This is a genomic window from Streptomyces sp. NPDC001401 (assembly GCF_042895385.1).
Classification (GTDB): domain Bacteria; phylum Actinomycetota; class Actinomycetes; order Streptomycetales; family Streptomycetaceae; genus Streptomyces.
The window spans coordinates 256,280-313,315 of record NZ_JBIAWI010000012.1; the positions used below are offsets into that span (position 1 = coordinate 256,280).

At 68.2% G+C, this 57,036-nt stretch carries 49 protein-coding genes and 1 riboswitch (2 of these 50 only partly in view); of the genes, 21 read left to right on the forward strand and 28 right to left on the reverse strand.

Annotated features, from left to right (window positions below):
* From trxB to ACFY10_RS34845, 6 genes are all read right to left on the reverse strand, one after another.
* Positions 1-99, reverse strand: partial view of a thioredoxin-disulfide reductase gene (gene trxB / locus ACFY10_RS34820; RefSeq protein ID WP_390669220.1) — the beginning only. Its footprint begins 870 nt before the window's first position; 99 of the gene's 969 nt are visible here — the first part of the coding sequence; the start codon lies at positions 97-99; its stop codon lies beyond the left edge, outside the window.
* A 168-nt stretch (positions 100-267) separates the two neighbouring features.
* A complete protein-coding gene (locus tag ACFY10_RS34825; protein ID WP_390669221.1) occupies positions 268-1,176 on the reverse strand; it encodes an anti-sigma factor family protein in 909 nt (302 codons plus the stop codon).
* Positions 1,173-1,910, reverse strand: coding sequence for an RNA polymerase sigma factor SigM (sigM, locus tag ACFY10_RS34830; RefSeq protein ID WP_390669222.1), 738 nt, complete (start codon positions 1,908-1,910; stop codon positions 1,173-1,175). Before sigM ends, ACFY10_RS34825 begins: the two co-directional genes overlap by 4 nt.
* Positions 1,911-1,941: 31 nt before the next feature.
* Complete coding sequence (locus tag ACFY10_RS34835; protein ID WP_390669223.1) at positions 1,942-3,663, reverse strand: serine/threonine protein kinase; 1,722 nt, start codon at positions 3,661-3,663, stop codon at positions 1,942-1,944.
* A 138-nt stretch (positions 3,664-3,801) separates the two neighbouring features.
* Positions 3,802-6,087, reverse strand: a complete 2,286-nt coding sequence (murJ, locus tag ACFY10_RS34840; protein ID WP_390669224.1) for a murein biosynthesis integral membrane protein MurJ — start codon at positions 6,085-6,087, stop codon at positions 3,802-3,804.
* Positions 6,088-6,131: 44 nt separating this feature from the next.
* Positions 6,132-8,519 (reverse strand): DUF6049 family protein, encoded by a 2,388-nt coding sequence (locus ACFY10_RS34845; RefSeq protein ID WP_390669225.1) that lies wholly within the window; start codon positions 8,517-8,519, stop codon positions 6,132-6,134.
* A 258-nt stretch (positions 8,520-8,777) separates the two neighbouring features.
* On the opposite strand from ACFY10_RS34845, the gene ACFY10_RS34850 reads away from it, so the two are divergent.
* The gene (locus ACFY10_RS34850; RefSeq protein ID WP_390669226.1) at positions 8,778-10,220 is read left to right on the forward strand and encodes a CCA tRNA nucleotidyltransferase; all 1,443 of its coding nucleotides are present in this window, start codon (positions 8,778-8,780) and stop codon (positions 10,218-10,220) included.
* A gap of 101 nt (positions 10,221-10,321) precedes the next feature.
* Here ACFY10_RS34850 and ACFY10_RS34855 read toward each other — a convergent pair whose 3' ends face one another.
* From ACFY10_RS34855 to ACFY10_RS34870, 4 genes are all read right to left on the reverse strand, one after another.
* Entirely contained in the window at positions 10,322-10,810 is a 489-nt protein-coding gene (locus tag ACFY10_RS34855) for a hypothetical protein (protein WP_390669227.1), read from the reverse strand.
* A gap of 128 nt (positions 10,811-10,938) precedes the next feature.
* Entirely contained in the window at positions 10,939-12,201 is a 1,263-nt protein-coding gene (locus tag ACFY10_RS34860; RefSeq protein WP_390669228.1) for an MFS transporter, read from the reverse strand.
* An 88-nt stretch (positions 12,202-12,289) separates the two neighbouring features.
* Positions 12,290-13,372 (reverse strand): inositol-3-phosphate synthase, encoded by a 1,083-nt coding sequence (locus tag ACFY10_RS34865; protein WP_390669229.1) that lies wholly within the window; start codon positions 13,370-13,372, stop codon positions 12,290-12,292.
* A gap of 44 nt (positions 13,373-13,416) precedes the next feature.
* Complete coding sequence (locus tag ACFY10_RS34870) at positions 13,417-14,100, reverse strand: PadR family transcriptional regulator (RefSeq protein WP_390669230.1); 684 nt, start codon at positions 14,098-14,100, stop codon at positions 13,417-13,419.
* 352 nt (positions 14,101-14,452) lie between these two features.
* Between ACFY10_RS34870 and ACFY10_RS34875 the strand changes: the two genes are divergently transcribed.
* Together ACFY10_RS34875 and ACFY10_RS34880 are read left to right on the forward strand one after the other, a co-directional pair.
* A complete protein-coding gene (locus ACFY10_RS34875; protein ID WP_390669231.1) occupies positions 14,453-17,125 on the forward strand; it encodes a transglycosylase domain-containing protein in 2,673 nt (890 codons plus the stop codon).
* 131 nt (positions 17,126-17,256) lie between these two features.
* Positions 17,257-18,765: a glycosyltransferase family 87 protein gene (locus ACFY10_RS34880; protein ID WP_390669232.1), complete on the forward strand. Its 1,509-nt coding sequence runs from the start codon at positions 17,257-17,259 to the stop codon at positions 18,763-18,765.
* A gap of 114 nt (positions 18,766-18,879) precedes the next feature.
* Here the strand turns inward: ACFY10_RS34880 and ACFY10_RS34885 are convergent, their stop codons facing one another.
* From ACFY10_RS34885 to ACFY10_RS34895, 3 genes are all read right to left on the reverse strand, one after another.
* Positions 18,880-19,911 (reverse strand): alanine racemase, encoded by a 1,032-nt coding sequence (locus ACFY10_RS34885; protein ID WP_390669233.1) that lies wholly within the window; start codon positions 19,909-19,911, stop codon positions 18,880-18,882.
* Between the two features lie 101 nt (positions 19,912-20,012).
* Positions 20,013-21,134, reverse strand: coding sequence for a peptidoglycan bridge formation glycyltransferase FemX (femX, locus tag ACFY10_RS34890; protein WP_099930055.1), 1,122 nt, complete (start codon positions 21,132-21,134; stop codon positions 20,013-20,015).
* A 179-nt stretch (positions 21,135-21,313) separates the two neighbouring features.
* Positions 21,314-21,628: a hypothetical protein gene (locus ACFY10_RS34895; RefSeq protein WP_390669234.1), complete on the reverse strand. Its 315-nt coding sequence runs from the start codon at positions 21,626-21,628 to the stop codon at positions 21,314-21,316.
* A gap of 286 nt (positions 21,629-21,914) precedes the next feature.
* Here ACFY10_RS34895 and rpsF point away from each other — a divergent pair, with 286 nt between their 5' ends.
* From rpsF to rplI, 4 genes are all read left to right on the forward strand, one after another.
* Complete coding sequence (gene rpsF / locus ACFY10_RS34900) at positions 21,915-22,205, forward strand: 30S ribosomal protein S6 (protein WP_005482942.1); 291 nt, start codon at positions 21,915-21,917, stop codon at positions 22,203-22,205.
* 77 nt (positions 22,206-22,282) lie between these two features.
* Entirely contained in the window at positions 22,283-22,879 is a 597-nt protein-coding gene (locus tag ACFY10_RS34905) for a single-stranded DNA-binding protein (RefSeq protein ID WP_390669235.1), read from the forward strand.
* A 57-nt stretch (positions 22,880-22,936) separates the two neighbouring features.
* Positions 22,937-23,173 carry a 30S ribosomal protein S18 gene (gene rpsR, locus ACFY10_RS34910; RefSeq protein ID WP_003949403.1) on the forward strand — a complete coding sequence of 79 codons (237 nt, stop codon included), beginning with the start codon at positions 22,937-22,939 and terminating at the stop codon, positions 23,171-23,173.
* 18 nt (positions 23,174-23,191) lie between these two features.
* A complete protein-coding gene (gene rplI, locus ACFY10_RS34915; RefSeq protein ID WP_275779042.1) occupies positions 23,192-23,638 on the forward strand; it encodes a 50S ribosomal protein L9 in 447 nt (148 codons plus the stop codon).
* Between the two features lie 129 nt (positions 23,639-23,767).
* Here rplI and ACFY10_RS34920 read toward each other — a convergent pair whose 3' ends face one another.
* Positions 23,768-25,105, reverse strand: a complete 1,338-nt coding sequence (locus tag ACFY10_RS34920; protein WP_390669236.1) for an MATE family efflux transporter — start codon at positions 25,103-25,105, stop codon at positions 23,768-23,770.
* Between the two features lie 462 nt (positions 25,106-25,567).
* Here ACFY10_RS34920 and dnaB point away from each other — a divergent pair, with 462 nt between their 5' ends.
* On the forward strand, positions 25,568-27,046 hold the full coding sequence (gene dnaB / locus ACFY10_RS34925; RefSeq protein ID WP_390669237.1) for a replicative DNA helicase: 1,479 nt from the start codon (positions 25,568-25,570) through the stop codon (positions 27,044-27,046).
* Between the two features lie 115 nt (positions 27,047-27,161).
* On the opposite strand, the gene ACFY10_RS34930 is transcribed toward dnaB, so the two are convergent.
* Entirely contained in the window at positions 27,162-27,725 is a 564-nt protein-coding gene (locus tag ACFY10_RS34930; protein WP_390669238.1) for a dihydrofolate reductase family protein, read from the reverse strand.
* 227 nt (positions 27,726-27,952) lie between these two features.
* On the opposite strand from ACFY10_RS34930, the gene ACFY10_RS34935 reads away from it, so the two are divergent.
* Positions 27,953-29,338 carry a serine hydrolase domain-containing protein gene (locus ACFY10_RS34935; protein WP_390669239.1) on the forward strand — a complete coding sequence of 462 codons (1,386 nt, stop codon included), beginning with the start codon at positions 27,953-27,955 and terminating at the stop codon, positions 29,336-29,338.
* Between the two features lie 59 nt (positions 29,339-29,397).
* Here ACFY10_RS34935 and ACFY10_RS34940 read toward each other — a convergent pair whose 3' ends face one another.
* Together ACFY10_RS34940 and ACFY10_RS34945 are read right to left on the reverse strand one after the other, a co-directional pair.
* Entirely contained in the window at positions 29,398-29,850 is a 453-nt protein-coding gene (locus tag ACFY10_RS34940) for a GNAT family N-acetyltransferase (RefSeq protein ID WP_390669240.1), read from the reverse strand.
* A 40-nt stretch (positions 29,851-29,890) separates the two neighbouring features.
* A complete protein-coding gene (locus ACFY10_RS34945; RefSeq protein WP_390669241.1) occupies positions 29,891-30,757 on the reverse strand; it encodes a GNAT family N-acetyltransferase in 867 nt (288 codons plus the stop codon).
* A 196-nt stretch (positions 30,758-30,953) separates the two neighbouring features.
* Here ACFY10_RS34945 and ACFY10_RS34950 point away from each other — a divergent pair, with 196 nt between their 5' ends.
* Entirely contained in the window at positions 30,954-31,586 is a 633-nt protein-coding gene (locus ACFY10_RS34950; RefSeq protein WP_390669242.1) for an HAD family hydrolase, read from the forward strand.
* Between the two features lie 412 nt (positions 31,587-31,998).
* Positions 31,999-33,501, forward strand: a complete 1,503-nt coding sequence (locus tag ACFY10_RS34955; protein WP_390669243.1) for a globin domain-containing protein — start codon at positions 31,999-32,001, stop codon at positions 33,499-33,501.
* A 14-nt stretch (positions 33,502-33,515) separates the two neighbouring features.
* On the opposite strand, the gene ACFY10_RS34960 is transcribed toward ACFY10_RS34955, so the two are convergent.
* The 5 genes from ACFY10_RS34960 to ACFY10_RS34980 form a co-directional block, all read right to left on the reverse strand.
* Entirely contained in the window at positions 33,516-33,998 is a 483-nt protein-coding gene (locus tag ACFY10_RS34960) for an NUDIX domain-containing protein (protein ID WP_390669244.1), read from the reverse strand.
* Between the two features lie 88 nt (positions 33,999-34,086).
* Positions 34,087-34,992: a LysR family transcriptional regulator gene (locus ACFY10_RS34965; protein WP_390669245.1), complete on the reverse strand. Its 906-nt coding sequence runs from the start codon at positions 34,990-34,992 to the stop codon at positions 34,087-34,089.
* 240 nt (positions 34,993-35,232) lie between these two features.
* Positions 35,233-36,384, reverse strand: a complete 1,152-nt coding sequence (locus ACFY10_RS34970; protein ID WP_390669246.1) for a cystathionine gamma-lyase — start codon at positions 36,382-36,384, stop codon at positions 35,233-35,235.
* The gene (locus ACFY10_RS34975) at positions 36,381-36,872 is read right to left on the reverse strand and encodes a low molecular weight protein-tyrosine-phosphatase (RefSeq protein WP_390669247.1); all 492 of its coding nucleotides are present in this window, start codon (positions 36,870-36,872) and stop codon (positions 36,381-36,383) included. Before ACFY10_RS34975 ends, ACFY10_RS34970 begins: the two co-directional genes overlap by 4 nt.
* 7 nt (positions 36,873-36,879) lie before the next feature.
* Positions 36,880-37,257, reverse strand: a complete 378-nt coding sequence (locus ACFY10_RS34980; protein WP_123966206.1) for a phage holin family protein — start codon at positions 37,255-37,257, stop codon at positions 36,880-36,882.
* A gap of 59 nt (positions 37,258-37,316) precedes the next feature.
* On the opposite strand from ACFY10_RS34980, the gene ACFY10_RS34985 reads away from it, so the two are divergent.
* The 4 genes from ACFY10_RS34985 (at position 37,317) to ACFY10_RS35000 (ending at position 39,666) form a co-directional block, all read left to right on the forward strand.
* Positions 37,317-37,634, forward strand: coding sequence for a cupin domain-containing protein (locus ACFY10_RS34985; protein WP_099930040.1), 318 nt, complete (start codon positions 37,317-37,319; stop codon positions 37,632-37,634).
* Positions 37,635-37,783: 149 nt separating this feature from the next.
* Positions 37,784-37,996, forward strand: coding sequence for a DUF5326 family protein (locus ACFY10_RS34990; RefSeq protein WP_123966204.1), 213 nt, complete (start codon positions 37,784-37,786; stop codon positions 37,994-37,996).
* Positions 37,997-38,362: 366 nt separating this feature from the next.
* A complete protein-coding gene (locus ACFY10_RS34995) occupies positions 38,363-39,130 on the forward strand; it encodes an IclR family transcriptional regulator (RefSeq protein WP_390669279.1) in 768 nt (255 codons plus the stop codon).
* Between the two features lie 98 nt (positions 39,131-39,228).
* Positions 39,229-39,666: an SsgA family sporulation/cell division regulator gene (locus tag ACFY10_RS35000; RefSeq protein ID WP_390669248.1), complete on the forward strand. Its 438-nt coding sequence runs from the start codon at positions 39,229-39,231 to the stop codon at positions 39,664-39,666.
* 139 nt (positions 39,667-39,805) lie between these two features.
* Here the strand turns inward: ACFY10_RS35000 and ACFY10_RS35005 are convergent, their stop codons facing one another.
* Complete coding sequence (locus ACFY10_RS35005) at positions 39,806-41,290, reverse strand: YibE/F family protein (RefSeq protein WP_390669249.1); 1,485 nt, start codon at positions 41,288-41,290, stop codon at positions 39,806-39,808.
* 71 nt (positions 41,291-41,361) lie between these two features.
* Positions 41,362-41,551, forward strand: a riboswitch (TPP riboswitch).
* Between ACFY10_RS35005 and thiC the strand changes: the two genes are divergently transcribed.
* Entirely contained in the window at positions 41,544-43,364 is a 1,821-nt protein-coding gene (thiC, locus tag ACFY10_RS35010) for a phosphomethylpyrimidine synthase ThiC (protein WP_390669250.1), read from the forward strand. It overlaps the preceding riboswitch by 8 nt.
* A gap of 471 nt (positions 43,365-43,835) precedes the next feature.
* Here the strand turns inward: thiC and ACFY10_RS35015 are convergent, their stop codons facing one another.
* From ACFY10_RS35015 to ACFY10_RS35025, 3 genes are all read right to left on the reverse strand, one after another.
* Positions 43,836-44,717: a hypothetical protein gene (locus tag ACFY10_RS35015; protein WP_390669251.1), complete on the reverse strand. Its 882-nt coding sequence runs from the start codon at positions 44,715-44,717 to the stop codon at positions 43,836-43,838.
* 193 nt (positions 44,718-44,910) lie between these two features.
* Positions 44,911-45,993 carry a metallophosphoesterase gene (locus ACFY10_RS35020; protein WP_390669252.1) on the reverse strand — a complete coding sequence of 361 codons (1,083 nt, stop codon included), beginning with the start codon at positions 45,991-45,993 and terminating at the stop codon, positions 44,911-44,913.
* Positions 45,994-46,194: 201 nt separating this feature from the next.
* Positions 46,195-47,307, reverse strand: coding sequence for a LacI family DNA-binding transcriptional regulator (locus ACFY10_RS35025; protein ID WP_030938801.1), 1,113 nt, complete (start codon positions 47,305-47,307; stop codon positions 46,195-46,197).
* A gap of 400 nt (positions 47,308-47,707) precedes the next feature.
* On the opposite strand from ACFY10_RS35025, the gene hisC reads away from it, so the two are divergent.
* Positions 47,708-48,787, forward strand: coding sequence for a histidinol-phosphate transaminase (gene hisC, locus ACFY10_RS35030; RefSeq protein ID WP_390669253.1), 1,080 nt, complete (start codon positions 47,708-47,710; stop codon positions 48,785-48,787).
* Between the two features lie 7 nt (positions 48,788-48,794).
* Here hisC and ACFY10_RS35035 read toward each other — a convergent pair whose 3' ends face one another.
* Complete coding sequence (locus ACFY10_RS35035) at positions 48,795-49,169, reverse strand: cyclophilin-like fold protein (RefSeq protein ID WP_390669254.1); 375 nt, start codon at positions 49,167-49,169, stop codon at positions 48,795-48,797.
* A gap of 232 nt (positions 49,170-49,401) precedes the next feature.
* On the opposite strand from ACFY10_RS35035, the gene ACFY10_RS35040 reads away from it, so the two are divergent.
* From ACFY10_RS35040 to ACFY10_RS35055, 4 genes are all read left to right on the forward strand, one after another.
* Positions 49,402-50,910 (forward strand): cytochrome ubiquinol oxidase subunit I, encoded by a 1,509-nt coding sequence (locus ACFY10_RS35040; RefSeq protein WP_390669255.1) that lies wholly within the window; start codon positions 49,402-49,404, stop codon positions 50,908-50,910.
* 18 nt (positions 50,911-50,928) lie between these two features.
* Complete coding sequence (cydB, locus tag ACFY10_RS35045) at positions 50,929-51,933, forward strand: cytochrome d ubiquinol oxidase subunit II (RefSeq protein WP_390669256.1); 1,005 nt, start codon at positions 50,929-50,931, stop codon at positions 51,931-51,933.
* Between the two features lie 59 nt (positions 51,934-51,992).
* Positions 51,993-55,511, forward strand: a complete 3,519-nt coding sequence (gene cydD, locus ACFY10_RS35050) for a thiol reductant ABC exporter subunit CydD (RefSeq protein ID WP_390669257.1) — start codon at positions 51,993-51,995, stop codon at positions 55,509-55,511.
* 143 nt (positions 55,512-55,654) lie between these two features.
* Positions 55,655-56,719, forward strand: coding sequence for a peptidoglycan DD-metalloendopeptidase family protein (locus ACFY10_RS35055; protein WP_390669258.1), 1,065 nt, complete (start codon positions 55,655-55,657; stop codon positions 56,717-56,719).
* 37 nt (positions 56,720-56,756) lie between these two features.
* Here the strand turns inward: ACFY10_RS35055 and ACFY10_RS35060 are convergent, their stop codons facing one another.
* Positions 56,757-57,036 carry the 3' end of an HAD hydrolase family protein gene (locus ACFY10_RS35060; RefSeq protein ID WP_390669259.1) on the reverse strand. The gene runs 608 nt beyond the window's last position, so the window shows 280 of its 888 coding nt (coding positions 609-888); its start codon lies off the right edge, out of view; it ends in the stop codon at positions 56,757-56,759.

Genomic DNA, 57,036 nt, shown 5'->3' on the forward strand with positions numbered 1-57,036 from the left:
GAACACCAGCGGCTTCAGCGACGCGCGCGCGGTGTAGAGCGCCGCCGTGTAGCCGGCGGGCCCGGAGCCGATGATGATCACGTTTCGGACGTCGCTCACGGCTTGTTTCCTCGTCTCTGGACTGCGTCGTCGGACCGGGGGAGCCCCTCTCAGAACTCTCACCCCACCCAACGGATCCTAAGGGGCGCGCATTCCCACTGTGTCCGGGCACACGGAGACGCGACACGGTACGGGATACCACGCAGGACTGAGACGAAGAATGTGCGTTCAGGGACGTGTGTAGGAGTGCGTCAGGAGAACCTTCGCCTTGGCGGAGGACGCATGACTCACACAGCTCGCATCCACGATGTATGCGGTCACCTTGGTGCTGGCGGAGGCGTCGGACATGACCACGAGCAGGACGTCCGTCCTCTTGTAGGTGCCTTGCTTCGTCGCGAGCGCAGGGTCGGTGCGCCCGATGCCGTTGCGGACACAGTCCGGGACCGTGGGCGCCTTGAAGACCTTGGGCTGGTTGGTGCCGCCCTCCACACCGAGACTGTGCGGAGCATGGGAGCCGCTGCCCGAGCCCTGGCTCTTGAGGAGATCGGTGACCTGTCCCTCCAGCTTGGCCTCCGAGAAAGTGTCCGCGGCGCGGCCCTGGGCCTCGGAAGCGGGCGGTTTCCCGTCGTTCAGGGACGACAGCAGCACGGAACCGAAGCCCAGTGCGGCGACGGTGAAGACGGTACCCAGGATGGCGACCCTGCGGCGGCCACCCCTCTTGCGCTGCTTGCGACCCGGTCCTGTGGTGGAGGCACGGGAATGTCCCGCCGGGCGGTCTGCCGTTGCCGATGTTTCACGTGAAACACGCGCGCTGTTGCCGGTGTCGTCCATGGAACGGGCAACCTCGACGAGCGCCGGGGCGTCCGTGTCGTCGGGTGCCGTCGCGTTCAGCAGTGCCTCGGCCGCGAGGGCGGCATCAATCCGGCCTGCAACATCGGCGGGCATGCGTGTCGGGCCCGGCACCGAACCGAGCAGCCCTCGGATCTCCTCCAGCGATGCGTGCACATCCGCGCAGAGTTCGCACTCGTCCAGGTGCCGTCGTACGTCGGCGGTCCGGGACGGCGGAAGCAGCCCTTCGGTGAGGTCGGAGATTTCGGTGACGTCCGGGTGTCCGGCCATGTCCGTCGTGGATGTCACGCTCGCCCACCTCCGCCCTTCACAGCAGCTGAATCGCTTGGCCCCGTATCCGGCCCTGTACCGCGTGGACCGGCAGTCGGCGGTCCCGCTGCCGGTGGGACGGATGTCCCCTGAGTCCGGTTCCGCCCCTGGCCCTGTTCCTTGTCGCCACCGGCGTTTGCCGGCCGTAGATGGGTGAGGAGCGGCAGGAGTCTGGCTCTGCCGCGGGCGCAGCGGCTCTTCACGGTGCCGGTCGGGACATCGAGCACACGCGCGGCTTCGGCGACGGGGTATCCCTGCATGTCGACGAGGACGAGGGCGGCGCGCTGGTCGGGTGGCAGGGTGCCCAGCGCCTCCAACAGCTGCCGGTGCAGATCGTTGCGCTCCGCGGGAGCGGATGCCTCCTCGTGCGGCTCCAGCAGTTGCTCCAGCCGCTCGGTGTCGTCGACCGGGGACGTCTTGCGCGAGGCAGCCTTGCGGGCGCGGTCGAGGCAGGCGTTCACCGTGATCCGGTGCAGCCACGTCGTGACGGCCGACTGCCCCCGGAAGGTGTGGGCGGCCCGGTAGGCGGACACAAGAGCGTCCTGAACGGCGTCAGCGGCCTCCTCGCGGTCCCCCAGCGTTCGCAGGGCCACCGCCCACAGACGGTCACGATGACGCCGCACAAGCTCGCCGAAGGCGTCCGGGTCGCCTTCTACATGGCGGGCCAGGAGGTCCTGATCGCTTGCGTCGCCGTATGCGGTGTCATTTGCCATCGGACCCCCTCCCCTTGGATGCGGTGTTTTCTCAGCCGGTGAACTTCACTTCGGTGATGGCCTGCTTGTAGCCGGCGCCGGTGTAGGCACTCGGGTCCGAGCCCGAGTACGGCACGGCGGTGAGCCACACGAGGACGTACTGCGTCTTCACCGACTTGGAGATCTTCACCGTCGCGGTGGTTCCATTCGTCGTGATGCTGCCGACCTTCGTCATGTCACTCAGCGACGACGGTGTCAGTGAGTCGGCAGAGTACAGGTCGACGGTGGTGTGATTGCCGGCGTAGCGGAGCCCGATGGTTGCCGCGGTGAGCTTCTGGCTCGAGCCGAGGTCGTAGATGATTCCCACGCCAGGCTTGTACGGCGCGAGAGCCGGGCCCTCTATGAAGGTGTTGGTCTTCCAGTACGTGGACGTTTTGCCGTCGTACGTCTTCTCGACGTCATTGGGGTGCTGGGCATCGCCCTTGGCGACGAACTCCTGAGACCCGTGGATCCCAAGGGCTTTGGACGGCTTGGTGCTGTCGCCGTTCTTGTCGTGTCCGTCGTTCGTCTGTGTGTTGTTGGTGTCGTCGGACTTGCCGCCGCTGTCCATGAGCGCGTCCGCGAGTTGCCAGCTACCGAGGCCCAGGGCGGCGATGAGGAGGGCCGATACGGCCCACTTCAGAGCCTTGCCGGTGCGGCTCTGCAGCGGGGCCGGAGGAGCCGGCACCGGCTGGGTGGCGCCGGGGTGCGGTGCCGGGCGGCCGTATGTGCCCTGCTGATACGTGGTGCGCTGGTACTCCGGTGGTGCGGTGAACGCGGGCTCCGGCGGGCGGATGCGGGGCATCTCGCCGATCGCCTTCACCAGCTCCTCCGGCGTCGTGCACGGGGACTCGTGACGGGAGGCGGTCGCCCCGTCGTTGACGAGCGCCCGCATGGAGAGCTCGGACAGACCGCGGTGGACTCCGGCCCGCACCTGGTCGGGCGCGATCAGACCGACGTCCTTGGGCAGCCCCGACAGACCGTAGGCGTCGCTCTCGTACGGCCAGCGCTGGGTGAGCCCTGCGTACAGGAGCGCGCCGACGGACTCCGTGTCGGTGCGCTGCGGGGTGTCGGAACTGATGCCGCGCAGCGCGGCGTTCACAGCGAGGCCACGGATGCGCCACTGGCCGCTGGAGGTGCGCAGCACGGCGTTGGGGTTGAGCCGCAGATGGGCCAGACCCTCGCGGTGCGCCGCAGCCATCGCGGAGGCGATCTGACTGACCATCTGGTAGGCGTCGTGCGGCTCCAGCGGGCCGGAGGCGAGCAGCGCGGTCAACTCGACGGCGTCGGGCAGCCACTCATGGACGACGTAGACGAGGTCGTTCTCCTCGACGGCGTCCAGCACCTGGACGAAGCGGGGATCACCGAGCAGCGCCGAGGAACGGGCCGCTGCCAGCACCGAACGTGCCCGTGAATGGTCAGCGGGCAGGAGGTGGACGCCGACGGCGCGGCGAAGCTTTTCGTCCACGGCACGCCAACTGCTGAATCCGTCCAGACGGGTGACGCACTCCTCGAGCCGGTACCGTCTGGCGAGTTTGTGGCCGCTGTGCAGCTCCGGTGGTGAGGCCTTCCCGGGACCCTCGGTCCCGCCACTCCCCTGTGCCTCGTCGATCTCCGTGTCCCGCTCCCGGTTCTGGGCCACCCCGTCGGCCGTGGACTGGTCCGCCTCTGCGGTCAGCGGTTCGTCGCCGCTGTTGTCTGCCACGTCGACGGCAGCCGTGCTCCGTTCCGCCACCGTCGTTCCTGCCTCCCCATTCATTGCGCGCCGATCAACATCCGTGCGCGCCGTCCGACGCCGAAACCAATTGTGCCCACAGTCCGCCGCTATGCACGACACACGGTGGCGGACGATGGTTGTGCGCGTACCCCCGCGTCAGCGTCCCAGACGCCCGCGGACCATGCCGACCAGCGAGTTCAGCTCCTCGATACGCATCTTGCGGGCGGCCAAGAAGAAGATCCCGAGCAGGACCACGCCGCCGGCCAGCAGGGCCGCGAGGGATCCGACGACGCCCTGGCCGAGCGTGTGGCCGATCTCGTAGCAGGCAGCGCCGCTGAGGGCCGCCGCGGGCACCGAGGCGATGCAGAGCCTGGCGTACGTCCGCAGGACGCGGGCACCGTCCAGATCGCCGCCCAGCCGCTTGCGCAGCCGGTTCCAGGCGACGCCGACACCGATCGCGTAGGCGAGGCCGTACGAGGCGGCCATGCCGGCCACGGCCCAGCGGGGCGGCAGCACGACGTAACACAGGGCCGAGGCGCCCGCGTTGACCGCGGCCACGATCACCGTGTTGTAGAAGGGCGTGCGGGTGTCCTCGTAGGCGTAGAACGCGCGCAGGACGACGTACTGCACGGAGTACGGGATCAGGCCGAGGGCGAAGGCCATCAGCATGAAGCCCATGTTGGTGGCCTCGCTGATGCCCGAGGAGCCGAAGATCAGCGTGCACATCGGAATGCCCAGGGCGAGGAAACCGAAGGCGATCGGCACGATGGCGACGGCCGTGGTGCGCAGGCCCTGGGAGATGTCGTCACGGACGGCGCCGCCGTCGTCCTCCGCCGCCGAACGTGAGATGCGCGGCAGCAGGGCGGCCATCAAGGAGACGGTGATGATGGCCTGCGGCAGGCCCCAGATCAGCTGGGCGTTGGCGTAGGCGGCGAAGCCGGTGCCGTCGACGGGCGAGGCCTTGCCGGCCGAGGTGGACAGCTGCGAGACGACGATGGCGCCGGCCTGGTTGGCGAGAACGAACAGGACGGTCCACTTGGCGAGCGTCACGGCCTTGCCGAGTCCGTGGCCCCTCCAGTCGAACCGCAGCCGCAGCCGGAACCCGGTTTCGCGCAGGTACGGGATCATCGCCAGCGCCTGGACGACGAGGCCGAGCAGAACACCGATACCGAGGAGCCGCTGGCCCTCCGGCGGGATGTTCGTGACCTTCATGCCGGAGTCGGCCGCGGTGCCGTACACCCACATGAACATGCCGAGCGTCACGATGATGACGATGTTGTTCAGGACCGGGGTCCACATCATGGCGCCGAACTTCCCGCGGGCGTTGAGGATCTGCCCCATCACCACGTGGACGCCCATGAAGAAGATCGAGGGCAGGAAGTAGCGGACGAAGGTGATGCCGACCTCGTTGGCCGCCGGATCGCTGGCCACCGAGTCCGACAGCAGGCGGATCAGGAGCGGCGCGCCGAAGACTGCGAGGACCGTGAGCGCGCCCAGCGCCACCATGACCAGAGTCAGCAGACGGTTGGCGTAAGCCTCGCCACCGTCCTCGTCCTCCTTCATGGCGCGCACGAGCTGCGGCACGAACACCGAGTTGAGTCCGCCCCCGACGGTGAGGATGTAGATCATTGTGGGCAGCTGGTAGGCGACCTGGAAGGTGTCACCGAGCAGGCCGACGCCCAGGGCCGAGACGATCAGTGCGGAGCGGATGAAGCCGGTCAGGCGGGAGACCATCGTGCCCGCCGCCATCACGGCGCTCGACTTGAGCAGGCCCCCGCCGCGCCCGCCCTTCTTCGCCGGGGCCACAGAAGCTGCTGAGGGCGCCGGAGCCGCGGCAGGAGTGGCGCCGAGGTTCATGGTCTGGTCGGTCGCGGGCGTGGAAGCCGCCGCAGCCTGGTACGGCGGTGTCGGCGACGACGCGCCCGGGGCGGCTGCCGGGCCAGGCACCGAAGGGGGATCCGACGGCAGGTATCCGCCGTTCTGCTGCTGGTCCCGGAAGAGATGCGCGAAGGCGTCCGGCTCGTGGCGCTCCTCCCCGGCCCCGGTGACCAGGTCGTCGACGCCCACGTACTGGGTCGTGCGGGGATCGTCGCCGTACGGCAGGTACTGGCTCGGGCCGTCCGGCTCCGGCGCCGGCGTCTGGGCCCACACCTGAGGGTCGGGGGCGTACGGAGACTGAGGCGGCTGGCCGTACAGCGGTTGCTGCGGTGGGTAGGCGCCGGGGGGCGGCGGGGGGTGCGCGGCGCGGTCGTAGAGGGCCTCGGCGACCGGATCCTGTGCGGAGAGGTCCTGAGCCCGGTAGGGGTCCTGGTCGTAGGCGTCCTGGAGGTACATGTCGGCGGGGGGCTGCGGCGGGACCTGGCCGTGCTCGGGCGGCGGGCCCTCGGGGGGGCCCGAGCTGCCCGCGGCCTGGCCGCGGTCACCGTCGTACGGCGCGTTCATGGTTACCCCACCTCATCGTCCCGGGCCCACCGGCCACGACATCCTCAACGGTCCACTCTCTCACCCGTGCCGGACGGGTCGGCGCTTTCCGGTGCGGTGTCCGGTGTCGGGTCACTCGGCTGCTCAGGGTCGTCTGCCCGGGCGTCGGTGCCGGACTCCTCCTTGAGACGGTCTTCGGGGCCTTCGGGGTTCTTCGGCCCGTCGGCGGGCTCGCCCGCCTCGTCGGGACCGTCCTCCTCGGCCTCACGGGCAGCCGCCCGCTTGCGCTGCGTGTACATGCGGAAGCCGGCGAGGACGAGCAGGAGGAAGCCGCCGCCGATGACCAGCATCACGGTGGCCGTGAACTCGGTGACCTTGACGTCGAAGGTGACGGCGTTGCCGTACTCCTGGCCGTCCTCCGTGTACAGCTGGGCGACCACTGTCGCCTGGCCGTTGGCCTTGGCCGACGTGGTGAACTTCACCGTCTGGCTGTGCCCGCCGGAGACCGTGACGGGTTGCTCTTGGTAGGCGTGGCCGCCGATCTGGAGGCGAGTGGGGCTCGTCGAGGTGAGGCGCAGCGTCAGGTGCTGGACGCCCTGCACCAGATTGTTCTGGACGGTCACGGGGATTGTGGCGCTGCGTCCGGAGAGCTTGGTGTCGGACTTGTCGATCAGCTTGACCTGGCTGGTCAGATCGGTGAGGTGGTTGTCCACGTCGCTGCGGAAGTTCGCCGCTTCGGTGGCGCGGCCGCGCCACGACGTGGACATCCCGCGGTTCATGGCCCGCCCGAATGGGGTCACCACGCGGGACTCGTCGCTGAGGATCACCTTGAAGTTGTCGAGCTCGTCCTGTGTGGTCGCGATCTGCTCGAAGGCCGAGCGCGGCAGCTCCTCCTTGCGCAGCGAGGAGGGGTACGCCGATGTCGACGGCACCCTCGTCGTGGCACCCGGGTCCGGCTTGGCCTTGGCGGCCGACGTGAGCTTCTGGGCCTCGGACCAGTTGCCGCCCTGGAGGGCCGCCAGCGCGTCCGCCATGGCCTGGGCCTGGTGCGTCGTCGGCATCCGCTGTGGGGCGACGACGATGCTGCGCTGCTTGTTCGACTGGAGGTTGAGCGCCAGGCTCTGGGCGAGGAACTGCTGCACGGCGAGGATGCCGTCAGACGCCGTCGTGAGGTCGCCCTGGAACGCCTTCGACAGGCGGGCGTCCGCGACCACCGCCGTGGTGCCGCCGCCGATCGGGCGGGCTGCGGACGGGGTGTAGGGCAGGCCGCCGGTCTCCTGGAGGCTGTCGCTGCGTGCGATCACCTGGTCGGCGCCGGCGGAGGTGGCGACCTTCACGATCGACGGGTCGACGGCGCCGTCCACGGGCCAGGCGAAGTCTGTGCTCGGCTTCACGTGGAGGATCGGCTCCACCGTGTTGGCGACGACATCGGTGGCCTCCTTGAGGTGGCTCAGCGACCCGGTCACGCTTGTGCCGTTGTGGGCGAGGGAGGCCAGGTCCGGGTCGGCGAAGGGCAGCGCGACGACCTCCTTGTCGGCCACCGCCTTCTGCAGCTCGGCGAGCCATTGCTTGGCGACCGCCTGGTGGGTGCCCGCCGTGGTGGTGTTGTTGTCGGCCCGGACCCGATAGCTGCGGGTCATCGCGTCGACGGAGGCCAGCAGGTCCGGGTCGATCACCCACGTGACGTCGAGGTTCTCGCCCAGCGACAGCATCTCGTCCAGGCGGCCGCCAGGGGAGATCTCCTTGGCGAGATCGTCATTGAGGAAGACCGGCGTCTGCTGCTCGTTCGATCCCGTCTCCGCCGTCATGTGGACGGTGGAGACGAGCGGCCACAGGAACGTCGTCTTCGTCTTCGTGTCGGCCTCGTCGGGCTGCCACGGCAGGAAGGTCCGCTGGATGCCGAGGACCTGGTTCCACGGCTGCGCGGACGTCTGACCGGACAGCGAGACGGCGAACTGGTAGACCCCGTCGTCGCCGAGGTCCAGCTTGTCGACCGGCACGGAGATGCTGAAGTGCTCGGCGACCCCCGGAGTGAGCTTGGAGAACTTCTCGACGTACTTCCCGCCGACCTCCGAGCCGGTCGCGCCCCGGACGCTGTCACTTTCCCTGGCGATGTCCTCGACGGCCGAGCGAGTGTTCAGCTGCGGGCCTACGTGCAGTCCTACGTGGGCGCCGGTGACAGCCTGCTTGCCGTTGTTGGTCACGGTGCCCGACACGGTCAGTGTGTCCCCGTCCGTGGGGACGCCGGGGCTGAGCGAGTCGAGGGCGACGGCCACGCCCGAGCCAGAAGCGTCTTTCAGCGAGGTCTGACCAGCGGCGTCCGCCAAAGGGGCGGAGGGCAGCTGGAGAAGGCCGGCCAGTAGAGGCGCCCCCGCGAGCAGTGCTCCGGTGCGCCGCAGCCACCGGCGGGCAGGTGAGGGATTCGTCCCCTGGAAGTCTGCCGCCTCGGCCACGCGCTCGCCCGTCCCTCGTCGTCGTCAGTGGTCGTCGGAATGTGCGTCCACGCATGGTAACGATGCGCGCTGAGCGGAAGTGCCGCGGACTGCCGCACAAGATCGGGAGGCAGGACCGACCTGTCCCGTATGTGCACGTATAAAGAGAAGCGCCGCCTGTACGCCTCAGGGCAGCGCTTGTACGCGTATCTACGGAGGTGTCCCTGGATGCTTAATGGAGGCGCTTGCGGTGGCCCGGGCCACGTACCCTCTTCTGTTGTGCCGAACGCCAACGAAGCCAAACTCAGTGCCCTGAGCCAGGAGCCCCACCGCGTGCCGAGTGAACCGCTGCGGGTCGCCCCTGTCGCCGACGACCTCGCCCGCCGTTTTCAGGATGCCGGGTTCTCGCTCGCCCTGGTCGGCGGCTCGGTCCGGGACGCGCTGCTCGGCCGGCTCGGCAACGACCTCGACTTCACGACCGACGCCCGCCCCGAGGATGTCCTCAAGATCATCCGTCCGTGGGCGGATGCCGTGTGGGAGGTCGGCATCGCCTTCGGCACGGTCGGGGCCCAGAAGGACGGCTATCTGATCGAGGTGACGACCTACCGGTCGGAGGCCTACGACCGGACCTCGCGCAAGCCCGAGGTGTCGTACGGCGACTCCATCGAGGAAGACCTCGTCCGGCGTGACTTCACCGTCAACGCGATGGCCGTCGCGCTCCCGGAGAAGAAGTTCATCGACCCGCACGGCGGACGGGACGACCTCGCTGCCCGGGTACTGCGGACCCCGGGCACTCCTGAGGCGTCCTTCTCCGACGATCCGCTGCGGATGATGCGCGCGGCACGGTTTGCTGCGCAGCTCGACTTCGAGGTGGCTCCTGAGGTCGTGACGGCCATGAAGGAGATGGCCAGTCGCATCGAGATCGTCTCGGCCGAGCGGGTACGGGACGAGCTGAACAAGCTGATCCTTTCCGCGAACCCGCGCAAGGGCCTGACGCTGCTGGTCGACACCGGTCTCGCGGACCACGTGCTGCCCGAGCTCCCGGCCCTGCGGCTGGAGCGCGACGAGCACCATCGGCACAAGGACGTCTACGAGCACACGCTGATCGTCCTGGAACAGGCGATCGCGCTGGAGGAGAACGGCCCCGACCTGACTCTCCGCCTGGCCGCGCTGCTGCACGACATCGGCAAGCCGCGCACGCGACGGTTCGAGCAGGACGGTCGGGTCTCGTTCCACCACCACGAGGTGGTCGGCGCGAAGATGACCAAGAAGCGCATGACGGCGCTCAAGTACTCCAACGAGCTGGTGAAGGACGTCTCACGTCTGGTCGAACTCCACCTGCGCTTCCACGGCTACGGCATGGGCGAGTGGACGGACTCGGCGGTCCGCCGCTACGTCCGTGACGCCGGCCCACTCCTCGACCGCCTCCACAAGCTGACCCGCTCGGACTGCACGACGCGGAACAAGCGCAAGGCGGCGGCCTTGTCGCGGGCGTATGACGGTCTTGAGGAGCGCATCGCCCAACTCCAGGAGCAGGAGGAGCTGGACGCGATCCGCCCGGACCTCGACGGCAACCAGATCATGGAGATCCTCGGCATCGGCCCTGGCCCGGCCATCGGTCAGGCGTACAAGTTCTTGCTGGAGCTGCGGCTGGAGAACGGGCCGATGGAGCACGATGCGGCGGTGGCGGCGCTCAAGGAATGGTGGGCTGAGCAGAGCTGAGGCCGTGAAACGGGTCATGTTTCACGTGAAACATGACCCGGGGACGTACTGAGGGGCGGTGTTTCACGTGAAACACCGCCCCTGGCACGTGGGTGAAGCCCCTACTTGGCGGAGTACGGCGACAGGCAGAGGGTCAAGTCACTCCTGCCGGTCTGGGTGTACTCGGCGTATTTGGTGCGGTCGCAGCCGGAGTCGTCGCTCTTCTTCTGGGCGACCTTGTACTTGGCCTTCGAGCTGCTGCAGTCCACGACCTTGAGGCCCGGGTGGGTGCTGCTGTCCGGATTGCTGATGCTCATGCAGTCGCCGACCTTGGCGGTCTCGGGGTCGTGACGGCTCGCGAAATAGCCGACTCCGGCGGCTATGAGGGCGACAATGACGATCCCGATGCGCAGGTACTGCTTGACGCCGCGCTTCGGCCGCTGCGGAGGAACCGCCACGTACGGCGCCGCGCCTTGCGGCGGGAACCCGGGCTGCCCCGGCTGCTGCGGGTACCCACCCTGAGGCGGGTACGGTGCCTGGCCCTGGGGCTGGCCGTAGGGCTGCTGGCCCTGTGCGAACGGGTTCTGGCCGTGGGGCGGCGGAGTAGTCACTTGGGGGTCCCCCTAGAAGCAAGCGTGAGTGTGTGGCGCGTGTAAGGCGCGAGTAAGACGCACGTAAGTTATCGGGGCACACTGACATCTCTGTAGCCCATGGGGGCTCTGTGCCATTGATGTGACACTTACTGGCGCTCAAACCGGGCCATAGCCACTGCAACCACCCCGTAGATAACGGCGACTGTGACCACCAGCGGCACGGAACGGCCATCCGGCGGCAGCATCAACGCGGCCATCGCCGCGGCGCCGACGAAAGCGACGTTGAACAGGACGTCGTAGACGGAGAAGATCCGGCCCCGGAAGCCGTCGTCCACGGAGGACTGCACGACCGTGTCTGTCGCGATTTTCGCGCCCTGGGTGGTCAGGCCGAGGACGAACGTCGCCACCAGCATCGGAGTGGTGGCGAACGGGAGACCGAGGGCGGGTTCCAGGACGGCCGCCGCCGCGGCGCACACGACGATCCAGCGGCCCGGCCCGAGGCGTCCCGCAGCCCAGGGCGTCACCACGGCCGCCGCGAAGAAGCCGGCGGCGGAAGTCCCCAACGCCAGCCCCAGCAGGCGCAGTCCGCCGTCCGTGGTCGATGAGAAGGCGTACCGGCACAGCATCAACAACATGACCAGCAGCGCGCCGTAGCAGAACCGCATGAGGGTCATCGAGACGAGGGCCCAGGCGGCCTCTCGGCGCGGCGGTGCAGCGAGGTGACGGACACCCGCCGTCAGATCGCGGGCCGTGCCCGTGAGTGCCGTGGCCAGCCTCGGCTGTACCAACTCGGCTTCCGGCCCGAGCAGTTCCGGTGCCAGACGCAGCGACGCGAGCGCTGCACACAGGTAGAGGACAGCGCCCAGCAGCACCACAGCGGCGTCGGAGTCCGCCACCACCAGCCGTACGACGAAGGCGAGACCGCCGCCCGCGGTCGCGGCGAGCGTACCGGCCGTCGGGGAAAGGGAGTTGGCCATCACGAGCCGCTCGGCGTCGACGACGCGCGGCAGTGCGGCGGACAGACCCGCGAGGACGAAGCGGTTGACGGCGGTGACGCACAGCGCGGAGACGTAGAAGAGCCAGTCCGGGACGTGACTGAGGATCAGGACGGCCGTGGCCGACGCCATCACGGCGCGCAGCAGGTTGCCGTAGAGGAAAACCTGGCGGCGGCGCCAGCGGTCCAGGAGGACGCCTGCGAAGGGGCCCACCAGGGAGTACGGGAGGAGCAGGACTGCCATCGCGGAGGCGATCGCGGTGGCCGAGGTTTCTTTCTCCGGCGAGAAGACGACGTAGGCAGCGAGTGCGACCTGGTAGACGCCGTCGGCGCCCTGGGAGAGCAGGCGAACAGCGAGCAGGCGCCGGAAGTTTCCGAAGCGCAGGAGGGCGCGCAGGTCACGGACGACGGCCATGGGGCACAGCCTCACATACGGGGAAGGTCCCCAGGTCGTGCGACCCGGGGACCCTCAACGCCCTGGCAGGAGCAGTTTTTGTCGGCGACTAGCGCTCGACTTCACCCTTGATGAACTTCTCGACGTTCTCGCGGGCCTCGTCGTCGAAGTACTGGACCGGCGGGGACTTCATGAAGTAGCTGGAAGCCGACAGGATCGGGCCGCCGATGCCCCGGTCCTTGGCGATCTTCGCGGCGCGCAGGGCGTCGATGATGACACCCGCGGAGTTCGGGGAGTCCCAGACCTCGAGCTTGTACTCCAGATTCAGCGGGACGTCACCGAAGGCGCGGCCCTCGAGGCGGACGTACGCCCACTTGCGGTCGTCCAGCCAGGCGACGTAGTCGGACGGGCCGATGTGGACGTTCTTCTCGCCGAGGTCCCGGTCGGGGATCTGCGAGGTGACGGCCTGCGTCTTGGAGATCTTCTTGGACTCCAGGCGGTCACGCTCGAGCATGTTCTTGAAGTCCATGTTGCCGCCGACGTTCAGCTGCATCGTGCGGTCCAGGATGACGCCCCGGTCCTCGAACAGCTTCGCCATGACGCGGTGCGTGATGGTGGCGCCGACCTGGGACTTGATGTCGTCACCGACGATCGGGACGCCCGCCTCGGTGAACTTGTCCGCCCACTCCTTGGTGCCGGCGATGAAGACCGGGAGGGCGTTGACGAAGGCGACCTTGGCGTCGATGGCGCACTGGGCGTAGAACTTCGCCGCGTCCTCGGAGCCGACGGGCAGGTAGCAGACGAGGACGTCGACCTGCCTGTCCTTGAGGATCTGGACGACGTCGACCGGCTCCTCGGCGGACTCCTCGATGGTAAGGCGGTAGTACTTGCCGAGGCCGTCGAGGGTGTGGCCGCGCTGGACCGTGACGCCGGTGTTCGGCACGTCGGCGATCTTGATGGTGTTGTTCTCGGAGGCGCCGATGGCGTCCGCGAGGTCGAGGCCGACCTTCTTCGCGTCGACGTCGAACGCGGCGACGAACTCGACGTCACGGACGTGGTAGTCGCCGAACTGGACGTGCATCAGGCCGGGGACCTTGGACGCCGGGTCGGCGTCCTTGTAGTACTCGACTCCCTGAACCAGCGACGCGGCGCAGTTGCCCACGCCGACGATGGCTACGCGAACCGAACCCATTCCGGTTGCTCCCTGTGTGTACGAGTGAGGCCCTGACTGGGCTCTCACGTGGCGGTGTCGTCGGGCGTATCCGTCCCGGGGGTGTCCCCGGGACGGGGCAGGCCGCCCGTCGCTCCAGATGTGTTGTTCTGCTGAGCGGACCCCCCGGAGGCGGGACCCTTGAGATCCCGTCCGGCCCGCTCGCTCTCGATGAGCTCGTTCAGCCAGCGCACTTCGCGCTCCACGGACTCCATCCCGTGGCGCTGGAGCTCAAGCGTGTAGTCGTCGAGGCGCTCCCGTGTACGGGCGAAGGAGACGCGCATCTTCTCCAGACGCTCCTCCAGCCGGCTGCGGCGGCCTTCCAGCACGCGCACGCGCACGTCGCGCGATGTCTGCCCGAAGAAGGCGAAGCGGGCGGCGAAGTGCTCGTCCTCATACGCGTCCGGGCCCGTCTGCGAGAGCAGCTCCTCGAAGTGCTCCTTACCTTCCGCCGTCAACCGGTAGACGATCTTGGCGCGACGCCCTGCGAGTGGTGCGGCGAGGGCGTCCTCGGGGGTATGCCCCGGCTCCTCGATCAACCAGCCGTTGGCGACCAGCGTCTTGAGGCAGGGGTAGAGCGTTCCGTAGCTGAACGCACGGAACACACCCAGTGACGTATTGAGCCGTTTGCGCAGCTCATAGCCGTGCATCGGGGACTCGCGGAGCAGGCCGAGTACGGCGAACTCGAGGATCCCGGAACGCCGGCTCATCCGCTCGCCTCCTTGCCTTATCTCGCACCGATGTATCGACTCGATACATCACGACGATAGAACGGCCTTCCGGATGCGACAAGTGGGGAGACGGTGAACGGGATCACATCACTTATTCATCTGCGGCAAGTTGTCTGATTTGGGATGAACCTCGAGCCTCAGTGGGGTTTGACGGTGCGTAGTCTGTGCGCCATGCAAACCAGCGGGAGCCGAGTGACGCGAGGGGGCGTCATGGCTCCCGATGCAGTACGGGTGAATGCGGGATCGACCACATCCGTACTTCGGGGGGACCGGAAACCAGCCGCCGTCTCCAGGCGCGCAAGGGTGCGCCTGCCCGAGGAGTAGTCGTTCGATGAGCGAGCACCGTCGCAAACCGCCGCAGCCGCAGGGAGGCGGACGTGCCGCGGCCCGACGCGGCCAGTCCGGCTCGTCCTCCGGCCGCCGCGCGGCACCGCGGGGCGCCACCGGGTCCCCGGCCGATTACGGACTGGGCCAGGGGTCGACTGACGAGGAGCGGTCGTACGGCGGCCGCGCCGAGGCCCGCCGCGCGGCACAGAGAACTGGAGGCGGCCGCCGCAGAGCGGCCGAGCCCGGCCGCGGAGGTCGACGCGGCGCGCCCGGTGGCCCCGGCGGGCCCGGGCGGGGAAGAGGGCGCACAGCGCCCCCCGCGCGAAAGCGGTTCATCGACTATCCGCGTGCGGGCAAGTACGGCGCTGCGCGCTGGGTACCGTCGTGGAGGCTGGTGACCGGCCTCTTCATCGGGTTCTTCGGCAGCATGGTGGCTGTCGCAGGCATCGCCTACGCCATGGTGGGTGTTCCGGACCTCGCGAGGACCGCGAAGGCACAGAACAACGTCTTCTACTGGTCCGACGGCAGCGAGATGGTCGCCACGGGTGGGGAGACGAACCGCCAGATCGTCAACCTCGCGCAGATCCCCAAGAACATGCAATATGCCGTCATCTCGCAGGAGAACAAGACCTTCGAGACCGACAGCGGCATCGACCCCAAGGGCATCGCCCGCGCCGTCTTCAACATGGCCAGGGGCGGTGAGACACAGGGTGGCTCCACCATCACTCAGCAGTACGTGAAGAACGCCATGCTGAACGACCAGTCACAGACCGTCTCACGGAAGTTCAAGGAGATCTTCGTCTCGATAAAGGTGGGCGCCACCAAGTCGAAGGACGAGATCATGGCCGGTTACCTGAACTCGGCCTACTACGGACGCGGGGCCTACGGCATCCAGGCGGCGGCGCGTGCGTACTTCAACGAGGATGCCGTCGACCTGGACGCGGGGCAGTGTGCGTTCCTGGCGGCGATGCTGAAGGGCGCGACGTATTACGACCCGGCGGGTTCGACGTCCATCGACCAGGCCGCCACTCCTGAGGCCAACAGCCGGCGTGCCCTGGCTCAGATGCAGGACACGCTCAACAAGATGGTCGAGTACCACCACCTGGACGCCGGGACCCGGGCCAAGTACACCAAGCTCCCTGACGTGAAGAACCCGCGGTCGAACACCGCGCTCGGCGGCCAGGTCGGCTACCTCGTCGACCTCGCCAAGGCCTACCTGGTCAACAACACGAACATCTCCGCCACCAAACTGCAGCAGGGTGGCTACTCGATCTACACGACCTTCGACAAGAAGAAGGTCAAGGAGCTCGAGGCCTCGGTCAAGAACGTCCAGAAGAACAACATCAAGCCCAAGGAACGCCCGAAGACGGACACCCACGTCCAGTTCGGCGGCGCTTCCGTGGACCCGACGACCGGCGCCATCAAGGCCATCTACGGCGGCGAGGACGCGACCAAGCACTTCACCAACAACGCCGACCAGACCGGCGCCCAGGTCGGTTCGACCTTCAAACCGTTCGTGCTCGCAGCGGCGATGAAGTGGGGTGTGAGGGACAAGAGTCTCGGCCCGGAGCAGGCGCAGGACGAGCGCACGCAGGTATCCCCGAAGAGCCTGTACAGCGGTAAGAACAAGCTCAAGATCAAGGAATACGACAATACGGTCTGGAAGAACGACAAGGGCGAGGAGTGGCTGCAGACCAACGACGGAAACGAGTCGTACGGCAGTCCGCCCAAGTATCAGATCGACCTGCGTGAGGCGATGCGGGAGTCGGTGAACTCCGCCTACGTGCAGCTCGGCATGGACGTCGGGCTGGACAAGGTCAAGGAGGCGGCCATGGACGCCGGCCTCAAGAAGAACAGCCTGGCCGGCACCAGCTTCCCGTCCTTCTCCATCGGTATCTCCGACCCGAGCGCGATCCGTATGGCGGGTGCGTACGCCACCTTCGCGGCCAGCGGTAAGCGGCACGATCCATTCTCCGTCACAAAGGTGACGAGCGTGGACGGCACGGTCTTCACGCACGAGGACAAGCCCGTTGACGCATTCACCCCCAAGGTCGCCGACAACGTCACCGACGTGCTGAGGACTGTGGTCGAGAAGGGTACGGGTACCGCTGCCCAGCTGACCGGACGGCAGGTGGCCGGCAAGACCGGTACCACCGACGGCAACAAGTCGGCCTGGTTCGTGGGCTACACCCCGCAGCTGTCCACGTCGATCACGATGTTCCGGTACAACGACGACGAGTCGGAGAAGAACCGCACCTTCCTGGAGATGTATGGAACGGGTGGTCAGAAGAAGATCCACGGTGCCTCGTTCCCGGCCGAAATCTGGCACGACTACATGGCGGAAGCGCTGAAGAACGAGCCGCCGAAGAACTTCCCGACGCCGGAGCCCATCGGTGAAATCGTCAACGACGTGCCGAGTCCGACCCTGCCTCCGACGCCCAGCGCGACACTGACCAGCCCGACTCCGAGCCCGACCCCCAGTGAGACGCTCACCAGCCCGTCGCCCTCGGCCAGCGAGTCCTGCAAGTTCAGCTGGCAGTGCAGCACCACCGGCGGCACAGACACCGGTGGCACGGACGGGGGCGTTACCTCATCGCCGACGGCCACGGACACGTCCGGGACCGGCAACAGCAGAGGCAACGGCAACGGAGGCATCTTCGGAGGCCCGACCGGCTAGTCGTCAAAACACCCGGCACGGGTGTTTCACGTGAAACATGTCGACGTTTCACGTGAAACGGGGGCCGCCGCACCTGAGTGGTTGTGGCGGCCCTCGGCGTATTCCTAGACACGTACGGCAGGATGTGCGGCATGCCCAGCGCAGAATCGACGCAAGCGAGCGTGCACGAGCAGGATCCGGTGCGGCCGACCAAGGAGGACGAGGTCGCCGCGTCCGGCAGCGAGCTGATCGGCGGCCCTCTCGGGCGGCGCGCCCTGCTCGGGACGTCCTGGTGGACTCCCGTGCGGGTCGTCGTGCTCGTGGCGATCGGCATGTTCGCCCTCGGACTGATCCAGAAGGCACCCTGCTACAACGGCGCCTGGTTCTTCGGCGCCAGCTCGCAGTACACGAAGGCGTGCTACTCGGACATCCCGCATCTCTACCAGGGACGCGGTTTCGCCGACGGGCTTGTGCCGTACTTCGACAAGCTCTCCGGTGACATGCCGTACCTCGAATACCCGGTGCTGACCGGTGTGTTCATGGAGGTGGCCTCCTGGCTCACGCCGGGTAGCGGCAGCATCCAGGACCAGGAGCAGTGGTACTGGATGGTCAACGCCGGGATGCTGATGGTGTGCGCGGCCGTCATCGCGGTCTGTGTGGCCCGTACGCACGCCCGGCGCCCCTGGGACGGTCTGCTGGTCGCCCTGGCGCCCGCCTTCGCGCTGACCGCCACCATCAACTGGGACCTGCTGGCGGTCGCTCTGACGGCCGCGGCGATGCTGATGTGGTCCCGGGGCCGCTCACTCGCGTTCGGAGTCCTCCTGGGGCTCGCCACGGCCGCCAAGCTCTATCCCGTCTTTCTGCTGGGCCCGCTGCTCCTGCTGTGCTGGCGTGCGGGCAAGTGGCGGGACTTCGGCAAGGCCCTGGCAGGAACAGTCGTCGCCTGGCTCGCCGTGAACCTGCCGGTGATGTTCTTCGCCTGGGACGGCTGGTCGCAGTTCTACAAGTTCAGCCACGACCGGGGTGTGGACTTCGGGTCGTTCTGGCTGATCATGGCTCAGAATTCGACCGACCCGCTCAGCACCGACACCGTCAACAACCTGGCCACGGCGCTGGTGGTGCTGTGCTGTGTGGGTATTGCGGTGCTCACGATGACCGCTCCGCGCCGTCCGCGCTTCGCCCAGCTCGCTTTCCTGATCGTTGCGGCGTTCATCCTCACCAACAAGGTCTACTCCCCGCAGTACGTCCTGTGGCTGGTTCCGCTCGCCGTGCTGGCCCGGCCGAAGTGGCGGGACTTCCTGATCTGGCAGGCGTGCGAGGTCGCGTACTTCCTGGGCATCTGGCTGTATCTCGCGTACACGACCAGCGGGGACGCCCACAAGGGTCTGCCTCAGGACGGCTACCACTGGGCCATCGGCGTGCACCTGCTGGGGACGCTGTACCTGTGCGTCGTCGTCGTGCGCGACATCCTCATGCCGGAGCGGGATCCGGTGCGCCGAGCCGGTGACGATGACCCGTCAGGCGGTGTGCTGGACGGTGCGGAGGACGTCTTCGCCCTCGGCGCTGCGGCTCATCCGCCGCGGCACGCGGCCCACTTCGACGGGCCGCAGGTGGAGTGGGGCGGCCGTGGAACGCCGCCTTCCACGGGCGGTTCGCTCTGAGCGAACACGCCATTGGTGGCGATGGGCGACCCACGTAGCCGGCTCCACACCGACTCGCGCGAAAGGCCGTACACGGATCTCCGTGTACGGCCTTTCGGCTGACTGATGCGACGCTCAGCGGTCGACGATGCGGTCGAACTGCGTGGTGGTGTGCCGCAGATGGGCCACCAGCTCCTCGCCGACCTTCGGCTCGGGTGCGTCCACCGGCACGAACAGGATGGAGACCTGCATGTGCGGCGGCTCCGCGAACCAGCGCTGCTTGCCGCCCCAGACGAAGGGAGAAAGGTTCCGGTTCACCGTGGCGAGGCCGGCCCGGGCGACGCCCTTGGCGCGCGGCATGACGCCGTGCAGCGCCTTCGGGGCCTCCAGACCCACCCCGTGCGACGTGCCGCCCGCCACGACCACCAGGAAGCCGTCGGAGGCCGCCTTCTGCTGGCGGTAGCCGAAGCGGTCCCCCTTGGCGACCCGTGTGACGTCCAGGACCGCGCCACGGTACTCGGTGGCCTCGTGGTCCCCCAGCCAGAGCCTTGTGCCGATGCGGGCGCGGAAGCGCGTCTGCGGGAACTGCTGCTGCAACCGGTGGAGTTCGTCGGCCTTGAGGTGGCTGACAAACATCGTGTGCAGTGGCAGGCGCGCCGCACGCAGGTGGTCCATCCAGCCGATGACCTCCTCGACGGCGTCGGAGCCGTCCGTGCGGTCCAGCGGCAGGTGGATGGCGAAGCCCTCGAGGCGGACGTTCTCAATGGCGGCGTGCAGCTGCGGCAGGTCCTGTGCGCTGATGCCGTGCCGCTTCATCGAGGACATCACCTCGATGACCACGCGGGCGCCCACGAGGCCGTACACGCCGTCCACCGACGACACCGAGCGGATGACCCGGTCGGGCAGCGGTACGGGCTCCTCGCCGCGCCGGTAGGGCGTCAGCACCAGCAGGTCACCGCCGAAGAAGTCCTTGATGCGCGCGGCCTCGTACGTCGTGCCGACGGCGAGGATGTCCGAGCCCAACCGAGTGGCCTCCTCCGCCAGCCGCTCGTGCCCGAAGCCGTAGCCGTTGCCCTTGCAGACCGGGACGAGCCCCGGGAACTGCTCCTGCACGTGCTTGTGGTGCGCCCGCCAGCGCGCGGTGTCGACGTAGAGCGTGAGCGCCATGGCCGGACCTGGAACCTTTCTCGTGGCTGCGGTGTATCAGAGGTATGGAAGCGAACGAAGCTGTCGGGCTTATCGAAGCAAACGACCGGGGCCGGTGGGGCTCAGCGGCGCGACATGTAGATGTCGAGCGCCTTGTGGAGCAGCTTGTTGAGCGGGAAGTCCCACTCACCGAGGTACTCGGCCGCCTGGCCGCCCGTGCCCACCTTGAACTGGATCAGGCCGAAGAGGTGGTCGGTCTCGTCCAGCGAGTCGGAGATGCCGCGCAAGTCGTAGACGGTCGCGCCGAGTGCGTACGCGTCGCGCAGCATCCGCCACTGCATCGCGTTCGAGGGCCGGACCTCACGGCCGATGTTGTCGGAGGCGCCGTAGGAGTACCAGACGTGCCCGCCGACGATCAGCATCGTCGCCGCCGACAGGTTCACGCCGTTGTGCCGGGCGAAGTACAGCCGCATGCGGTTGGGGTCTTCGGTGTTGAGGGCCGTCCACATGCGCTGGAAGTACGACAGCGGACGGGGCCGGAAGTGGTCGCGCACGGCCGTGATCTCGTACAGCCGCTGCCATTCCTCGAGGTCCTGGTAACCGCCCTGGACGACCTCGACGCCGGCCTTCTCGGCCTTCTTGATGTTGCGGCGCCACAGCTGGTTGAAGTTCTTGTGGACCTCTTCCAGGGAGCGGTTGGCCAGCGGCACCTGGAAGACATAGCGGGGCTGTACGTCGCCGAAGCCGGCCCCGCCGTCCTCGCCCTGCTGCCAGCCCATACGACGCAGCTTGTCGGCGACCTCGAAGGCACGCGGCTCGATGAAGTCGGCCTCGATGTCGCGCAGCCGCTTCACGTCCGGGTTCTGGATGCCCTGCTTGATGGAGCCGGCCTCCCAACGCCGGATGATCACCGGCGGGCCCATCTTCACGGAGAAGGCACCCTGCTGCTTGAGATGGGCGAGCATCGGTTCCAGCCACTCGGTCAGATTCGGCGCGAACCAGTTGATGACCGGGCCTTCGGGCAGATAGGCCAAGTAGCGCTTGATCTTGGGCAGTTGGCGGTAGAGGACGAGGCCCGCGCCGACCATCTCGCCGGTGCGCTCGTCGAACCAGCCGAGGCTCTCGGATCGCCACTCCGCCTTGACATCGGCCCAGGCCGGAACCTGCATGTGGCTCGCCGAGGGCAGGCTCTGGATGTACGCCAGATGCTGCTCGCGGCTGATCGTCCTCAGGGTCAGGCTCATTCGGGGCGCTCCTCGGGCTGGTGTGTCCCCATGGGTACAGGGGCTCCGGCTCTCGCGCCGAAGCCTACTGCGCCTTGCGAGCACCCCGACTGGGCGTACGGAACCTGCACCCCGGCTTGTTGGCCGCTGAGGCGTTCAGTGGTGCTTTGTCTGGGGTTCGAGAGCCGGTGTCCCTGGCTTCAGCCGATGACCCCGCCGAAGAGGCCGCCGTGCGCCATGCCGAGGAAGAAGCCGACCGCCGAGGCGCCGAGACCCAGGATGAGTCCGAAGCGCTCGCGGGTCGTCTCCGAGATCCACTGGCCGTACGCGCCGCTGAGAATCCCCACCAGACCGGCCCAGGAGCTGAGCAGGTGCAGGCTGTGGAAGAAGCCCGTCACGAACGCCGTCACTCCGACAACCAGGGTCACTGCGAGCAGCGTGTCCTGGATGGGGTGGGGCTTTCCGTCCGTGGCGAAAAGGCCTCCGACGGTGTTGGGTCGCAATGCCTGTGCCATGGGGCACCTCCTGCGGAAGACGGCGCATCGTAGCGCCATGCACACCCGATGTGTACAGATTGACGGTCCTCACGGCCGGATTTCAACCGGAAGCAGGTGTGCGGGTACTCTGTACCCTCTGCACCGGTGTCTGCCCAGGCAGCGCCAGGGAACCGCCCAGGCCAGACGGGGGATGTCGCTTGCCGACCCCCGATTGTCAGTGGCGGCCGATACCGTTGCGTACGCATCACAACCCTCCTGCCACGGAACGACCGTGGCCGCTGAGTCCAAAGGAGGTGGGTTCCACATGCGTCACTACGAGGTGATGGTCATCCTCGACCCCGATCTGGAGGAGCGCGCTGTCGCCCCCCTGATCGAGAACTTCCTCTCCGTCGTCCGTGAGGGCAACGGCAAGGTCGAGAAGGTCGACACCTGGGGCCGTCGTCGTCTCTCGTACGAGATCAAGAAGAAGCCCGAGGGCATCTACTCGGTCATCGACCTGCAGGCCGAGCCTGCGGTCGTCAAGGAGCTCGACCGCCAGATGAACCTGAACGAGTCGGTCCTCCGGACCAAGGTCCTCCGCCCCGAGACTCACTGAGCTCTTCCGCTCAGCTCATCTCGGGATTCGAGTAGCAGCACAAGCAGCCAGCAGCAAACCCGCCGAGAGGTTCCCCCATGGCAGGCGAGACCGTCATCACGGTCGTCGGCAATCTTGTCGACGACCCCGAGCTGCGCTTCACCCCTTCCGGTGCGGCGGTCGCGAAGTTCCGTGTCGCGTCCACTCCCCGCACCTTCGACCGTCAGACGAACGAGTGGAAGGACGGCGAAAGCCTCTTCCTGACCTGCTCGGTCTGGCGTCAGGCGGCAGAGAACGTCGCCGAGTCGCTCCAGCGAGGCATGCGCGTCATCGTGCAAGGCCGGCTGAAGCAGCGGTCCTACGAGGACCGTGAGGGTGTCAAGCGCACGGTCTACGAACTGGACGTCGAGGAAGTCGGCGCCAGCCTGCGCAACGCCACGGCCAAGGTCACCAAGACCGCCGGCCGCGGAGGGCAGGGTCAGGGCGGTTACGGCGGCGGTGGCGGCCAGGGTGGCGGCGGCTGGGGCGGAAACTCCGGCGGCGGCCAGCAGGGCGGCGGCGGTGCTCCCGCCGACGACCCGTGGGCGACTGGCGCTCCCGCCGGTGGCAACCAGGGCAGCGGCGGTGGCGGCGGCTGGGGTGGAAACTCCGGCGGCGGCGGTGGCGGCGGCTACTCGGACGAGCCCCCCTTCTAGGCCTTTGGCCGGAGGGCGGGTCGTACCCAAACTTCTTGATCACACAGGAGAAACACCATGGCGAAGCCGCCTGTGCGCAAGCCGAAGAAGAAGGTCTGCGCTTTCTGTAAGGACAAGGTCACGTACGTGGACTACAAGGACACGAACATGCTGCGGAAGTTCATTTCCGACCGCGGCAAGATCCGTGCCCGTCGCGTGACCGGCAACTGCACGCAGCACCAGCGTGACGTCGCCACGGCCGTCAAGAACAGCCGTGAGATGGCGCTGCTGCCCTACACCTCCACCGCGCGATAAGGGAAGGGTGACCGAAACATGAAGATCATCCTCACCCACGAGGTCTCCGGCCTCGGTGCCGCGGGCGACGTCGTCGACGTCAAGGACGGTTACGCTCGCAACTACCTGATCCCGCGGAAGTTCGCTATCCGCTGGACCAAGGGTGGCGAGAAGGACGTCGAGCAGATCCGTCGTGCTCGCAAGATCCACGAGATCCAGACCATCGAGCAGGCCAACGCTGTGAAGGCCCAGCTCGAGGGCGTCAAGGTCCGTCTGGCCGTCCGCTCCGGCGACGCCGGTCGTCTTTTCGGTTCCGTCACCCCGGCCGACATCGCCTCGGCGATCAAGGCCTCCGGTGGCCCCGAGGTCGACAAGCGCCGCATCGAGCTGGGCGCGCCGATCAAGACGCTGGGCGCTCACGAGACGTCCGTGCGTCTGCACCCCGAGGTTGCCGCCAAGGTCAACATCGAGGTCGTCGCGGCCTGATTGCCGCGCTCGGCTTGAACAGCTGAGGGAAGGGGCGGCACCCATGTCGGGTGCGGCCCCTTCTTCGTGCTCCGGTCCAGTACCGGACCGCGCATGTTTCACGTGAAACGCCGGTTTCACGTGAAACAGTCAGCGGGTGGCGCCCGTGACGATCCAGCGGCCCGAACGGGTCCGCAGCCAAAGGGTCAGCATGCGCACCGCCATCATCAGCGTCATCGCTGCCCACAGCGCGGTGAGGCCGCCGCCGAGTGCTGGGACCAGCACCGCCAACGGGGCGAAGACAGCAAGGGTGACCACCATGGCCCAGGCCAGATAGGGACCGTCACCGGCTCCCATCAAGACGCCGTCCAGGACAAAGACGACGCCGCAGATCGGCTGGGAGAGAGCCACCACGAGCAGGGCGGGCAGCGCGGCGTGCTTCACCACGGTGTCGCCGGTGAACAGCGGCAGGAACATCGGCCGGGCGACCACTACCAATACACCGAGCACGACACCTACCGCGATTCCCCACTGCACCATGCGGCGGCAGGCGTCGCGGGCGCCCTGGCTGTCCTCGGCGCCGAGATACCGTCCGATGATGGCCTGACCGGCGATGGCGATGGCGTCAAGGGCGAAGGCGAGCAGGCTCCAGAGAGACAGGATGATCTGGTGTGCAGCGATGTCTGCGTCGCCGAGTCGGGCGGCGACGGCTGTGGCGATCAGCAGGATCGCTCGGAGTGAGAGTGTGCGGACCAGGAGGGGAACGCCGGCTTGTGCGGAGGCCCGTATCCCAGCTGTGTCGGGACGCAGCGAGGCGCCATATCTGCTGGCTCCGCGGACGACCACGGTGAGGTAGACCGCTGCCATGCCGCACTGCGCGATGACGGTGCCCCAGGCGGAGCCCGCGATGCCGAGGTCGGCGCCGTAGACGAGGCCGGCGTTGAGGGCGCCGTTGGCGACAAAGCCTGCGATGGCCACACGGAGTGGTGTCTTGGTGTCCTGCAAACCGCGCAGGACGCCGGTCGCGGCGAGTACGACGAGCATGGCCGGGATGCCGAGGGCCGAGATGCGCAGGTAGGTGGTCGCGTAGGGGGCCGCGCTGTCCGAGGCGCCGAAGAGTCCCACAAGGGCCGGCGCCGTGGGCAGCACGGCGGCGATGACGGCGGCGCCGAGCAGGAGCGCCAGCCAGATGCCGTCGACGCCTTGGCGGATGGCGGCCTGGAGGTCGCCGGCTCCGACCCGTCGGGCGACGGCCGCAGTGGTGGCATAGGCGAGGAAGACGAAGATGCTGACTGCTGTCGTGAGGAGGGCCGAGGCGACACCGAGGCCGGCGAGCTGTGCCGTACCGAGATGGCCGACGATCGCGCTGTCGGCCATGACGAAGAGGGGCTCGGCGACGAGTGCACCGAAGGCCGGGACGGCCAGCGCGACGATCTCTCGATCGTGCTGTCGCCGGGTGACCGTGGGGGTCGCGGGAGCCTGTGTCATGAGCACCAACCTAATCGTCCACAGGTAAGAGATGCAAAGCTTTTATGGCCCTTACTTCCCGTCTCGCCGCGTGGTCTTTCGTGCGCCGTTCGAAGCGATCTTGGCCCGACTGGGCAAGTTTTTCTTCTGCACAGCCGGTGGACGGGAAAAGTGCAGGTCAAGGGGGTCGTGGCGGAGGAGGTTGATGCTTGTTCACAGGGCTGTCCACCGTGTCGTGCACAGGTTTTGCGGAGTTCTCCACAGCATCCGGGCCGTCGTCCACATGGCCTGTGGATAACCAGATTGGCTGACGGTGCCCGCAGGCCTACCGTGGTCCGGCGCCCGCTCCGTTTCGTCGGCAGGGAAACCAGCACAAAACCGACGTGCACTAACCGGAGTTGGGCCTCTCATTTGTCAGTGCCGTGCCGTAGAAAAGAGGGCATGGCTAGGTCCGCTCGACGGCGGACGGGAGGAGGTGGCTCGGTGAGTATTTCCGAGCCCTTGGACGATCCGTGGGCCGACAGCGGTCCAAGCGATCGTCTGCCTGCTTCCCGCCGACGCGGCGAGGGGGGCCGGGGCCGCGACGAGCAGCACGACCGTGGCCGGGACAACGGCGAATGGGATGGCGGAGGCACGTCCTTCGAGCGAGTGCCGCCGCAGGACCTCGATGCCGAGCAGTCCGTCCTCGGCGGCATGCTCCTGTCCAAGGACGCCATCGCAGACGTCGTGGAGATCCTCAAGGGCCACGACTTCTACAAGCCCGCGCACGAGACGATCTTCCAGGCCATCCTGGACGTCTACGCCAAGGGAGAGCCGGCCGACCCCATCACGATCGCCGCCGAGCTCACCAAGCGCGGCGAGATCAACAAGGTCGGTGGCGCATCGTATCTGCACACCCTCGTGCAGACCGTGCCGACCGCAGCCAACGCCGAGTACTACGCGGAGATCGTCCACGAGCGGGCGGTCCTGCGCCGCCTGGTCGAGGCAGGCACCCGCATCACCCAGATGGGATATGCGGCCGACGACGACGTCGACGAGATCGTCAACCGCGCCCAGGCCGAGATCTATGCAGTCACCGAGCAGCGCACCAGCGAGGACTATCTGCCGCTCGGCGACATCATGGAGGGCGCACTCGACGAGATCGAGGCGATCGGCTCCCGCAGCGGCGAGATGACCGGTGTGCCCACGGGCTTCACTGATTTCGACTCGCTCACCAATGGCCTGCACCCGGGCCAGATGATCGTTATCGCCGCCCGCCCCGCGATGGGTAAGTCCACGCTCGCGCTGGACTTCGCCAGGGCTGCGTCGATCAAGCACAACCTTCCGAGCGTCATCTTCTCGCTCGAAATGGGGCGCAACGAGATCGCGATGCGTCTGTTGTCCGCCGAGGCCCGTGTCGCCCTGCACCACATGCGCTCCGGCACGATGACCGACGAGGACTGGACGCGGCTGGCCCGCCGGATGCCGGACGTCTCGGCCGCACCGCTGTTCATCGACGACTCTCCGAACCTGTCGATGATGGAGATCCGCGCCAAGTGCCGCCGTCTGAAACAGCGCAACGACATCAGGCTGGTCGTCATCGACTACCTCCAGCTGATGCAGTCCGGCGGCTCCAAGCGCGCCGAGAACCGCCAACAGGAGGTCTCGGACATGTCCCGTAATCTCAAGCTCCTCGCAAAGGAGCTGGAGGTCCCGGTCATCGCGCTGTCCCAGCTGAACCGTGGTCCCGAGCAGCGCACCGACAAGAAGCCGATGGTCTCCGACCTGCGTGAGTCCGGCTCCATCGAGCAGGACGCCGACATGGTCATCCTGCTGCACCGCGAGGACGCGTACGAGAAAGAGTCGCCACGTGCGGGCGAGGCCGACCTGATCGTGGCCAAGCACCGTAACGGCCCGACGGCGACGATCACGGTTGCCTTCCAGGGCCACTACTCGCGGTTCGTGGATATGGCGCAGACCTGATCCGACCGATCTGTAGGGCAAGGGCTTCAGTCGTTTGGGTGGCTCGGGCGGTAGTCCGGGTCACCCAGGGGGTGTCACCCGCGGAGCATATGGCCCGTGACTCCCGGACGGGCGCTCAGCGCCTCGTCTCGTACCTGGTCAGGATCACGCCGCCGGGAAACGTCCGCGTCTCCACCAGGTTCAGGTTCACCCAGTTGTCCAGCGCGGTGAAGAACGGCGTGCCGCCGCCCGCCAGGACCGGCGCGGTGGCCAGCACGTACTCGTCAATCAGCCCGGCCCGCATGGCCGCCCCGGCGAGGGTCGCGCCGCCGATGTCCATCGGGCCGCCGTCCTCGGCCTTGAGCCGGGTGATCTCGGCGACCGCGTCGCCGGTGACCAGGCGGGTGTTCCAGTCGACCTTGTCGATCGTCGAGGAGTACACCACCTTCGACATGTCCCGCCAGCGGCGCGCGAACTCGATCTCCGCCGGGGTGGCGCCCGGCTGCTGGTCGCCGGTCGGCCAGTGGGAGCTCATCGTCTGCCACAGCTTGCGCCCGTACAACGACAGGTCGGTCGCCTGCAACTGGTCGGACCAAAACTGGAACAGCTCGTCGCTCGGCACGCTCCAGCCGATGTCGTCGCCGGGCGCGGCGATATAGCCGTCCAGGGTCAGGTTCATGCCGTAGATCAGTTTCCGCATGGCGCCAGCCTTCCGTGAGTCGGTCTCACGCGTACAGACCGGCGCGGCGCGGGAAAGTCATCGGTGCGCGATCTGAGACTGATCTTGGCTGACATCGCGGTGAGACAACAGAGAACCAGCAGGTCACAGAAGATCGACATGTCATCGGCGGCGAGACCCTACAGGCCGATCCCCGTCCCGGACAAATGAACTCGACGGCCGAGTGTTCCGCGGGATGGACTGAGACCATGACGACACCTCAGGAAGAGCTGCTCCCCGGTACGCGTCGGGCACTGCTGCACCGGATCGCCGTGGCCCAGGCCGAAGGACGTGCGCCGTCGCTGGTCGCGGCGGTCGTGAGGGGCGGGCGGACCGTGTGGCACGGCGCGCGGACCTCGGTGGACGGGCATGGTCCGGACGAGACCGTGCAGTACCGCATCGGTTCGATCACCAAGACCTTCACCGCAGTTCTGGTGCTTCGGTTGCGGGACGAGGGCCTTCTCGACCTCGGTGACCCGCTGGAGAAGCATCTGCCGGGAACGGGTGCGGGGGAGGCCACCATCGTCGACCTGCTCGCGCATACGAGTGGGTTGGCGGCGGAGTCGCCCGCACCGTGGTGGGAACGCACTCCGGGATCCCTGCGCCCGGAACTCTCCGACGTCCTGGGAGAGCAGCCTTTCCTGCATCCGGTGGGACGCCGCTTCCACTACTCCAACCCCGGCTACACCCTGCTGGGGGCGCTGGTCGAGAAGCTGCGTGGGGCACCGTGGGAAGAGGTACTTCGGCGTGAAGTGCTCGAACCCCTGGGCCTCGACCGTACGAGTGGCCACCCGCAGGCGCCTCACGCGGGTGGGTGGGCGGTGCATCCCTGGGCCGATGTCCTGCTGCCCGAACCTGCCGAGGACCTGGGACGGATGGCGCCCGCCGGTCAACTCTGGTCCACCACGGGTGACTTGGCGCGCTTCGCTGTCTTCCTGGCGCGGGGCGACGACCGGGTACTGAGCGCTGAGACCGTGAGAGAGATGCGGACGCCTGCGGCGCCGGCCGAAGCCGCGGATGTCGTGGACGGAGTCACGTACGGGCTGGGGCTGCAGATCCAGCACCGGGACGGCCGACTGCTCGTGGGGCACTCCGGGTCGCTGCCGGGGTTTCTGGCGAACCTCACCATCAGTGTCGAGGACGATGTCGCGGCTGTGGTGCTGGCCAACTGCACGTCCGGACCTCTGCTGTCCACGGTCGGGGTCGATCTTGTGCGGATCCTCGCCGAGGCCGAGCCGCGCATTCCCGACCCGTGGCGGCCGCTGCCCGAAGTCGCCGCGTCCGTACTGGAGTTGGCTGGACCGTGGTACTGGGGAACGTATGCGTTCGCCCTGCGGCTGGCGGCAGACGGAGGTGTCTCGCTGGAGCCACTGTCCGGAAGCGGCCGCCGCTCGCGATTCAGGGCAAACGGCGACGGCACCTGGACCGGACTGGAGGGCTACTACGCCGGAGAGCCTCTGAGGGCCGTACGGCGCTCGGACGGGACCTTGAGTCATCTGGACCTCGGGTCGTTCGTGTTCACGCGTCAGCCGTACGGCGAGGAGGCTTCCGTGCCCGGTGGGGTGGACCCGGACGGGTGGCGGGGGATCGGCTAGACAGAGATGCCCGGCAGAAACCCTGTTTCACGTGAAACATGACCCTTCGCTTCATGGCCTCACAGCTGGAGCTTGAAGCCCAGGTGTGAGGCCGTGAAGCCGAGCCGCTCATAGAAGCGGTGGGCGTCGGTGCGGGTGTTGTCGGAGGTCAGCTGGACCAACTGGCAGCCCTGGCGCCGGGATTCGTCGATCGCCCACCCGATGAGCTGTGTGCCCAGGCCGCTGCCGCGTTCATCGGCATGGATACGGACGCCTTCGATGATCGATCTGACGGCGCCGCGTCGCGACAGACCGGGGATGATCGTGAGTTGAAGCGTCCCGACGACGCGGCCCTCACGGACGGCGACGACCAGGTGCTGGTTCGGGTCGGACGCAAGACGTTCCAACGCGGCCAGGTACGGGGTCAGGTCGTGCGGTGACTCGCGCTGGGCACCCAGAGGGTCGTCGGCGAGCATTGCGACGATCGCGGTCACGTCGTTCGCCGTGGCGGGCCGTATTTCAAGATCTCCCATGCCCCGCACCTTACGCACCGCTGTCCTCTGGGGGCAGAGCTCAGCCGGCAGCCACGGTCAGCGGAGCGAATCGCCTGGTCCAGTCGCCGGGCAGTTCCGGGATCCCGTACGTCATGACCGCGTTGAAAGCGACGGACGCCAGCCCCCGCTCCTTCGCCCACGCCAGCAGTTCTTCGTGTCGTACGTCGATGTCGGTGCGCAGGGGGCGGTCGGTGTGTGCGGCGAGAGAGGTGATGAGCGCCTTTGCCGTCTCCGTGTCCCTGGCAATCAGCGGGCCCACGACATGGGTGTCCATGTTGGGCCAGGCGGCCGCGTACCCGATGAGCCGGCGGTCCTCCTCGGCGACGCGCAGTCGGTCGGCGAAGGCGGGCAGCCGCGTGATGATGGGCGTGCGGTCGGCACCGAACACCTCTTCGTCGAGCCGGAGGATCGCGGGGAGGTCCTCGGCGGTGGCCGCACGTGTGACCACCTCGGGCTCCGGCCCGCCGGGCGTGAAATGCCCGCGCATCATCTCGGCCCGGCCGGTGACCTTGAAGCCGAGTTCCTCGTAGAGCGGGCGACCGTACGGGGTTGCATGGAGCGTCAGCGGGGTGGTGCCCATGGCCGAGACGACGTGCCGCATCAGGCGGCGTCCGATGCCTCGGCGGGCATGCCGTTTGGCGACCAGCACCATGCCGACGGCCCCGAGAGCGGGGTGGTCCTGCGGCCCGTACTCGGTGACGACGCAGGCGCTGACGAGGCCGCCGTCGGGGTCGTCGATGCCGTATCCCTTCCCGGCTGTGAGGAGGAGGCCCCACTTGTGCTCCTCGCGCGGCCACCCCCGGTCTTCGGACAAGTCGGCGCAGGCGGTGAGATCGCGAAGCGTCAGACGGCGGACGGCAAGAGAGGGGAGGGAAGGAGTCGACACGCAGGTCAGGCTGTCCGACGGGTCGCCTCGCCGTCCACCTCTTTCTGGCGAGAAGCAGGAGCTTTTGGCCATGTCATGGGCAAGTGCACAGGGCGCCGGCAGCAGTTGGGTGTTTCACGTGAAACACGGGCGAACGCCGAGCGTCAAGTGGTCTCACTGGAGGAGACGGCAACGGGTCCCGTTAGCCTCGGGGCCCATGGCAAGACTTCATCTCTTCGACCTCGACGGCACGCTGCTGCAGGGCACGTCGGCGCCTGTGGAGATCTCACGGCAGCTGGGGCTGGAAGCCGAGACGGTAGCGCTCGATCAGGCGATCTCGGAGGGGCTGATAGGCCCGCCGGAGTATGCGGCGCAGGTGTACGCGCTCTGGGCGGAGCTGACTGAGACGCATGTGTCGGCCGCCTTCGAAAGTGCCCCGTGGCTGGAACGCATCCGTGAGGTCTGGGAGGAGATCCGGCAGGTGGGCGACTACTGTGCCGTCGTGTCGCTCTCGCCCTCCTTCTTCGTGGAGCGGCTCATCGGGTGGGGCGCGCACGCGGCGTTCGGGTCTCGTTTTCCCGCTGTGCCGTTCACCGAGCCCGTTGATCCGGCCGGAGTTCTCAGTGCCGCGGCCAAGGTCGAGATCGCCGACCGGCTGTGCGGGGAGTTCGGTGTGGCCCGCGCCGACTGCATTGCCTATGGCGACTCGCTGTCGGACAGGGACCTGTTCGCTGCGGTGCCCATCTCGGTAGCGGTCAATGCGGACCGTCATCTGTCCGGTCTTGCGACACACTCGTACATGGGCGGGGATCTGTGGGAAGCCTATGAATTGGTGCGCCACGCCCGGTAATTGAAGGAATTGATGATTCGCCCCCTCTCCCATTCGTGGTGGAGGAAGGGGGGACTTGTGATCGGAGCGTCGGCCGGTATGGTCGACTCCGGTTCGCTGCGGGGCGAGACGTACACATCCTGTGCGGGCCGAGGGCAGGGCGATGCAGCCTAACGGGACGGAGAGATCGAAGACCCGCATTTGCGGTTATGCGGCCGGGGTGTCCATGCGCGATGGGATGCTGCGGTGAGAGCACTGCGGTCAATGTCACACTCTCGCCTTACTTGTCCGTACAGAACGTGAATCCGGGTTGAATGTGGCCGCATTGGCCGCGGCATGAAACGGGGAAAGCAAGCCGTCTGCGGGGGAAAAGGCACCTTCCGACCGAGGAAGTGCGCAGACCGACCGAAAGATGTTCGAGGCGAGGCACACCATGGACGCTCCGACCACCGCGTCGGCCGACAACGGCACTTCCGGCGGCGGGGGCGGCGGCTGGTTCACGCCGCGCAAGCAGCCGGTGACGACTCCGGACAGCGAGCGGGAAGCGGCCGAAGGCAGCCGCCTCGCAGCGATGCGCCCGATGGGCAGGACCACGTCGGACACCGACAAGGACCAGCCGGCGGAGGACGTCCCACAGGCGGCACCACCCGCCGAACCCGCTCGGGCGGCTACCGCCGCACAGCCCTCAGCTGCACAGCCCCCTGCGGCAGAGCCCACTGCCCGCGAGGCGCTCTCCGCCGACCTGCGAGTGCCCGCCCAGCGCTCCACCGCGCCCGCAGCGCAGCCGCAGGAGCCCCTCGTTCAAGTCCGGGCCGAGAGCGCGTCACCGGATGCCCTCCTCATCCGTCGGACCATGGCCGAGGTGGCGCCGATCGCGGACAAGGTCACCTCGTACTTCTACGCGCTGCTCTTCGTCCGACACCCCGATCTGCGGTCGCTCTTCCCGGCCGCGATGGACACCCAGCGGGACCGGCTGCTCAAGGCGCTGCTCACCGCGGCCGAGCACATCGACAACACCGAGGTCCTCGTCGCGTATCTCCAGAACCTCGGCCGTGGTCACCGCAAGTACGGCACCAGGGCCGAGCACTACCCTGCCGTCGGCGAGTGCCTCATCGGCGCGCTGAGCAAGTACGCCTCCGGCATCTGGGACCCGGAGATGGAGGCGGCCTGGGTCCGGGCGTACACGACGATCTCGCAGGTCATGATCGACGCAGCGGCCGCGGACGAACTGCGTGCCCCGGCCTGGTGGTACGCCGAGATCGTCGCGCACGATCTCAGGACCCCGGACGTAGCGGTCGTCACGGTCCGCCCCGACCAGCCCTACCCGTTCCTCGCCGGGCAGTACACGAGCCTGGAGACGCCGTGGTGGCCGCGGATCTGGCGGCACTACTCCTTCGCCTCGGCACCCCGCTCCGACGGTCTGCTGACGTTCCATGTGAAGGCCGTCCCGGCGGGCTGGGTCTCCAACGCCCTCGTGCACCGCGCCCGCCCCGGCGACATCATCCGCCTCGGCCCCCCGGCCGGTTCGATGACCGTCGACCACACCACCGACAGCGGACTGCTGTGCCTGGGCGGCGGCACCGGCATAGCGCCCATAAAGGCGCTGGTCGAGGATGTCGCCGAGCACGGCGAACGGCGGCCGGTCGAGGTGTTCTACGGCGCCCGCACCGACCACGACCTGTACGACATCGACACGATGCTCAGGCTCCAGCAGTCCCACCCCTGGCTCTCGGTCCGTGCGGTCATCGACCAGCAAGCCCATCTCCAGCTCCCGGATGCCATACGCGAGTACGGGCCGTGGAACGAGTTCGACGCCTATCTCTCGGGCCCGCCCGGAATGATCCGCAGCGGTGTGGACGCACTGAGGAACATCGGCATCCCGTCGGAGCGAATACGGCACGACTCGGTGGAGGAGCTCGTCGCCACCGGAGACTGATCCGGCGCCGGGTATCAGCCCAGGTCCGGGGCGTGCATGGCGCGTACGCCCTCGATGTTCCCGTCCAGGTAGTGCCGCAGGGACAGCGGTACGAGATGCACGGAGGCAATCCCGACGCGGGTGAACGGCACCCGCACGATCTCGTACTCGCCGGCGGGCTCGTCCACCTCGGGGCCGTGCCGCAGGGACGTGTCCATGGACTCCAGGCGGCAGACGAAGAAGTGCTGCACCTTCACGCCGGTCGCGCCGCCGTCCTCGCCGATGTGCTCCACGGTGTCCACGAAGCAGGGCACCACGTCGATGATCTTGGCGCCGAGTTCCTCGTACACCTCGCGGTGCAGGGCGTCGACGACGGTCGCATCCCCGGGCTCGACCCCGCCACCGGGAGTGACCCAGTAGGGATCGACACCGGGCTTGGTGCGCTTGATCAGAATCAGGTTGTCGCCGTCCAGCAGAACGGCACGAGCGGTGCGCTTGACCACGGGTCGGACGGTCATGGGAGAAATGTGGCCCGCTTGGTTCCACGTGAAACATCGCGGGATGTCACCGGTCGAGCTCGCCCCGTGACCGCCGGAAAAATGCTGGTCAGCACCAGTCGGCCGCCGCTCGCAGCAGCCATTCGTGAGCCCGCGCGATGTGCGGCATCGCGAGGGTGCCCGTGCGGACCACGAGGAAGTACGTCCGCAACGGAGGCACCGCGGGTTCGTGGAGGGCGACGATCTCGCCGCGCTCCAGGGCGTCGCCGCACAGATAGCGGGGCAGCACCGCGAGCCCCGCGCCCGCGACGGCGCAGGCCAGGACCGCACGCAGATCGGGAACGATGACGGTGCCCGGAGCCGCAGGACGGGAGTCGAAGACGGAGGCCCAGTAGCGGGAGACGAAAGGCAGCGACTCGTGCACCTCGATCACGGGGACGTCCTCCAGCGCGGGCGCTCCCTTGCGACGCGGCTTCCCAGGGCCTATCTCCTCGGCTCGGCCCGGGGTGGAGACCAGGACGTGCTCCTCGTCGCAGAGCGGAGTCGCCGTGAGCAGGGCGCCGCGCGGGCGGGCCGTACTGATGGCCAGATCGTGATGACCGGCGGCGAGTCCCTCCAGGGTTTCCTCGGCGTTCCCGAAGGAAGCGCGCAGCGCGAAGCCCTGGCCGTCCTCGCCGGTCAGCTCGGTGAGGGCGGGCAGCGCCCGTTCCGCCGTGAATTCAGGAGGACCGGCAAGATGCAGGGTCCGTAAGGAGGACTCGTCGTCGAGGCCGGTCTCGGCGATCTCCACCAGGGCGTCGAGATGCGGGGCGGCCTTGTGTGCGAGCTCGTCCCCGATAGTCGTAGGGGTCACTCCGCGGGCCTGCCGCAGGAACAGAGGGCGGCCGAGCTGCCGCTCCAGCGTGCGGATCTGCGAGGTCACGGCTGGCTGCGACAGGCCGAGCAGGGCGGCGGCGCGGGTGAAGGAGCCGGCCCGGTGCACGGTCACGAAAGTGCGCAGCAAGGCCAGATCCATGGTTTGCCCTCCCCAGTTCCCTGCCCTTCTCCCGGCCCCCAGGCAGGGCCCAACTATAAATAAGTCGATAGGTCTCTGTCGCTACTGTGATTGGACACTGACACAGAGTCAACTAGCCTTGTTCGCGCGGTTCTTCGCGCGGAACCGAGGACGGTCCGAGCCACGAGGGGGGAGGCTCGGACCGTCCGTTGTGCGTAGCCGGACATCGACCCAGTGCCCGTAAGTCGGTCGCTGAAGCCTTCATTCCGCCGACGCGTCCAGCGCGCGGAGCACATCCGCCACCAGGTCCTCGGGGTCCTCGGCACCGACCGAGAAGCGAATGAAGCCGTCCGACACGGCATCCCCGCCCCAGCGCCCGCGCCGCTCGGCCGTCGATCGCACGCCGCCGAAGCTCGTCGCGTCGTCCACGAGCCGCAGGGAATCGAGAAAACGGTCGGCACGGGCGCGCGTGGGCAGCGTGAAGGACACCACGCATCCGTAGCGGCGCATCTGCTGCGAGGCGATCTTGTGGGAGGGATCGTCGGGCAGCCCCGGGTAGCGCAGGCCGGTCACCTCGGGCCGCTCCCGAAGCGCCTGGGCGACGGTGAGGGCCGTCGCGCACTGCCGGTCGACGCGCAACTGGAGCGTGGCGATCGAACGGTGAGCGAGCCAGGCCTCCATGGGACCCGGAATCGCGCCGACGATCTTGCGCCAGCGGCGTACGGCGGCCATGGTCTCGGGGTCGCGGCCCACGACGTAGCCGAGCAGGACGTCCCCGTGCCCGGTGAGCTGCTTGGTGCCACTGGCCACGGCGAAGTCCGCGCCGAGCTCCAGTGGACGCTGCCCCAGCGGCGTGGCGAGGGTGTTGTCGACGGCGACGAGGGCTCCACGCGCGTGTGCCGCCTCGACCAGCCGCCGGACGTCGCACACGTCGAGCCCGGGGTTGGAGGGCGACTCGATCCACAGGAGCTTCGCGCCGTCGAGGACGTCGAGTTGGGCGTCGCCACCGGTCGGCGCCGTGCGCACCTCGATGCCGTACGCCTCCAACTGCTCGCGCACCACGGGCAGCACCTGGTAGCCGTCGCTGGGCAGGACGACCGTGTCCCCCGCGCGCAGTTGAGAGAAGATCACAGACGAGATGGCGGCCATCCCGGAGGCGAAGGTGAGCGTCTCGACGCCGTCCTGCCCGGGCGCCTCCAACTCGCCGATGGCCCGCTCCAGCAGGCTCCAGGTCGGGTTCTGGTCGCGGCCGTAGGTGTAGGGGCCGTCGACGTCACCCTGCAGGTGGTAATGAGCGGCGAACACCGGTCCGGGCAGGTGCGGCTGGTTCTTGACCGGCTCGGGCAGCCCGGCCCGCACCGCGCGGGTCCCGTCACCACTGCCCGTCGGCGTGCCCGTACCGGAATCGCTCATACCGCCCCTACCTCCACTTGCTCGCGTACCTCGGCGAGCAGACCCTCGCTCGCCGTCTCCACCATCTCAAGACACTCCTCGAAGCCGTCCCTGCCCCCGTAGTACGGGTCCGGCACGTCGAGGTCGTCGCCTGCCGCGGGGTCGTAGGAGCGAAGCAGCCGCACCTTCGCCGCGTCCTCCTGGGTGGGTGCGAGGCGGCGCAGGGCTTGTAGGTGGCCGGTGTCGAGGGCGATGACGAGGTCGAGGCGCGAGAACCACGACGGCTGGAACTGGCGGGCCGTATGGCCGCCGTCGTAGCCGCTCTCCTCCAGGACGGAGACGGTGCGCGGGTCGGCGGCGTCGCCCTCGTGCCAGCCGCCGGTGCCGGCGCTGTCGACCTCGACCAGGCCGTCGAGTCCGGCCTCCGCTATGCGGGCACGGAAGACGGACTCGGCCATCGGGGAGCGGCAGATGTTGCCGGTGCAGACGAAGCAGACTCGGTAGCTCATCGCGTGCTCAGTCGTTGTCGGGCAGGACGACGTGGAGCGCCCAGGACACGATGGAGATGATCAGGCCGCCCAGGACCGCCGTCCAGAAGCCCTCGACGTGGAAACTCAGGTCGAGCTTGTCGGCCAGCCACGAGGTGAGCAGCAGCATCAGTGCGTTGACCACCAGAGTGATCAGACCCAGCGTCAGGATGAACAGGGGGAAGGTCAGCAGCTTCACGATCGGCTTGACCAGGAAGTTCACCAGGCCGAAGATCAGCGCGACGATGATCAGGGTGCCGGCCTTCTTGCCCGTGCTGTCACCGGTCAGGGTGATCTTGTCGAGCAGCCAGACGGCGACCGCCAGGGCACCCGCGTTGGCGATCGTCTTGACTACGAAATTCTTCATGTGTCTGATCGTGGCAGACGAGATCGGTCACGAGCAGTGGGACGAGGGCGACAAGGGCGATGAAGGCATTCCGGCTGGACGAACTGGAGGCGGAACGTGCCGCCAATGAGGGTGCCTACCTGCAGTTTCTGCGTGAGCGGCACATGTCCGTCGGTCTGTATGCACTCAATGCCGGCGAACATGATCCACAGAAGCCACACAACCAGGACGAGGTCTACTTCGTCGTGAGCGGCCGCGCCTCGATCACCGTCGGCCTGGAGACCACCGAAGTCGCCCGCGGCAGCGTGGTGTACGTCCCGGCCGGCGTCGCCCACAAGTTCCACCACATCAGCGAGGACTTGCGGGTGCTCGTGGTGTTCTCTCCCCCGGAAAGCTGACCCGCCGTCTCGGGGTTCCCTAGGGGAACAGTCAGGGGAGGACAAGGGGTGCGAGGCCCCCGCCGGGGCCCCTGCCGGCCCTAGCATCGAGTGCAGGACATCAATGGGCCCCTGCACAGCAGTAGGGCGGAGAGGTAAGGACGAGGGCAATGGGTGAGATCTTCGGCGGACTGCCGTGGTGGGTGAAGTGGATCGCGGTGCCGGTCATCGCCCTCGTCGTGTTCGGCGGGCTGATAGCCAGCGTGGTCGGCTTCGTCATCGGGCTGCTGTTCAAGGTGCTGGTCTTCGTGGCACTGGTCGGTGGACTGATCTACGTCGTGCGGAAGTTCACGTCGAGCTCCTCGTCGCGCAGCGACTGGTGAGGCCCCTGGGACACCGGTGATCGGTAACAGGAATCACCGGTTCCCTCGCGCGAGGGAAGTTTTCCGGACAGGACGCCTCAAGGCGGCATCTGGCCATTAGAGTCCGGAATTCGACGCGGGGGCGACCCCGCGAGCGGCGTACACCCCCTCCCGTGTTCCCCACAGCACGGGCAGCCCCCTCGCGCTCGGGAGTGACCCTTGGCCACGGTAGACACCGCATCCACGGACCCCCACGTACCCCCCAGGCCGGCCCCGGGACGCCGCATCAGGCCGCCCGAACAGCCGGGCCCCTCGACGCAGGAACGCACGACGGCGCCGCCTGCACCGTCGCGCCTGACGGCACCACCGGTGCAGCCGTCCTCGGAGATCCCTCCGGCGCAATCGCAGTCCGCGACCCTCATCGGATCCGTCCAGCGCGCGATGCGCCTACTGGAATGCGTCGCCGAGCACGAGCACGGAGCCCCCGCCAAACAGCTGGCCCGCGAGACCGGCCTGGCGCTGCCGACGGCGTACCACCTGCTGCGCACCCTCGTCCACGAGGGCTATCTGCGGCGGGACAAGGGCCTGTTCTTCCTCGGTGACGCGGCCGTGCGACTGAGCAGCAGCGGAGCCCAGCAGAAACGTCGCAGCACGATCGTCGACGCTCTCGCCCGCTGGCGGGACGCGATCGGCGTGCCCGTGTATTACGCCGTGTACCGGGATGGCGAGATCGAAGTCATGTGCGTCTCCGACACCCCGGGCAATCCGGCCGTCGAGGAGTGGGCCGACTTCCGCGAGACCGCACACGCGCATGCGATCGGTCAGTGCCTGCTCTCCCAGCTGGATGACGAGGCCCGCCGCGACCACCTCGACCGTTACCCCGTGCAGTCCATCACTCCATACACCGTGCGTGACAACCACACCCTGCTCCGGCGGCTCGAGCGAACGCGGCGGCTGGAGCCGGTGACGGAGCGGCAGGAGTACGCGCTGGGGACGGTCTGCGCGGCGATTCCGATCACTGTGGGCACGACGGCGGCGACGATGGCCATTTCTCTGCCATCGCATCAGGCCGACCGGTTGATGTCCGCTGCCCAGCAACTGCAGCGCGAAATCGGACGGCTGATGGGGTCACTCGCGATCTCTATCAGTATCTGAAAACTCACTCCTTGTGATCTGTCGTGTACGTTCAGCAAGATTCCACCAGTGTCAGGGGATCACTCCCAGCCGGTCGGCTTCACATGACGGGGTAGGCGATGCGCGAGTCCGTACAGGCAGAGGTCATGATGAGCTTTCTCGTGTCCGAGGAGCTTTCCTTCCGCATCCCGGTGGAGCTGCGCTACGAGACCTGCGATCCCTATGCCGTGAGGCTGACCTTCCACCTTCCCGGTGATGCGCCGGTGACCTGGGCGTTCGGTCGTGAGCTGCTCATCGACGGGGTGGGCCGGCCGTGCGGGGAAGGTGATGTGCGCGTCTCACCCGCCGAACCGGACTCCCTGGCCGAGGTCCTGATCCGGCTTCAGGTGGGCCGCGACCAGGCGCTGTTCCGCGCGTCCACGGCGCCGCTCATCGTGTTCCTCGACCGCACCGACAAGCTGGTGCCACTCGGCCAGGAGGGTTCGCTCGAAGACTTCGACGCCCACCTCGACGAGGCGCTGGACCGCATCCTGGCGGAGGAGCAGAGCGCGGGCTGAGACGGGACGGTGGGGGCTGGCCGGAACGCTTCTGCGCGGGACGTGGAGGTCGCAGTAACGCTTCTCCACGGGCAGGGCGGGACGCGAGCCTGAAACTGCCCCGAACGTTCTGCTCACTCGTGCTGGAGTGGCCCTCGCCTCACCGCTTGCGGCGTCGGCCCCGCCCCGTGCGCGTCGGAGCAGGTGCTGCGCCGACCGTCCCCGTTGCCGGCTCCGGACCCGCGCGGTCGGCCGCGACCACCAGTGCCGCGAGCAGTGTCGTGACCGGCACCGAGGCGACCAGGCCGATCGAGCCCACCAGCGTCCGTACGATCTCCTCCGCCACCAGTTCACTGTTGGCGACCGCCCCCACACTGCTCTGCGCGATGGAGAAGAGCAGCAGCAACGGCAACGCGGCGCCCGCGTACGCGAGGACGAGGGTGTTGACGACGGACGCGATGTGGTCGCGGCCGATGCGGATGCCCGCCCGGTACAGCCCCCGCCAGCCCATCGACGGATTGGCCTCGTGCAGTTCCCAGACCGCCGACGTCTGTGTCACCGTCACGTCGTCGAGGACACCGAGCGAACCGATGATGACGCCCGCGAGCAGCAGGCCGCTCATGTCGATCGACGGATACAGGCCATGGATCAGACCGGTGTTGTCGTCCGTGTTGCCGGTCAGCGCGGCCCAGCCGATGAACCCGGAGCCGAGCAGGCCGATCAGCACGAGCGAGAGCAGCGTGCCCAGTACCGCCACGGACGTCCGGGCCGACAGACCATGGCACATGTAGAGCGCGATCAGCATGATGGCGCTCGACCCGATCACCGCCACGAGCAGCGGATTCGAACCCTGCAGGATCGCGGGCAGGATGAAGAAGGTCAGCACCATGAAGCTGACGGCCAGCGCGATCAGAGCCATGAGGCCGCGCATCCGGCCCACCACCACGACGGCGAGCGCGAAGATGCCGGCCAGCAGCGCCATGGGGAACCTGCGGTTCACATCGGTGACCGAGTACTGCAGGTCCTTCGGCGCGGAGGGCTCATAGGCGGCCACGACCTTCTCGCCCTCGTGCAGCTGCCGCGACTGGTCCGGCTGCACGATCTCGGTGAACGTACGGCCCTTGTCCTTGCCGCTGTCGACGCGGATCGTCGCCTTCTTGCAGGTGCCGCTCGCCTGCTGCTGGGCGGAGGAGCCCTCGGCGGTGGAGGTGTCCCCTGTCGGGGTCTCGCCCGAGGCGTTCACCGACTTGCAGCTCACGCTCACGACCTTGGTGACCGTCGCCTGCTGGGTCTGCCGGTCGAAACCCACGCCGGTGCGTTCGTGCGGCGGGGCGCCACCGGGCCACAGCACCACGAGCCCGACTGCCACGGCCGCGGTGAACGGGATGAGGATGGCGGCGATGACCTTGCGCAGGTGCTTGGAGACAGGGGCTGCCGGACCGTGGCTGTGGGAGTGACCGTGCCCGCCACCGGAACCGGGGGCATGCCCGTGACCGCCACCGGTTCCGGGCCCGTGATCGTGCCCTTCACCGGCTCCCAGCGCATGGTTGTGCCCGGCACCGGAACCGTGGCCGTCGCCGTGTCCGGAGCCGTGCCCGTAGGGCGGCTCCGGTGGTGGGTACGGGGCCTGATGTCTCGTGGTCACCGCCCGATCATCGCAAGAACGACAGGGGCCCTCTGTTCAGCGCGCCCGAATTGACGCTAGCGTGGAGGCACCTTTGCACACGCGGGAGCTCGGAGCACCGGGCTGAGAGGGCGCTGACCTCCGTCCCAGCGATGTTTCACGTGGAACATCACCGAAGTCGAGTGATGTTCCCCACGAAACGTCGACAGACGGAAATCGCTGCGTCGACCGCCGAACCTGTTACCGGGTAATGCCGGCGTAGGGAGTAGGTCTCATGACCAACAAGGACGCACGCACGCCTGCCTCCAGCCAGGACGAACAGCCCATTCAGGGCGAACAGTCCCAGGAGGCCGGGAAGTCCATCGGCTGGCACAAGGCGTATGTCGAGGGCTCGCGCCCCGATCTGCGGGTGCCGGTCCGACAGGTGCACCTCACCAACGGGCAGTCGGTCACGCTGTACGACACATCGGGCCCGTACACCGATCCGCTCATCGATACCGATGTCCGCAGGGGACTCGCCCCGCTGCGCGAGAACTGGATCATCGCTCGCGGTGACACCGAGGAGTACGCGGGCCGTCCCGCCCGTCCTGAGGACGACGGGATCAAGCACACCTCTCCGCGAGGCGGCCTGCGCAACCTCGACGCGGTCTTCCCGGGGCGGCCGCGTCAGCCGCGCCGTAGTCGTGATGGCAAGGCGGTCACGCAGCTCGCGTACGCCCGCCGCGGCGAGATCACACCGGAGATGGAGTACGTGGCCATCCGGGAGAACGTTTCGCCCGAGGTGGTCCGCGAGGAGATCGAGGCGGGCCGCGCGGTGCTGCCGGCCAACGTCAACCATCCAGAGATCGAGCCGATGATCATCGGCAAGCGGTTCCTGGTGAAGGTCAACGCCAACATCGGCAACTCCGCGGTCACCTCCTCCATCGAGGAGGAGGTCGAGAAGATGACCTGGGCGACCCGCTGGGGCGCCGACACGGTCATGGACCTCTCCACCGGCCGCAACATCCACACCACCCGCGAGTGGGTGCTGCGCAACTCCCCCGTCCCCATCGGCACGGTGCCGCTCTATCAGGCCCTAGAGAAGGTCGACGGCCGGGCCGAGGAGCTGACCTGGGAGATCTACAAGGACACCGTCATCGAGCAGGCCGAGCAGGGCGTGGACTACATGACGGTCCACGCGGGTGTCCGCCTGCCGTACGTCCCGCTCACCGCCAACCGCAAGACCGGCATCGTCTCGCGCGGCGGCTCCATCATGGCCGCGTGGTGCCTCGCGCACCACAAGGAGTCGTTCCTGTACGAGAACTTCGAGGAACTCTGCGAGATCCTCGCGGCGTACGACGTCACGTACTCCCTGGGCGATGGGCTGCGGCCGGGGTCGATCGCGGACGCCAACGACGAGGCGCAGTTCGCGGAGTTGCGCACGCTCGGGGAACTCAACCGGATCGCCAAGCGTTTCAACGTACAGACCATGATCGAGGGCCCGGGACACGTCCCGATGCACAAGATCAAGGAGAACATCGACCTTCAGCAGGAGATCTGTGATGAAGCTCCGTTCTATACGCTCGGCCCGCTGACGACGGACGTCGCGCCGGCGTACGACCACATCACCTCCGGCATCGGTGCCGCGATGATCGCCTGGTGGGGCACGGCCATGCTCTGCTACGTCACGCCCAAGGAACACCTGGGCCTGCCCAACCGTGACGACGTCAAGACCGGCGTCATCACCTACAAGATCGCCGCCCACGCAGCCGACCTCGCCAAGGGGCACCCCGGTGCGCAGGAATGGGACGACGCGCTGTCCGACGCCCGCTTCGAGTTCCGGTGGGAGGACCAGTTCAACCTCGCTCTCGACCCGGACACGGCACGGGAGTTCCACGACGAGACCCTCCCGGCGGAGCCGGCCAAGACCGCCCACTTCTGCTCGATGTGCGGGCCGAAGTTCTGCTCCATGAAGATCAGCCACAGCATCACAGAGCGGTTCGGTGGCGCGGCTGCTGAGGGGGCCTCGCCGGAGGAGGTCGCTGAGGGGATGCTCCAGAAGTCGAAGGAGTTCGCGGCGAGCGGGAACCGGGTGTATCTGCCGATCGCGGACTGACCCGGCGTCACTCGCGCCCCTCGTCAGGGTCCGGTGTTCTCCGGCCTGCGTCCTCGTCCGGGCAGGCCGGAGGCACCGGCCTGCGTGTGGGCGACAGTTCCCGTAACAGGCGTTCGCTAGTGACCCGCCGGCGAGACGAGATCGTGCGGCTTGGGCGTCAATATCGCCGTGATCACCGCGGACGGCATGCTCGTGCTGAACCAGCGCAGCGATCGCGTTAATTTGGCACTTGGCGTCTGCCGCTCGGTCGTCGATCGGGCTGAGGCACAGATCCTTCGACGCCTAACAGGCTCCACCTGCCGATCGCGGACTGACGTACGCCGGCGTGAGTGGCTCGTCCGACGTGGAAGACGGTCCCGCTCTTCGGCGTGAGTCGCCGTAGGGCGGAGCCGTCGGGGCGATCGGTGTTCGGCTTGCGCTCCCCCTGCGGGCCCTGGCAGGCCTTCTGGTGCGGAGGGCGCAAGCCGACGGTTACTCCGGCTGGTGTTCCGGGCCTCCGAAGTCCGGGCTGGTGTAGTCCGGGCTGGTGAAGCTCGGGCGCGGGCCGGGGGCCGGGCCGTCGTCCGGGCTGCTGAAGCCCGGACGGTCGTAGCCGAGGTGAGGCATGCGGCTGGTCGACGTCGGCGGTGTGGCGCTGTGCAGTGCCGCGGCGGTGCCGGGGTCGGCGAGTGCTTCCCGCAGGAACGGCATGATGCCGCGCTCCAGGAGTGCTTCGCGCCAGGCTTCCCTGGCCAGGGCCACTTCCCCGCTCAGTTCGCCGTACGGTCCCGACTCGAGCGAGGGCTGGTTGCGCAGGGCGGTGAGCAGCAGCCCGACAGCGGCGACAAGGATCGCGGCCGCGGTCATGGCGCCGAAGACCCAACCGGCGGTGATCATCGTCTTGCCGAACACCTGTTTGGGTTCGAGTGACCTGATGATGTACCCGACGAGCAGGAAGATCACCGCAGCTGTTCCGGCGAGGACGGGGGTGAGGACGGCGGCGATGGCGACGGCGCCCGCGCCGGCGCCCGCGCCGGCCGGCTCGGCGGCCTCGCCGAGGGTGGTGGCGAGCCCCACCGCCGCCGCGCCCGGCTCCGCAGAGCCGGATTCGCGGGCGGACGGCGGGGTGGACGACGCCGGCTGGCGCAGTTCCTCGCGAACCTTCACGTAGTGCTGGTACTCGGTCGCCGCGGCCACCGTGATGAGTGCGGTGGCGTTGAGCGCCATGGTGCGCAGCTGTTCGGGGTTGAGCCGCTTACCGACAGCGGCCAGTTCCGGGCGGTTTGGGGCGGAGCGCAGCGCCTCATCGAGGACCCGCTCGTACTCCTGGCGGTCCTCGCTCAGCAGGTGCTGCGGAACGCTGTTCATGTGCATCCCCCGATGCTCCGTAGGGCTTGGGGCTCGCATGCCAACGAGCCGTCGGGCAGAAACGGAGGGGAGCCTGCTACGGATAAGCCGATGGTAGAGCGGCGACGGCACACGGTGACAGGGGGTTTGAAGAAATTGGGCCCTGGCCTGCGCCGTTTATCGCGATTCCTCCGTGGGGGAACGCCTGCCCTGTGAACGTTCAGATATCCAGTGGCAGTTGTTGAACCAGCAGCTTTCCGGCCATGGTCACTCCGCCGTCCATCGCGATGGCCAGGCCCTCTGCGTAGACGTGCGGCCCTTCGACCACGGGCCCTGCGCTGTCCTCGCCCTCCTCGGAGCCGACCTCGCCCAGCAAATAGGGAATGGGGCTGTGACCGTGAACAATCCGAGTGCCGCCGTACGTATCCAGCAGGGAGCGTACGGCGTCTGCACCGCCCTCGTCGCGGAAGGAGAACCGCTTGGTGAACTTGCGGAACAGATCCCAGCATTCGTCCGCGTCGTTGCGCGTGAGCGTTTCGCGGACGGTGTCGTTGACCGCCTCGATCGAGTCGCCGTAGTCGAGGTAGGCGGTGGTGTCGGAGTGGACGAGCAGGTAGCCGTCGACCTCTTCGATCGCGTCGAGCCGGGCCATCCACTGCAGGTGGTGGTCCTGGAGCCGGTCCATGTCGGTCTTCTGGCCGCCGTTGAGCAGCCAGGCCGCCTGGAAGGTGGCGGTGCCCGCGCCGGAGTTGACGGGGGTGTCGCCGAACCGCTTGGCGCCGAGCAGCAGCAGCTCGTGGTTGCCCATGAGGGCCTTGCAGTAGCCGCCGGCCGCGGCCGCCTCGGCGGACAGCCGCATCACCAGGTCGATGACGCCGATGCCGTCGGGGCCGCGGTCGGTGAAGTCGCCGAGGAACCACAGCCGGGAGGTGCCCGCGCACCAGTTCCCCGCGGTGTCGATGAGGCTCTGCTCCTGGAGGGCGGCCATCAATTCGTCGAGATAGCCGTGCACATCACCGACGACGTACAGCGGGCCCGCGCCGTCCGTCTGCTGCGGGGCCGCGAGGGACGCGGGGTCGACGGTCACCTGAAGCGTGTCACCACGGTTGACGACCGGCAGGTCGCGCTGTGTCGGCGTGTACCCCTCCGGGTGGTCGGCCGACTCCTCGACGGGTCTGGCGACGTCGCCGGGGTGTGTGCTGTGGCCGTACGGACCGGTCTCGTGGACATATGCCGGTACCCGAAAGTCGCGCAACGTCGCCGTCCGCTCCACCTCGGGTCCCTGACCGGCCCCCTGAGTCATCAGACCCCTCCACCATCGCGCCGCATCTGCACCTCATCGGACTGCCTGGTCGCAGCGGCCCGCGGTGCCGTGGGCCCATCATAGGAATGCCGATCGCGCCATGTGATGACCCAGGGGTGGTGAATCGGAGTAAGAGTCCAGTTCACCGCGGCTTTCGCCCCGATTGGGCAGGGCTTCGACCGCCTGCTGACGGCCTCTGTTCTACTCCTCTTCGGGAGACCGCGGTGCGCTGACCGTCGTGCGCGGCGGACGTCGCTGGGACGAGGTACGCACGATCAGCTCCGTCGGTATCACCTGCTCGACCGGTTGGTCCGATTCGACCCCCTCGATGGCGTCGATGAGGAGCTGCACCACAGCCGTGCCGATGCGGCGCGGCTTCAGTGAGAGTGTGGTGATGGGCGGTTCGGTGTTGGCGTACACGGTGGATTCGCTGCAGCAGACCAGAAGCAGGTCGTCCGGTACGCGCAGGCCGTAGCGGCGGGCCGCCGCGAGCAGGTCGGTGCCGTTGGGGTCGAACAGACCGTAGACGGCGTCCGGCCGGTCGGGGCGGGCGAGCAGCCGGTCGGCGGCGACGGCGCCCGCGCACGGGTCGTGCGCCGGGTAGGCCTCGTACACCGGATCCTGGCCGACGCGTTCGCACCAGCGCAGATACGCCGTGGTCGACAGATGGGTGTACGTGTCGGTCGATGTCCCCGTCAGCAGTCCGATGCGGCGGGCGCCGGCGTCGGCCAGGTGGTCGAGGATGCCGAGTACGGCGGCCTCGTGGTCGTTGTCGACCCATGCGGTGACCGGGAGCGAGCCGGCCGGGCGGCCGTCGGAGACGACGGGCAGACCCTGCCGGACCAGTTCGCTGACGACCGGGTCCTGGTCGGAGGGGTCGATGACGACCGTGCCGTCCAGCGCGACGTTCGACCACACGTCGTGGCGGGAGGTCGCGGGCAGGATGACCAGGGCGTAACCGCGGGCGAGCGCGGCCGAGGTGGCGGCGCGCGCCATCTCGGCGAAGTATGCGAACTCGGTGAAGGTGAAAGGTTCATCCCCGTACGTCGTCACGGTCAGGCCGATGAGGCCCGACTTGCCGGTACGGAGGGTTCGGGCCGCTGCCGACGGGCGATAGCCCAGCCGGTCGGCGACCTCGCGGACATGGCGTCGGGTGGCGTCCGGGAGCCGGCCCTTGCCGTTGAGGGCGTCGGAGACGGTCGTGATGGAGACTCCGGCGGCGGCGGCAACGTCTCTGATGCCCGCCCGGCCCGGCCGGCTGCCTCGGCGTGAGGTTTCCGCGCGGCTCACCTGGTGCTTCCCTGCTGCTGTCATGGCGAGCCGATAGTAGGGCTCATGGAGTGGGGTAGGGCGGACGCATATGCACGCGTTGACAGGCACGTTTCTGCAAGGTCATATACCGTCAACTACCTTTGAAACAAAGTCAGTTGAACGATCCAATGGGACTACGTGACTTGTCGGCGCGCATGGGCCTGCCAAGTCCCCGATGTTTCGAAGAGGTCTCAACTCACCTTCATGGGCGATGCGCGCCACGGCGCGAGCCACCGGCGCGTAGATATATGTGACCGCGCCCCCCGGTTCGTCTGCCTACGGGTGGTGATGCCCCTGATGTGCGTGTGACGTATGAGGTCTGTCCTCAGCTGTACGCAGCGGCGCCGAATCCTCATAAGGTGAGCAGTATTGGAAGCCGGTGGTGGTCATGAGGAGGACTGCGGTGAGCGAGACGAGCCCCAAGCTGCGCGCCGAGCTGGAGGGTATCCCCACCTACAAGCCGGGCAAGCCTGCCGCGACCGGCGGTCCGGTGGCCTACAAGCTGTCCTCCAACGAGAACCCGTATCCGCCGCTGCCCGGCGTGATGGAGACGGTGACGGCCGCGGTCTCGTCCTTCAACCGCTACCCGGACATGGCCTGCACGGGCCTGATGAACGAGTTGTCCGACCGCTTCGGCGTCCCGATCTCCCACCTGGCCACCGGCACGGGTTCGGTCGGCGTCGCCCAGCAGCTGATCCAGGCGACCAGCGGCCCAGGCGACGAGGTCATCTACGCCTGGCGGTCTTTCGAGGCGTACCCGATCATCACGCAGATCAGCGGCGCCACCTCGGTAAAGGTGCCGCTGACGCCGGGTGATGTGCACGACCTGGACGCGATGGCCGACGCGATCACCGACCGGACGCGCCTCGTCTTCGTCTGCAACCCCAACAACCCGACCGGCACGGTGGTACGGCGTGCCGAGTTGGAGCGGTTCCTCGACCGGGTGCCCGGCGATGTGCTGGTTGTGCTGGACGAGGCGTACCGCGAGTTCATTCGCGACGCCGAGGTGCCGGACGGCGTGGAGCTGTACCGCGAGCGGCCGAACGTCTGTGTGCTGCGTACGTTCTCCAAGGCGTACGGTCTCGCGGGCCTGCGCGTCGGCTTCGCGATCGCCCATGAGCCGGTGGCGGCGGCGCTGCGCAAGACGGCGGTGCCGTTCGGTGTGAGCCAGCTTGCGCAGGAGGCGGCCATCGCCTCGCTCCGGGCCGAGGACGAACTGCTCGGCCGGGTCGGCTCCCTGGTCTGCGAGCGCAACCGCGTGGTCGACGGGCTGCGCGCCCAGGGCTGGACGGTGCCCGAGACCCAGGCGAACTTCGTCTGGCTGCGGCTGGGGGAGAGCACGGTCGCGTTCGCGGCGGCGTGCGAGCAGCACGGCGTGGTGGTCCGGCCGTTCCCGGGCGAGGGTGTGCGGGTGACGGTCGGCGAGACCGAGGCGAACGACATCTTCCTGAAGGTGGCGGAAGGGTTCCGCAAGGAGCTCTGAACCGGAGTTACTCGTCTACGAGTTCCACGCGCACCGGGTCGCCGTCGCGGACTGTGGCGAGGAGCCCGGGGTCGCCGTCGAGGCGGCCCAGGACATTGCACGGACTCGCGAGGCGGCATTCGTCGCCTCGCGAGATCGGAGTGGGGCCGTAGGGGAGTGCGAGGGCGTCGCCGTCGGTCCAGAAGGCGACCGTGCCGGGGTCCACGACCTGTTGGGCCGTTGTTTCACGTGGAACAGAGACGCCCGTGTCGAAGTAGACCTCCTCGCCCCAGGTGCGGGCGGCGGAGGCGAGCGGCAGTGCCTTGGCGAGGGCCTGGGCGGTCGGGGTGTCGTCGAGGGTCGCGGTGAGGTGGCCGGCGGGCCACGAGATCCGTATCTGCACGGCAGGCAATTCAACAATATGTTGAAGTCGTTGCCAAGAGGAGTGCCGAACGGCCCAAGCGGGACGCCCTTGCGGCCTATGTGGGACCCCCCTTCGAGCTTCGACAATCAGTGCGTCATAATTCCTTGTGAATGTGAACGCGTTCACAAGCGTGTCCCGGTTGCTCCGATGATGTGTGTGACATAAGGGGCAAACTGCCGCTGTACCACGGCGACCTAAGGAGACTGACGACGTGGACCTGGCTCTGGCGCCGGAGACATTGGCGCGCTGGCAGTTCGGCATCACCACCGTCTACCACTTTCTCTTCGTCCCCCTGACGATCTCGCTCGCTGCCCTCACGGCCGGCCTGCAGACCGCGTGGGTGCGCACGGAGAAGGAGAAGTACCTCAGAGCGACCAAGTTCTGGGGCAAGCTCTTCCTGATCAATATCGCGATGGGTGTGGTCACCGGCATCGTGCAGGAGTTCCAGTTCGGCATGAACTGGTCCGACTACTCGCGCTTCGTCGGTGACATCTTCGGCGCCCCACTCGCCTTCGAGGCCCTGATCGCGTTCTTCTTCGAGTCGACCTTCATCGGCCTGTGGATCTTCGGTTGGGACAAGCTGCCCAAGAAGATCCATCTGGCCTGCATCTGGATGGTCTCGATCGGCACGATCCTGTCGGCGTACTTCATCCTCGCGGCCAATTCCTGGATGCAGCACCCCGTCGGCTACCGAATCAACAAGGCGAAGGGGCGTGCCGAGCTCACCGACTTCTGGCACGTGCTGACCCAGAACACCGCGCTCGCCCAGGCGTTCCACACGCTCACCGCCTCCTTCCTGACCGGCGGCGCGTTCATGGTCGGCATCGCCGCCTTCCACCTGTTCCGCAAGAAGCACATCTCCGTGATGAAGACTTCGCTGCGGCTGGGTCTGGTCACCGTCGTCATCGCCGGCCTGCTCACGGCGATCAGCGGTGACACGCTCGGCAAGGTCATGTTCAAGCAGCAGCCGATGAAGATGGCTGCCGCCGAGGCCCTGTGGGACGGTGAGAACTCCGCGCCGTTCTCGGTCTTCGCCTACGGAGACGTCAGCAAGGGCCACAACACGGTCGAACTGTCGATCCCCGGAATACTGTCGTTCCTCGCCGACGACAACTTCAACTCGTACGTCCCCGGTATCAACGACACCAACAAGGCCGAGCAGGAGAAGTACGGTCCCGGCGACTACCGGCCCATCATTCCGGTCACCTTCTGGGCATTCCGCTGGATGATCGGCTTCGGCATGGCGTCCTTCGCCATCGGCCTGGTCGGACTCTGGCTGACCCGCAAGAAGTTCATGCTGCCGCAGCACCTGAGGGTCGGCGACGACGAGGTGCCGCATCTGGTCCTCTTCAGGAACAAGGCACTCAGTCCCAAGCTCAGCAGGCTGTACTGGCTGGTGGCGATCTGGACCCTGGGCTTCCCGCTGATCGCCAACTCCTGGGGCTGGATCTTCACCGAGATGGGCCGCCAGCCGTGGGTCGTCTACGGCGTCCTGCAGACCCGGCACGCGGTCTCCCCCGGTGTCTCCCAGGCCGAGGTCCTCACCTCGATGATCGTCTTCACCGCGCTCTACGCCATCCTCGCCGTCATCGAGGTCAAGCTGCTCGTGAAGTACGTCAAGGCGGGCCCGCCCGAGCTCACCGAGGCCGACCTCAACCCGCCCACGAAGATCGGCGGCGACACCCGTGACGCCGACAAGCCGATGGCCTTCTCGTACTAGGCCGAGGGAGATCGAGTCATGGAACTTCACGACGTCTGGTTCGTCCTGATCGCCGTCCTGTGGACCGGCTACTTCTTCCTGGAGGGCTTCGACTTCGGGGTGGGCATCCTCACGAAGCTGCTCGCCCGCAACCGGCCCGAGAAGCGGGTGCTGATCAACACGATCGGTCCCGTCTGGGACGGCAACGAGGTGTGGCTGCTCACGGCGGGCGGTGCGACCTTCGCTGCCTTCCCCGAGTGGTACGCCACCCTCTTCTCCGGCTTCTACCTGGCGCTGCTGATCATCCTGGTCTGCCTGATCGTGCGGGGTGTCGCGTTCGAGTACCGGGCGAAGCGCCCCGAGGAGAACTGGCAGCGCAACTGGGAGACCGCGATCTTCTGGACCTCGCTGATCCCGGCGTTCCTGTGGGGCGTCGCCTTCGGCAACATCGTGCGCGGCGTGAAGATCGACAAGAACTTCGAGTACGTCGGCAACTTCTGGGACCTGCTCAACCCGTACGCGCTGCTCGGCGGTCTGGTGACGCTGACGCTCTTCACCTTCCACGGGGCCGTGTTCACGGCGCTCAAGACGGTGGGAGACATCCGGGAGCGGGCGCGGAAGCTGGCGACGGTGGTCGGTCTCGTCACCGCCGTGGTGGCGCTGATCTTCCTGCTGTGGACGCAGGTCGACAGCGGTGACGGCAAGAGCCTGGTGGCGCTCGTCGTGGCCGTGGCCGCGCTGATTGCCGCCCTGGTTGCGAATCAGGCCGGGCGCGAGGGCTGGTCGTTCGCGCTGTCCGGGGTCACGATCGTGGCCGCCGTGGCGATGCTCTTCCTGTCTCTCTTCCCGAACGTCATGCCGTCGTCACTCAATGGGGACTGGAGCCTCACGGTCACCAATGCCTCGTCGAGTCCCTACACCCTGAAGATCATGACCTGGTGCGCGGCGATCGCCACGCCGATCGTCCTGCTCTACCAGGGGTGGACCTACTGGGTGTTCCGCAAGCGGATCGGTACGCAGCACATCGCAGACGCCGTGCACTGAGTCCGAGTTGGGGCATGTTTCACGTGAAACATGCCCCTTGAGAAGAGGGTGTGTTTCACGTGAAACCGATCGACCCGCGTCTGCTCCGCTACGCCCGTGCCACTCGCCTCTTCATGGTGGCGGTCGTCGGTCTGGGCGCCGCCGGAGCGGCGCTGGTCATCGCTCAGGCGATGCTGATCGCCGAGGTGGTGGTGGGGGCGTTCCAGCACGGCAAATCGGTTGCCGAACTCGGCACTCCCCTCCTGCTGTTGGCGGCCGTCGCCTGTGGTCGTGCCCTGGTCTCCTGGCTCACCGAACTCGCCGCGCACCGAGCGAGTGCGGCAGTGAAATCGGAGCTACGGGGCCGGTTGCTGGAGCGGTCTGTAGAGCTGGGCCCGGGATGGCTGAGCGGGCAGCGGACCGGGTCGCTCGTTGCCCTCGCCACCCGTGGAGTCGACGCCCTCGACGACTACTTCTCGCGTTATCTGCCGCAGTTGGGGCTTGCGGTGGTCGTGCCGGTGGCGGTGCTGGCCCGGATCGTCACCGAGGACTGGGTGTCGGCGGCGATCATCGTGGGGACCCTGCCACTCATCCCCGTCTTCATGATGCTGATCGGCTGGGCCACGCAGGCCCGGATGGACCGTCAGTGGCGGCTGCTGTCCCGGCTGTCCGGACACTTCCTGGATGTCGTCGCGGGGCTGCCGACCCTGAAGGTGTTCGGGCGGGCCAAGGCGCAGGCCGAGTCGATCAAGCGCATCACCGGTGAGTACCGGCAGGCGACCATGCGGACGCTGCGGATCGCCTTCATCTCGTCCTTTGCGCTGGAGTTGCTCTCCACGCTCTCCGTCGCGCTGGTCGCCGTGACGATCGGCATGCGGCTCGTACACGGCGAGATGGACCTGTACATCGGCCTGGTGATTCTCGTCCTCGCGCCCGAGGCCTACCTGCCGTTGCGTCAGGTGGGCGCCCAGTACCACGCGGCGGCGGAGGGGCTTGCGGCGGCCGAGGAGATCTTCGCCGTCCTGGAGACCCCTGTGCCGGCGTCGGGCGCGGGGGCCGTGCCGACAGGTGGCATTGCCTTCGAGGGGGTCACGGTTCGGTACCCCGGGCGGTCCGAGGACGCCGTGTCGGACGTGTCCTTCGCCGTCGAGCCCGGGGAGACCGTCGCGCTCGTCGGGCCGAGCGGGGCGGGCAAGTCGACGCTGCTGAACACGCTGTTGGGGTTTGTGCGCCCGAGTGAGGGGCGGGTGCGGGTCGGCGGAGCCGATCTCGCCGACGTCGATCTCGACCAGTGGCGGTCGCGGGTCGCCTGGGTGCCGCAGCGGCCGCACCTGTTCGCCGGGACGATCACCGAGAACGTACGGCTGGCCCGGCCCGACTCCGACGACACCGCCGTACGCCAAGCGTTGAGCGATGCCGGGGCGCTGGAGTTCGTGGATGCGCTGCCCCGGGGTGCCGAGACCGTGCTCGGGGAGGACGGAGCCGGGCTGTCCGCCGGGCAGCGGCAGCGGCTCGCGCTGGCCCGGGCGTTTCTCGCGGACCGTCCGGTGCTGCTGCTCGACGAGCCGACCGCCGCGCTGGACGGGGCCACCGAGGCCGAGGTCGTGGAGGCGGTACGGCGGCTGGCGGTGGGGCGGACGGTGTTGCTCGTGGTGCACCGGCCGGCGCTGCTGGCGGCTGCGGACCGGGTGGTACGGCTGGAGATGGCGGACACGGCGGTGCCGCTGGAGGGACCCGCATCCCCCGCCGCTTCCGTGGCGGCCGGTGCTGTGACATCCGAGGTGCGCCCGGCCGAGGCCGCCGCCCCCGCTCCGGAGGAGACCACGACGACCGGTCTCACGACGGGCACGCGCGCCGTTCTCGCACGCGTCCGTGCCATGTCCGGCCCCCGGCGCAGCCGTCTCGCCCTCGCCCTGCTGCTCGGCAGCCTCGCGCTCGGCAGCGCCGTCGGGCTCATGGCCACGTCCGGGTGGCTCATCTCGCGGGCCTCGCAGCAGCCGCCCGTGCTGTATCTGATGGTGGCCGTGACGGCGACGCGGGCCTTCGGTATCGGTCGGGCCGTCTTCCGGTATGCCGAGCGGCTCGTGTCGCACGACGCGGTACTGCGGATGCTCGCCGACACGAGGGTCGCCGTCTACCGGCGGCTGGAACGGCTGGCGCCCGCCGGGCTGCGCAGCACCCGCCGGGGCGACCTGCTCTCGCGGCTCGTCGCCGACGTGGACGCCCTGCAGGACTACTGGCTGCGCTGGCTGCTGCCCGCAGGTTCTGCCGCGATCGTGTCTGCCGCGTCCGTCGGCTTCACGGCCTGGCTGCTGCCCGAGGCCGGTATCGCGCTCGCCGCCGGGCTGGTGGCGGCCGGAGTCGGTGTCCCGCTGGTCACTGGTGCCGTGGCGCGCCGTGCCGAACGCAGGCTGGCCCCCGCCCGAGGGGTGCTCGCGACGCGCGTGACCGATCTGCTCACCGGCACCGCGGAGTTGACCGTCGCCGGCGCCCTGCATGCACGTACCGCCGAGGCACGGCGCGCCGACGGCGTGCTCACCCGGATCGCCTCGCGCGCCGCCACCGCCACCGCGCTCGGCGACGGACTCACCGCGCTGCTCTCCGGTCTGACGGTCACCGCCACCGCCCTCGTGGGCGCCCAGGCGGTCACCGACGGGCGGCTGGGCGGCGTGGCGATGGCTGTCGTCGTCCTGACCCCGCTGGCCGCCTTCGAGGCCGTCCTCGGGCTGCCGCTCGCCGTGCAGTACCGGCAACGGGTGCGCAGGAGCGCGGAGCGCGTGTATGAGGTGCTGGACGCGCCGGAGCCGGTACGGGAGCCGGAGCAGCCCCGGCAAGCCCCCGTCTCCCCCTTCCCGGTCGCCCTGAAGGGTCTGACCGCCCGGTACGAGGGGCAGGACCGGGATGCGCTTGCCGGTCTCGACCTCACCTTCGACCAGGGGCGCCGGATCGCGGTGGTCGGGCCGTCCGGCTCCGGCAAGACGACGCTGGCGCAGGTGCTGTTGCGCTTCCTGGACGCGGACGCTGGCTCGTACACGCTGGCCGGAGTGGACGCGTGCGCGCTCGACGGCGACGACGTACGACGGCTCGTCGGGCTGTGTGCCCAGGACGCGCACCTCTTCGACAGTTCGGTGCGCGAGAACCTGCTGCTGGCGAAGAAGGACGCCACCGAGGGCGACCTGCGCGACGCGCTCGCCAGGGCCCGGCTGCTGGACTGGGCCGACAGGCTGCCCGACGGGCTCGACACGCTGGTCGGCGAGCACGGGGCCCGGCTGTCGGGCGGGCAGCGGCAGCGGCTGGCGCTGGCCCGCGCACTGCTCGCAGACTTCCCCGTCCTGGTGCTCGACGAGCCCGCCGAACACCTCGACCTGCCGACGGCCGACGCCCTCACCGCCGACCTGCTGGCCGCCACCGAGGGCCGTACGACGCTGCTCATCACGCACCGGCTGGCGGGCCTGGACGCGGTCGACGAGGTCGTCGTACTGGACGAGGGGCAGGTGGTGCAGCGCGGGATGTACGCGGAACTGGCCGCCGTAGCAGGGCCGTTGCGGGAGATGGTGGAGCGGGAGGCGGAGACGGAGTTGCTGGTCGGAGCGTCGTAGGGCGAGCGCGGCCGCTGGCGGTGTGGCAGGCGCCATACCGACTCGTCGCGATCCGTCCCTACTGAGCCATCCGGGGTGCTGCTTCCCCCAGGCGAAGGACTTGAAGATGACCCGTCCCGGCGGGTCGGGTCACGATCGCTGACATGCGCTCACTCCGCCGTCATCCACTGCTCGTTCCGGCGTTGTTGTGTGCGCTCGTCATGCTTGTGGCCCGGCCCACCGAGGCGATGGGCGAGGGCGACGGCGATGGGCTCGGCAGCGGCTCCGGCGTCAGCGCCCAGGTCGCGCGCCTCTACGAGGATGCGGCACTGGCGACGCAGCAGTACGAAGCGGGTCGCCAGGAGGCCGAGGTGCGGCGGGCGCAGGCCGAGCGGGCCCAGGCGCTGCTGGACGGCGAGCGGCGGGAGATCGCAGGCCTGCACGATGACCTGGGCCGGATGGCGCGCGCCCAGTACCGCACCGGCGGTGGTCTACCGGTGGCCGCGCAGTTGATCCTCGCGGACAGCCCCGATGCGCTGATGCGCAGTCAGCATGTCCTGGCGCAGGCGAGTCTGGCCCTCGCCGGCTCCGTCGGCAGGAGCCGTCGGGCCGAGGCACGGTTCGCCGCCGACGAGGCGAAAGCCAAGGCGGCGTGGCAGGCGCTGGAGGAGCGGAACGCCGAGCTCGCCGCCGTGAAGGACACGATCGAGCGGAAACTCGAGGAGGCGCGTGGGCAGTTGCAGGGGCAGGCGGACGCCTCGGTCGCGGCCGGCAGCTGCCGCGGCTCCGTCCGGCTCGGCCAGCCGACGAGGAACCTCACGCAGCCGTGGGTAGCGCCCGTGCAGACGTACCGACTGTCCGCGGGGTTCGGCAGCGGCGGCGACCGGTGGGCGAACCGGCACACCGGGCAGGACTTCGCGGTACCGATCGGCACGCCGGTGCGGGCGGTCGGCGCGGGACGCGTGGTGAGCGTGTCGTGCGGCGGCGCCTTCGGCATCGAGATCGTGATCCAGCACCCGGGCGGCTACTACACGCAGTACGCCCATCTCGCCGCCGTCGCCGTCGACCAGGGCGAACGGGTGGACACCGGGCAGTGGATCGGTCAGTCGGGTACCACCGGCAACTCCACCGGCCCCCATCTGCACTTCGAGGTGCGGGTCACGCCGGAGATGGGCTCCGCGGTGGACCCGGTGCCGTGGCTGGCGGCTCGAGGCGTCCCCCTCGGATGACCAGGCCGACCGGGAATTCGAGGATGACCACGGGCGGCTAGCGCCGCTCTGCCAGCATTCGCTCGATGACGAGCGCCACCCCGTCGTCGTTGTTGGCGACCGTGCGGCCCGACGCCGCGGCGATGACGTCCGGATGTGCGTTGCCCATCGCGTAGGACTGGCCCGCCCAGGTGAGCATCTCGACGTCGTTGGGCATGTCCCCGAAGGCCACCACCTCCTCGTGCGAGATTCCGCGCTCGGCGCAGCACAGGGCGAGCGTGCTCGCCTTGGAGACGCCGGGGCCGCTGATCTCCAGCAGGGCGCTGGGGCTCGAACGG

Excerpts from the sequence above, each read along its gene's own strand:
- ACFY10_RS34985 (WP_099930040.1), top strand. The coding sequence starts at position 37,317 with ATGAAGGCATTCCGGCTGGACGAACTGGAGGCGGAACGTGCCGCCAAT.
- ACFY10_RS34990 (WP_123966204.1), top strand. The coding sequence starts at position 37,784 with ATGGGTGAGATCTTCGGCGGACTGCCGTGGTGGGTGAAGTGGATCGCG.
- ACFY10_RS35025 (WP_030938801.1), bottom strand. The coding sequence starts at position 47,307 with ATGACAGCAGCAGGGAAGCACCAGGTGAGCCGCGCGGAAACCTCACGC.
- ACFY10_RS34905 (WP_390669235.1), top strand. The coding sequence starts at position 22,283 with ATGGCAGGCGAGACCGTCATCACGGTCGTCGGCAATCTTGTCGACGAC.
- ACFY10_RS34880 (WP_390669232.1), top strand. The coding sequence starts at position 17,257 with ATGCCCAGCGCAGAATCGACGCAAGCGAGCGTGCACGAGCAGGATCCG.
- ACFY10_RS34885 (WP_390669233.1), bottom strand. The coding sequence starts at position 19,911 with ATGGCGCTCACGCTCTACGTCGACACCGCGCGCTGGCGGGCGCACCAC.
- rplI (WP_275779042.1), top strand. The coding sequence starts at position 23,192 with ATGAAGATCATCCTCACCCACGAGGTCTCCGGCCTCGGTGCCGCGGGC.
- ACFY10_RS34960 (WP_390669244.1), bottom strand. The coding sequence starts at position 33,998 with ATGACCGTCCGACCCGTGGTCAAGCGCACCGCTCGTGCCGTTCTGCTG.
- ACFY10_RS34870 (WP_390669230.1), bottom strand. The coding sequence starts at position 14,100 with ATGAGCCGGCGTTCCGGGATCCTCGAGTTCGCCGTACTCGGCCTGCTC.
- thiC (WP_390669250.1), top strand. The coding sequence starts at position 41,544 with ATGACCAACAAGGACGCACGCACGCCTGCCTCCAGCCAGGACGAACAG.
- ACFY10_RS34950 (WP_390669242.1), top strand. The coding sequence starts at position 30,954 with ATGGCAAGACTTCATCTCTTCGACCTCGACGGCACGCTGCTGCAGGGC.
- cydB (WP_390669256.1), top strand. The coding sequence starts at position 50,929 with ATGGAACTTCACGACGTCTGGTTCGTCCTGATCGCCGTCCTGTGGACC.
- rpsR (WP_003949403.1), top strand. The coding sequence starts at position 22,937 with ATGGCGAAGCCGCCTGTGCGCAAGCCGAAGAAGAAGGTCTGCGCTTTC.
- ACFY10_RS34975 (WP_390669247.1), bottom strand. The coding sequence starts at position 36,872 with ATGAGCTACCGAGTCTGCTTCGTCTGCACCGGCAACATCTGCCGCTCC.
- ACFY10_RS34940 (WP_390669240.1), bottom strand. The coding sequence starts at position 29,850 with ATGGGAGATCTTGAAATACGGCCCGCCACGGCGAACGACGTGACCGCG.
- ACFY10_RS34895 (WP_390669234.1), bottom strand. The coding sequence starts at position 21,628 with ATGGCACAGGCATTGCGACCCAACACCGTCGGAGGCCTTTTCGCCACG.
- ACFY10_RS34860 (WP_390669228.1), bottom strand. The coding sequence starts at position 12,201 with ATGGCCGTCGTCCGTGACCTGCGCGCCCTCCTGCGCTTCGGAAACTTC.
- ACFY10_RS35015 (WP_390669251.1), bottom strand. The coding sequence starts at position 44,717 with ATGCACATGAACAGCGTTCCGCAGCACCTGCTGAGCGAGGACCGCCAG.
- murJ (WP_390669224.1), bottom strand. The coding sequence starts at position 6,087 with ATGAACGCGCCGTACGACGGTGACCGCGGCCAGGCCGCGGGCAGCTCG.
- femX (WP_099930055.1), bottom strand. The coding sequence starts at position 21,134 with ATGAGCCTGACCCTGAGGACGATCAGCCGCGAGCAGCATCTGGCGTAC.
- rpsF (WP_005482942.1), top strand. The coding sequence starts at position 21,915 with ATGCGTCACTACGAGGTGATGGTCATCCTCGACCCCGATCTGGAGGAG.
- ACFY10_RS34865 (WP_390669229.1), bottom strand. The coding sequence starts at position 13,372 with ATGGGTTCGGTTCGCGTAGCCATCGTCGGCGTGGGCAACTGCGCCGCG.
- ACFY10_RS34935 (WP_390669239.1), top strand. The coding sequence starts at position 27,953 with ATGACGACACCTCAGGAAGAGCTGCTCCCCGGTACGCGTCGGGCACTG.
- ACFY10_RS34955 (WP_390669243.1), top strand. The coding sequence starts at position 31,999 with ATGGACGCTCCGACCACCGCGTCGGCCGACAACGGCACTTCCGGCGGC.
- ACFY10_RS34875 (WP_390669231.1), top strand. The coding sequence starts at position 14,453 with ATGAGCGAGCACCGTCGCAAACCGCCGCAGCCGCAGGGAGGCGGACGT.
- ACFY10_RS35020 (WP_390669252.1), bottom strand. The coding sequence starts at position 45,993 with ATGACTCAGGGGGCCGGTCAGGGACCCGAGGTGGAGCGGACGGCGACG.
- ACFY10_RS34965 (WP_390669245.1), bottom strand. The coding sequence starts at position 34,992 with ATGGATCTGGCCTTGCTGCGCACTTTCGTGACCGTGCACCGGGCCGGC.
- ACFY10_RS34980 (WP_123966206.1), bottom strand. The coding sequence starts at position 37,257 with ATGAAGAATTTCGTAGTCAAGACGATCGCCAACGCGGGTGCCCTGGCG.
- ACFY10_RS34930 (WP_390669238.1), bottom strand. The coding sequence starts at position 27,725 with ATGCGGAAACTGATCTACGGCATGAACCTGACCCTGGACGGCTATATC.
- sigM (WP_390669222.1), bottom strand. The coding sequence starts at position 1,910 with ATGGCAAATGACACCGCATACGGCGACGCAAGCGATCAGGACCTCCTG.
- ACFY10_RS34970 (WP_390669246.1), bottom strand. The coding sequence starts at position 36,384 with ATGAGCGATTCCGGTACGGGCACGCCGACGGGCAGTGGTGACGGGACC.
- ACFY10_RS35055 (WP_390669258.1), top strand. The coding sequence starts at position 55,655 with ATGCGCTCACTCCGCCGTCATCCACTGCTCGTTCCGGCGTTGTTGTGT.
- ACFY10_RS35000 (WP_390669248.1), top strand. The coding sequence starts at position 39,229 with ATGCGCGAGTCCGTACAGGCAGAGGTCATGATGAGCTTTCTCGTGTCC.
- ACFY10_RS34920 (WP_390669236.1), bottom strand. The coding sequence starts at position 25,105 with ATGACACAGGCTCCCGCGACCCCCACGGTCACCCGGCGACAGCACGAT.